The organism is Rossellomorea aquimaris (genome assembly GCF_020172085.1).
Taxonomy (GTDB): domain Bacteria; phylum Bacillota; class Bacilli; order Bacillales; family Bacillaceae_B; genus Rossellomorea; species Rossellomorea aquimaris_E.
Genome location: NZ_JAIVAT010000007.1, coordinates 802,556 through 860,226 on the forward strand (window position 1 = coordinate 802,556; position 57,671 = coordinate 860,226).

61 protein-coding genes and 1 riboswitch (2 of these 62 running past the window's edge) are annotated in these 57,671 nt (G+C 44.5%); of the genes, 38 read left to right on the forward strand and 23 right to left on the reverse strand.

From position 1 onward, the window contains the following. Positions 1-672, forward strand: partial view of a DEAD/DEAH box helicase gene (locus LCL96_RS16800; RefSeq protein ID WP_224942977.1) — the final stretch only. The gene continues 774 nt to the left of window position 1, outside the view; the window shows 672 of its 1,446 coding nt (coding positions 775-1,446); the start codon falls outside the window, past its left edge; its stop codon occupies positions 670-672. A gap of 94 nt (positions 673-766) precedes the next feature. Next, entirely contained in the window at positions 767-1,633 is an 867-nt protein-coding gene (locus tag LCL96_RS16805; RefSeq protein ID WP_224942978.1) for an AraC family transcriptional regulator, read from the forward strand. A 386-nt stretch (positions 1,634-2,019) separates the two neighbouring features. On the opposite strand, the gene LCL96_RS16810 is transcribed toward LCL96_RS16805, so the two are convergent. Both LCL96_RS16810 and LCL96_RS16815 read right to left on the reverse strand, forming a co-directional pair. After that, the gene (locus tag LCL96_RS16810) at positions 2,020-5,187 is read right to left on the reverse strand and encodes a bifunctional cytochrome P450/NADPH--P450 reductase (RefSeq protein ID WP_224942980.1); all 3,168 of its coding nucleotides are present in this window, start codon (positions 5,185-5,187) and stop codon (positions 2,020-2,022) included. A gap of 79 nt (positions 5,188-5,266) precedes the next feature. Next, positions 5,267-5,842: a TetR/AcrR family transcriptional regulator gene (locus LCL96_RS16815; RefSeq protein WP_224942982.1), complete on the reverse strand. Its 576-nt coding sequence runs from the start codon at positions 5,840-5,842 to the stop codon at positions 5,267-5,269. A 241-nt stretch (positions 5,843-6,083) separates the two neighbouring features. Between LCL96_RS16815 and LCL96_RS23510 the strand changes: the two genes are divergently transcribed. The 6 genes from LCL96_RS23510 (at position 6,084) to LCL96_RS16845 (ending at position 11,201) form a co-directional block, all read left to right on the forward strand. Beyond that, positions 6,084-6,218, forward strand: a complete 135-nt coding sequence (locus LCL96_RS23510; protein WP_263628212.1) for a hypothetical protein — start codon at positions 6,084-6,086, stop codon at positions 6,216-6,218. A 162-nt stretch (positions 6,219-6,380) separates the two neighbouring features. After that, positions 6,381-6,465: riboswitch (cyclic di-GMP riboswitch) on the forward strand. Positions 6,466-6,552: 87 nt separating this feature from the next. Beyond that, positions 6,553-7,482, forward strand: coding sequence for a methyl-accepting chemotaxis protein (locus tag LCL96_RS23635; protein WP_412103595.1), 930 nt, complete (start codon positions 6,553-6,555; stop codon positions 7,480-7,482). A 585-nt stretch (positions 7,483-8,067) separates the two neighbouring features. Beyond that, complete coding sequence (gene hflX / locus LCL96_RS16830; RefSeq protein ID WP_224942985.1) at positions 8,068-9,327, forward strand: GTPase HflX; 1,260 nt, start codon at positions 8,068-8,070, stop codon at positions 9,325-9,327. Positions 9,328-9,491: 164 nt separating this feature from the next. Beyond that, a complete protein-coding gene (locus LCL96_RS16835) occupies positions 9,492-10,565 on the forward strand; it encodes a carbohydrate-binding protein (protein WP_224942988.1) in 1,074 nt (357 codons plus the stop codon). A 106-nt stretch (positions 10,566-10,671) separates the two neighbouring features. Further along, positions 10,672-11,046, forward strand: coding sequence for a hypothetical protein (locus LCL96_RS16840; RefSeq protein ID WP_224943569.1), 375 nt, complete (start codon positions 10,672-10,674; stop codon positions 11,044-11,046). After that, positions 10,974-11,201 (forward strand): GNAT family N-acetyltransferase, encoded by a 228-nt coding sequence (locus LCL96_RS16845; protein WP_263628213.1) that lies wholly within the window; start codon positions 10,974-10,976, stop codon positions 11,199-11,201. Before LCL96_RS16840 ends, LCL96_RS16845 begins: the two co-directional genes overlap by 73 nt. A gap of 24 nt (positions 11,202-11,225) precedes the next feature. On the opposite strand, the gene LCL96_RS16850 is transcribed toward LCL96_RS16845, so the two are convergent. The 3 genes from LCL96_RS16850 to LCL96_RS16860 form a co-directional block, all read right to left on the reverse strand. Beyond that, the gene (locus tag LCL96_RS16850) at positions 11,226-12,644 is read right to left on the reverse strand and encodes an alanine/glycine:cation symporter family protein (protein WP_224942991.1); all 1,419 of its coding nucleotides are present in this window, start codon (positions 12,642-12,644) and stop codon (positions 11,226-11,228) included. A 275-nt stretch (positions 12,645-12,919) separates the two neighbouring features. After that, positions 12,920-14,017, reverse strand: a complete 1,098-nt coding sequence (locus LCL96_RS16855) for a DUF1648 domain-containing protein (protein ID WP_224943537.1) — start codon at positions 14,015-14,017, stop codon at positions 12,920-12,922. Positions 14,018-14,026: 9 nt separating this feature from the next. Next, on the reverse strand, positions 14,027-14,410 hold the full coding sequence (locus LCL96_RS16860; RefSeq protein WP_224942994.1) for a GntR family transcriptional regulator: 384 nt from the start codon (positions 14,408-14,410) through the stop codon (positions 14,027-14,029). 218 nt (positions 14,411-14,628) lie between these two features. On the opposite strand from LCL96_RS16860, the gene LCL96_RS16865 reads away from it, so the two are divergent. The 5 genes from LCL96_RS16865 (at position 14,629) to LCL96_RS16885 (ending at position 20,895) form a co-directional block, all read left to right on the forward strand. Continuing rightward, a complete protein-coding gene (locus tag LCL96_RS16865) occupies positions 14,629-15,144 on the forward strand; it encodes a GNAT family N-acetyltransferase (protein WP_224942997.1) in 516 nt (171 codons plus the stop codon). Positions 15,145-15,324: 180 nt separating this feature from the next. After that, entirely contained in the window at positions 15,325-17,022 is a 1,698-nt protein-coding gene (locus tag LCL96_RS16870) for a transglutaminase domain-containing protein (protein ID WP_224943004.1), read from the forward strand. A 118-nt stretch (positions 17,023-17,140) separates the two neighbouring features. Further along, on the forward strand, positions 17,141-19,369 hold the full coding sequence (locus LCL96_RS16875) for a GGDEF and EAL domain-containing protein (protein WP_224943006.1): 2,229 nt from the start codon (positions 17,141-17,143) through the stop codon (positions 19,367-19,369). Positions 19,370-19,794: 425 nt separating this feature from the next. Beyond that, positions 19,795-20,265 carry an Lrp/AsnC family transcriptional regulator gene (locus tag LCL96_RS16880; RefSeq protein WP_224943008.1) on the forward strand — a complete coding sequence of 157 codons (471 nt, stop codon included), beginning with the start codon at positions 19,795-19,797 and terminating at the stop codon, positions 20,263-20,265. A gap of 12 nt (positions 20,266-20,277) precedes the next feature. Beyond that, entirely contained in the window at positions 20,278-20,895 is a 618-nt protein-coding gene (locus LCL96_RS16885) for a LysE family translocator (RefSeq protein ID WP_224943010.1), read from the forward strand. Between the two features lie 106 nt (positions 20,896-21,001). Here the strand turns inward: LCL96_RS16885 and LCL96_RS16890 are convergent, their stop codons facing one another. Next, on the reverse strand, positions 21,002-21,334 hold the full coding sequence (locus LCL96_RS16890) for a winged helix-turn-helix transcriptional regulator (RefSeq protein WP_224943012.1): 333 nt from the start codon (positions 21,332-21,334) through the stop codon (positions 21,002-21,004). A 129-nt stretch (positions 21,335-21,463) separates the two neighbouring features. Between LCL96_RS16890 and LCL96_RS16895 the strand changes: the two genes are divergently transcribed. From LCL96_RS16895 to LCL96_RS16905, 3 genes are all read left to right on the forward strand, one after another. Continuing rightward, positions 21,464-21,958: a lactoylglutathione lyase family protein gene (locus LCL96_RS16895; protein ID WP_224943015.1), complete on the forward strand. Its 495-nt coding sequence runs from the start codon at positions 21,464-21,466 to the stop codon at positions 21,956-21,958. 119 nt (positions 21,959-22,077) lie between these two features. Next, entirely contained in the window at positions 22,078-22,533 is a 456-nt protein-coding gene (locus LCL96_RS16900) for a GNAT family N-acetyltransferase (protein WP_224943018.1), read from the forward strand. 146 nt (positions 22,534-22,679) lie between these two features. Beyond that, positions 22,680-22,853: a hypothetical protein gene (locus LCL96_RS16905; RefSeq protein ID WP_224943021.1), complete on the forward strand. Its 174-nt coding sequence runs from the start codon at positions 22,680-22,682 to the stop codon at positions 22,851-22,853. Positions 22,854-22,894: 41 nt separating this feature from the next. On the opposite strand, the gene LCL96_RS16910 is transcribed toward LCL96_RS16905, so the two are convergent. Beyond that, the gene (locus tag LCL96_RS16910) at positions 22,895-24,313 is read right to left on the reverse strand and encodes an NAD-dependent succinate-semialdehyde dehydrogenase (RefSeq protein ID WP_224943023.1); all 1,419 of its coding nucleotides are present in this window, start codon (positions 24,311-24,313) and stop codon (positions 22,895-22,897) included. A 189-nt stretch (positions 24,314-24,502) separates the two neighbouring features. Here LCL96_RS16910 and LCL96_RS16915 point away from each other — a divergent pair, with 189 nt between their 5' ends. Beyond that, on the forward strand, positions 24,503-25,438 hold the full coding sequence (locus LCL96_RS16915; RefSeq protein ID WP_224943025.1) for an NADP-dependent oxidoreductase: 936 nt from the start codon (positions 24,503-24,505) through the stop codon (positions 25,436-25,438). A 47-nt stretch (positions 25,439-25,485) separates the two neighbouring features. On the opposite strand, the gene LCL96_RS16920 is transcribed toward LCL96_RS16915, so the two are convergent. After that, positions 25,486-25,695 carry a DUF3951 domain-containing protein gene (locus LCL96_RS16920; protein WP_224943027.1) on the reverse strand — a complete coding sequence of 70 codons (210 nt, stop codon included), beginning with the start codon at positions 25,693-25,695 and terminating at the stop codon, positions 25,486-25,488. 253 nt (positions 25,696-25,948) lie between these two features. On the opposite strand from LCL96_RS16920, the gene LCL96_RS16925 reads away from it, so the two are divergent. Both LCL96_RS16925 and LCL96_RS16930 read left to right on the forward strand, forming a co-directional pair. Next, positions 25,949-26,161, forward strand: coding sequence for a helix-turn-helix transcriptional regulator (locus LCL96_RS16925; RefSeq protein WP_224943029.1), 213 nt, complete (start codon positions 25,949-25,951; stop codon positions 26,159-26,161). Beyond that, positions 26,158-26,523, forward strand: a complete 366-nt coding sequence (locus LCL96_RS16930; protein ID WP_224943031.1) for a permease — start codon at positions 26,158-26,160, stop codon at positions 26,521-26,523. Before LCL96_RS16925 ends, LCL96_RS16930 begins: the two co-directional genes overlap by 4 nt. 43 nt (positions 26,524-26,566) lie before the next feature. Here the strand turns inward: LCL96_RS16930 and LCL96_RS16935 are convergent, their stop codons facing one another. From LCL96_RS16935 to LCL96_RS16945, 3 genes are all read right to left on the reverse strand, one after another. Then, the gene (locus LCL96_RS16935; protein ID WP_224943033.1) at positions 26,567-28,045 is read right to left on the reverse strand and encodes a flavin monoamine oxidase family protein; all 1,479 of its coding nucleotides are present in this window, start codon (positions 28,043-28,045) and stop codon (positions 26,567-26,569) included. A 145-nt stretch (positions 28,046-28,190) separates the two neighbouring features. Next, positions 28,191-28,514 (reverse strand): ArsR/SmtB family transcription factor, encoded by a 324-nt coding sequence (locus LCL96_RS16940; protein ID WP_224943042.1) that lies wholly within the window; start codon positions 28,512-28,514, stop codon positions 28,191-28,193. Then, positions 28,515-28,949 carry an SRPBCC family protein gene (locus tag LCL96_RS16945; RefSeq protein ID WP_224943539.1) on the reverse strand — a complete coding sequence of 145 codons (435 nt, stop codon included), beginning with the start codon at positions 28,947-28,949 and terminating at the stop codon, positions 28,515-28,517. It lies immediately after the preceding gene. 258 nt (positions 28,950-29,207) lie between these two features. On the opposite strand from LCL96_RS16945, the gene LCL96_RS16950 reads away from it, so the two are divergent. From LCL96_RS16950 to LCL96_RS16960, 3 genes are all read left to right on the forward strand, one after another. After that, a complete protein-coding gene (locus LCL96_RS16950) occupies positions 29,208-30,065 on the forward strand; it encodes an AraC family transcriptional regulator (RefSeq protein WP_224943044.1) in 858 nt (285 codons plus the stop codon). A gap of 186 nt (positions 30,066-30,251) precedes the next feature. After that, positions 30,252-31,028, forward strand: a complete 777-nt coding sequence (locus tag LCL96_RS16955; RefSeq protein ID WP_224943046.1) for an SRPBCC domain-containing protein — start codon at positions 30,252-30,254, stop codon at positions 31,026-31,028. 4 nt (positions 31,029-31,032) lie between these two features. Continuing rightward, positions 31,033-31,470: an SRPBCC family protein gene (locus LCL96_RS16960; protein ID WP_224943048.1), complete on the forward strand. Its 438-nt coding sequence runs from the start codon at positions 31,033-31,035 to the stop codon at positions 31,468-31,470. Between the two features lie 34 nt (positions 31,471-31,504). Here the strand turns inward: LCL96_RS16960 and LCL96_RS16965 are convergent, their stop codons facing one another. The 3 genes from LCL96_RS16965 to LCL96_RS16975 form a co-directional block, all read right to left on the reverse strand. After that, entirely contained in the window at positions 31,505-33,040 is a 1,536-nt protein-coding gene (locus LCL96_RS16965) for a multicopper oxidase family protein (RefSeq protein WP_224943051.1), read from the reverse strand. A gap of 115 nt (positions 33,041-33,155) precedes the next feature. Next, complete coding sequence (locus LCL96_RS16970) at positions 33,156-33,956, reverse strand: hypothetical protein (protein ID WP_224943054.1); 801 nt, start codon at positions 33,954-33,956, stop codon at positions 33,156-33,158. Then, positions 33,944-34,777 (reverse strand): hypothetical protein, encoded by an 834-nt coding sequence (locus LCL96_RS16975; protein WP_224943066.1) that lies wholly within the window; start codon positions 34,775-34,777, stop codon positions 33,944-33,946. The genes LCL96_RS16970 and LCL96_RS16975 overlap by 13 nt, the downstream gene beginning before the upstream one ends. Before the next feature lie 249 nt (positions 34,778-35,026). Between LCL96_RS16975 and LCL96_RS16980 the strand changes: the two genes are divergently transcribed. The 3 genes from LCL96_RS16980 (at position 35,027) to LCL96_RS16990 (ending at position 38,176) form a co-directional block, all read left to right on the forward strand. After that, entirely contained in the window at positions 35,027-35,893 is an 867-nt protein-coding gene (locus LCL96_RS16980; RefSeq protein WP_224943068.1) for a DMT family transporter, read from the forward strand. A gap of 117 nt (positions 35,894-36,010) precedes the next feature. After that, complete coding sequence (locus LCL96_RS16985) at positions 36,011-37,105, forward strand: serine hydrolase (protein WP_224943070.1); 1,095 nt, start codon at positions 36,011-36,013, stop codon at positions 37,103-37,105. A gap of 39 nt (positions 37,106-37,144) precedes the next feature. Next, complete coding sequence (locus LCL96_RS16990) at positions 37,145-38,176, forward strand: hypothetical protein (protein WP_224943072.1); 1,032 nt, start codon at positions 37,145-37,147, stop codon at positions 38,174-38,176. 25 nt (positions 38,177-38,201) lie between these two features. Here the strand turns inward: LCL96_RS16990 and LCL96_RS16995 are convergent, their stop codons facing one another. From LCL96_RS16995 to LCL96_RS17010, 4 genes are all read right to left on the reverse strand, one after another. Next, entirely contained in the window at positions 38,202-38,855 is a 654-nt protein-coding gene (locus LCL96_RS16995; RefSeq protein ID WP_224943074.1) for an ABC transporter ATP-binding protein, read from the reverse strand. 1 nt (position 38,856) lies between these two features. Then, positions 38,857-39,894 carry an ABC transporter permease gene (locus tag LCL96_RS17000; protein ID WP_224943076.1) on the reverse strand — a complete coding sequence of 346 codons (1,038 nt, stop codon included), beginning with the start codon at positions 39,892-39,894 and terminating at the stop codon, positions 38,857-38,859. Positions 39,895-39,966: 72 nt separating this feature from the next. Continuing rightward, a complete protein-coding gene (locus tag LCL96_RS17005; RefSeq protein ID WP_224943077.1) occupies positions 39,967-41,334 on the reverse strand; it encodes a sensor histidine kinase in 1,368 nt (455 codons plus the stop codon). Continuing rightward, positions 41,335-42,006 (reverse strand): response regulator transcription factor, encoded by a 672-nt coding sequence (locus LCL96_RS17010; RefSeq protein ID WP_224943079.1) that lies wholly within the window; start codon positions 42,004-42,006, stop codon positions 41,335-41,337. Between the two features lie 185 nt (positions 42,007-42,191). On the opposite strand from LCL96_RS17010, the gene LCL96_RS17015 reads away from it, so the two are divergent. From LCL96_RS17015 to LCL96_RS17030, 4 genes are all read left to right on the forward strand, one after another. Further along, complete coding sequence (locus tag LCL96_RS17015; RefSeq protein WP_224943082.1) at positions 42,192-42,872, forward strand: sigma factor-like helix-turn-helix DNA-binding protein; 681 nt, start codon at positions 42,192-42,194, stop codon at positions 42,870-42,872. 21 nt (positions 42,873-42,893) lie between these two features. Beyond that, on the forward strand, positions 42,894-43,475 hold the full coding sequence (gene clpP / locus LCL96_RS17020; RefSeq protein WP_224943085.1) for an ATP-dependent Clp endopeptidase proteolytic subunit ClpP: 582 nt from the start codon (positions 42,894-42,896) through the stop codon (positions 43,473-43,475). A gap of 206 nt (positions 43,476-43,681) precedes the next feature. Beyond that, complete coding sequence (locus LCL96_RS17025) at positions 43,682-44,200, forward strand: hypothetical protein (RefSeq protein WP_224943089.1); 519 nt, start codon at positions 43,682-43,684, stop codon at positions 44,198-44,200. Positions 44,201-44,279: 79 nt separating this feature from the next. Then, positions 44,280-45,338 carry a C45 family autoproteolytic acyltransferase/hydolase gene (locus LCL96_RS17030; RefSeq protein ID WP_224943092.1) on the forward strand — a complete coding sequence of 353 codons (1,059 nt, stop codon included), beginning with the start codon at positions 44,280-44,282 and terminating at the stop codon, positions 45,336-45,338. A 46-nt stretch (positions 45,339-45,384) separates the two neighbouring features. On the opposite strand, the gene LCL96_RS17035 is transcribed toward LCL96_RS17030, so the two are convergent. Further along, complete coding sequence (locus LCL96_RS17035) at positions 45,385-46,059, reverse strand: NAD(P)H-dependent oxidoreductase (protein ID WP_224943094.1); 675 nt, start codon at positions 46,057-46,059, stop codon at positions 45,385-45,387. A 170-nt stretch (positions 46,060-46,229) separates the two neighbouring features. On the opposite strand from LCL96_RS17035, the gene LCL96_RS17040 reads away from it, so the two are divergent. The 6 genes from LCL96_RS17040 to LCL96_RS17065 all read left to right on the forward strand — a co-directional run bounded on the left by LCL96_RS17040 (position 46,230) and on the right by LCL96_RS17065 (position 51,298). Beyond that, positions 46,230-46,775: a GNAT family N-acetyltransferase gene (locus LCL96_RS17040; RefSeq protein WP_224943096.1), complete on the forward strand. Its 546-nt coding sequence runs from the start codon at positions 46,230-46,232 to the stop codon at positions 46,773-46,775. 222 nt (positions 46,776-46,997) lie between these two features. Further along, complete coding sequence (locus tag LCL96_RS17045) at positions 46,998-47,249, forward strand: FeoA family protein (RefSeq protein ID WP_224943098.1); 252 nt, start codon at positions 46,998-47,000, stop codon at positions 47,247-47,249. 1 nt (position 47,250) lies between these two features. Next, on the forward strand, positions 47,251-47,976 hold the full coding sequence (locus tag LCL96_RS17050) for a FeoB small GTPase domain-containing protein (RefSeq protein WP_224943118.1): 726 nt from the start codon (positions 47,251-47,253) through the stop codon (positions 47,974-47,976). Beyond that, positions 47,963-49,354, forward strand: coding sequence for a nucleoside recognition domain-containing protein (locus LCL96_RS17055; protein WP_224943541.1), 1,392 nt, complete (start codon positions 47,963-47,965; stop codon positions 49,352-49,354). Before LCL96_RS17050 ends, LCL96_RS17055 begins: the two co-directional genes overlap by 14 nt. A 343-nt stretch (positions 49,355-49,697) precedes the next feature. Beyond that, positions 49,698-50,306, forward strand: a complete 609-nt coding sequence (locus LCL96_RS17060; RefSeq protein WP_224943121.1) for an SAM-dependent methyltransferase — start codon at positions 49,698-49,700, stop codon at positions 50,304-50,306. A 74-nt stretch (positions 50,307-50,380) separates the two neighbouring features. Beyond that, positions 50,381-51,298 carry a ketopantoate reductase family protein gene (locus tag LCL96_RS17065; protein ID WP_224943124.1) on the forward strand — a complete coding sequence of 306 codons (918 nt, stop codon included), beginning with the start codon at positions 50,381-50,383 and terminating at the stop codon, positions 51,296-51,298. 143 nt (positions 51,299-51,441) lie between these two features. On the opposite strand, the gene LCL96_RS17070 is transcribed toward LCL96_RS17065, so the two are convergent. Next, positions 51,442-52,014: a biotin transporter BioY gene (locus LCL96_RS17070; RefSeq protein WP_224943125.1), complete on the reverse strand. Its 573-nt coding sequence runs from the start codon at positions 52,012-52,014 to the stop codon at positions 51,442-51,444. Positions 52,015-52,109: 95 nt separating this feature from the next. Here LCL96_RS17070 and bioD point away from each other — a divergent pair, with 95 nt between their 5' ends. The 3 genes from bioD to LCL96_RS17085 all read left to right on the forward strand — a co-directional run bounded on the left by bioD (position 52,110) and on the right by LCL96_RS17085 (position 54,533). Beyond that, on the forward strand, positions 52,110-52,838 hold the full coding sequence (gene bioD / locus LCL96_RS17075; protein WP_224943129.1) for a dethiobiotin synthase: 729 nt from the start codon (positions 52,110-52,112) through the stop codon (positions 52,836-52,838). Between the two features lie 13 nt (positions 52,839-52,851). Then, positions 52,852-54,171, forward strand: a complete 1,320-nt coding sequence (gene bioA / locus LCL96_RS17080; RefSeq protein ID WP_412103603.1) for an adenosylmethionine--8-amino-7-oxononanoate transaminase — start codon at positions 52,852-52,854, stop codon at positions 54,169-54,171. 200 nt (positions 54,172-54,371) lie between these two features. Beyond that, positions 54,372-54,533, forward strand: coding sequence for a hypothetical protein (locus LCL96_RS17085; RefSeq protein ID WP_224943135.1), 162 nt, complete (start codon positions 54,372-54,374; stop codon positions 54,531-54,533). A gap of 70 nt (positions 54,534-54,603) precedes the next feature. On the opposite strand, the gene LCL96_RS17090 is transcribed toward LCL96_RS17085, so the two are convergent. From LCL96_RS17090 to anmK, 3 genes are all read right to left on the reverse strand, one after another. Continuing rightward, a complete protein-coding gene (locus LCL96_RS17090; protein ID WP_224943138.1) occupies positions 54,604-55,923 on the reverse strand; it encodes a (Fe-S)-binding protein in 1,320 nt (439 codons plus the stop codon). Next, positions 55,920-57,332, reverse strand: coding sequence for a glycolate oxidase subunit GlcD (glcD, locus tag LCL96_RS17095; protein WP_224943141.1), 1,413 nt, complete (start codon positions 57,330-57,332; stop codon positions 55,920-55,922). Before glcD ends, LCL96_RS17090 begins: the two co-directional genes overlap by 4 nt. A 102-nt stretch (positions 57,333-57,434) precedes the next feature. Further along, a protein-coding gene (anmK, locus tag LCL96_RS17100) for an anhydro-N-acetylmuramic acid kinase AnmK (protein ID WP_224943144.1) crosses the window boundary here: on the reverse strand, positions 57,435-57,671 show its end. Its footprint extends 927 nt past the window's final position; the window shows 237 of its 1,164 coding nt (coding positions 928-1,164); its start codon lies off the right edge, out of view — the gene reads right to left on this strand; the stop codon is at positions 57,435-57,437.

The following is a 57,671-nucleotide window of genomic DNA, read 5'->3' on the forward strand; positions in this document are numbered from 1 at the left end:
TGTGAAGAATTGGACCGTTCTGGTTACCCTGTGGATAAAATCCATGGCGGCATGATTCAGGAGGCTCGTTTTGAGGTGATGGACGATTTTAAACGTGGAGATTTCCGCTACCTGGTGGCGACAGATGTAGCAGCTCGGGGGATTGATATTGAGAACATCACCCACGTGATCAATTATGATATTCCAATGGAGAAAGAAAGCTATGTTCACCGTACCGGGAGAACGGGAAGGGCAGGTCTGTCAGGCAAAGCAATCACGTTCTGCACACCATATGAAGAGAAGTTCCTTGAAGAGATCGAAGAATATGTCGGTTTCAATATACCTAAAGTGGAGGCCCCTTCACCGGAAGCGGTGGCTGATGCCAAACATGACTTTGAACGGAAGCTCGATGAAGAGCCGGATTATAAATTGGATAAGAGTGAGCAGTTGAATAGGGACATCATGAAACTTTATTTCAACGGCGGGAAGAAGAAGAAAATCAGGGCTGTTGATTTCGTCGGGACGATTGCAAAGATCGATGGTGTGTCTGCCGAAGACATTGGCATCATTACGATCCAAGAAAATCTTTCGTACGTGGAGATTTTGAATGGAAAAGGGCCGCTGGTTCTGCAAGTGATGAAAAAGACGACGGTGAAAGGGAAAATGTTGAAGGTGCATGAAGCGAGGGGATAAGTTCTTTCGATTTCACACCCTGCAAAAGGGAGCACCATAAGTCGGGATGCTCCCTTTCATTCTTGCTATTCTGTTGAAGAAGGAGGTAGGGGAAGTGGATTCTTTAAAGAATATGAATGACGCTTTACGGTATATTGAAGAAAACCTAACAGAAGAAATCAGTTTGAAAGATGTGGCAAAGCGAGCATATTGCTCCGAGCACCATTTTAAGCGGATGTTTTCGTTCCTGGCCGGGATTCCTTTATCGGAATACATCAGACGCCGTCGTTTGACCCTGGCAGCACTTGAAGTGCAAAACAGCGACGTTAAAATCATCGATATCGCCATGAAATATGGCTACTCTTCACCTGATTCCTTTACGAGAGTCTTTCAGAAAATCCACGGGATCACCCCTTCACAAGCGAAGGGGCATTCCATCAAAGCATTTCCACCTATGACCTTCCAGTTATCCATCAGAGGAGGCAATGAAATGAATTATCGAATCGTAGAGAAAGAACCGTTTTCGATTGTAGGGATCATGAAGCGGGTACCGATCATTTTTAATGGGGTGAATCCTGAAATTGCAGCCATGTGGCAGAGCTTAGACGAGGACAGGATCAAGCAGTTGAAACGTATGTCAAATGTGGAACCGAGAGGATTGATTAGTGCATCTGTCCAATTTTCCGATGAAAGAATGGAGGAGAAAGGAGAGCTCGATCATTACATCGGGGCGGCCACAACGGGAGAATGTCCCACAGACTTATCGAAACTGGATGTCCCCAAGCTGACTTGGGCTGTATTCGAAGCGATCGGTCCATTTCCCGACACATTGCAGCAAGTGTGGGGGAGAATTTACGCTGAATGGTTTCCGACTTCGAGCTATGAACTGGCAGAGGGACCGGAGATGTTGTGGAATGAAAGTAATGATGTTGGCTCTGAGACGTTTAGGAGTGAAATTTGGATACCGGTTAGGAAGAAATAAGGGAGAAACAGTGAATTCTATTGGATTCACTGTTTTTTAGTGTTGGAGGATGTATATAGGGGGGATGATACTGTGGGGAAGAGGCTGTTTGGGTGATTTATCAGCGGAGTTTTGATTTTATCAGCGAAATTTTCAATATATCAGCGAAATTCAGTCGAGCAAACGTGTAACATCCAAGCAGCTTGATGTCTCATTACGTCCTGAGCGTGACTGATATCCAATTATCGGCGAAATTCTAATTTTATCAGCGATATTTTTAATATAACGGCGATATCCAGGATTTAACGGCGAAATCTCAAATATATCGGCGAAACCACTCCAAACGATTGCACAATCCAGAAACACTACTAAAAAAGCGAACCCCATAAGGGTTCGCTTCTCTCCAATCATGCTCCAGCCCAAACATCCTTCGCATATCGACCATCTTCTTCTAATGATCTGAGCCATTTATCGGCTTCTTCTTTCGATGTTTGATAGATACGCATATAGCTTTCTACTAAGGTTTGTTCCACATCTGGGGCCATCTTGCTTCCATCACCACAAATGTATAAGCGTCCACCATCTTTCAGTATAGGCAGAATTTCTTCCGCATTTTCGGCTAACCGGTGCTGGACATAGGTTTTCTCCTTACCCGGGCATCTTGAAAATGCTGTGTGCAATGTGACTATTCCGTCTTGTTCGGCTTTCTCTAATTCGTTCTGATACAAGAAGTCGTGCTTCGGATTTCGGCAACCGAAGTAAAGGTGAGCCTCACCGAGTGATTTCCCTTGCTCATTAAGAACAGCGCGTGCTTGGATGAACCCTCTGAACGGAGCGATTCCCGTACCAGGGCCAACCATGACAATCGGTGTCTCCGTGTCTTCAGGTAGTTGAAAGTTCGATTGCGGTCTGTTGATGAAGCAGGCGATTTTGTCTCCGGCTTCACGATTTGCCAGATAGTTGGATGCGATTCCGTTGTACTCTCCATTACCGCTCCATGCTTCTCCCCGGACGACGCTGACGGTGATGGTCGCTTCTCCATTCTTGTATAAAGGCGAGCTTGAGATTGAATAATAGCGTGCTTTTAAAGGAGGGAGCAGTGCCAGGAATCCTTCAAAAGGTATTTCGCAAGCCATGTATTTTTCAGCGAGATCCAGCATGGTGATGCGTTTGTTTAGTACCGCTTCTTTATAGGTCTCATCCTTCAGTAGTTCTTCAAGCTCAACAACGTGAGGAGGGCAGACGGTATGAGCGGCTAGAGCACGGATTTGAGAGCGGGTAGCGGGCTCTTGGAACTCTACATAATTCCCCAGTAGTTCTCGAAGTTTCACCGGTTTTTCGGTAGGCAGATGGGCGGCTTTTCCAGAGTCTCCCGTCAGTTGGACGTAGTCGTGTCCGTTCAAGTTGAATCGAGTGAGCACTCGCTCGACAAGTGTCGACGGATTTTGTGGAAGGACTCCGACATGATCTCCTTCCTGATACGTAACACCTTCTGGTAAGGTAAGGGCGATATGCCTTGTGTTTCGGCCGCTTTCAGCATGCTGTAATTCGAAATTCTCATTCACCACGGCTGTGAAGGCATGATGCGTACGTGCCAGTGGTGTGTCGCTTACATCGCTGACAAAATTCATTGTAATGGAGCTGTTCGATTGATCGTTTTGATTGAGTTCGATGCTTAAGCTTTCAGCCAGATTGGGCCATAGAGCTTCCGCCCACTTTTCGTAATCTCCTTCAAAGTCATCGCTTGCATCGCCGTGTCCGATTTCTGTTATACGGTGCGCGCCTTTTTCATAAAGCTGTTCATCAATGAAGTTCGGGATACGCTGATACGTTGTGGCCCAATTGTGGTCACCGCATCCAAATACAGCATAGTGGACACCTTCAAATTCACCTGCCTGACTTTCCTTTAGCATGGAAATGAACTTACCTGCATTGTCAGGCGGGTTTCCGTTATATGAAGCTGAGACAATCAGAACAGCCCCATTTGCCGGGAGTCCGTCACTGAATCCATCTAAAGGAGCAACCTCTGCAGAAAACCCTTGTTGACGTCCCGATTCCGCAAGATCACGTGCGATACCTTCTGCCGTACCCATGTTTGAGCCATACAGAACAAGTAAAGGTGTTCCGTGGGAAGATTCCACCACAGCAGGCTTCTTCTCTTGCTCGGAATTTTCTTCCCCTTTAGAAGCAATCGAGAATCCCAGTGAAGGCTTACGTGGTGATACGCGCATCGTTAATCCATCCGGCTTAAGGGTCAGTGTCTCTTTTACATCCAATTGATAGTCTTTGTGATCAATCAGGTCAAAGTGCTGGAGCACCATGCCGAGGACCAGTGTGGCTTCATGTAGGGCAAACTGTTGTCCGATGCAGGCGCGTTGTCCGTTTCCGAACGGTTTATATGCATGGTAAGGAATGGATGAAGGATCCTCGAAACGTTCTGGGATGAAGGATTCAACATCATCTCCCCACACAGAAGTGTCACGGTGAATTTCAGGAATGATTAGGGTAAATACATCATCTTTTAGGACATCATATTTGCCACCCAGCGTAGTATCTTCTCTCGCATAGACGGAAAAAGCAGGGGCAGTCGGCCAGAGTCGAAGTGTTTCATTCAAGACCATCCGGACGTATTTCATTTGTTTCACTTGCTTATAGTCAGGTATGTCATCGCCTACAACTCGATCAACTTCGTCTTGAGCCTTTCTCAGTTTTTCCGGATTGTTCATCAGGAAGTAGAGGGCGAGGGAGAGGAGTCCACTGGTCGTTTCATGCCCTGCAATCAAGAATGTAATGATTTGAAAGCGGATGTTTTCATCACTCAACGCTTCTCCTGTATCAGGGTCTGTTCCTTGCAGCATATAAGAGAGTAGATCCTCTTCACCTTGATTCCCGTTTTCTTTCCGTTCGGCAATCAATTCATCAACGAGGGAGAACATATACTCGATGTCTTCTCTGAATTGTTTTTTTGATTTGATCATCAGTTTATCCTGGACCCCAAGACGCTGGGATTGGTTCATCGCTTCGTCCAGTGCGCGAACCATGCTGTCCACGAAAGGATGGGACGTTTCACGGTAGAAACTGTTAAAGCGGTAATTGAAACCACACAGTCCGATGGTATCCAGGGTCAGACGGGTCATATCTTCAGGAACGTCAATTTCATCTGTTGGATTCAGGCGGCTCCATTTTTGAATGAGCTGGGTGGCGAGATCCACCATTTTGGTGTGGTATCCTTTCATGGCCTGCTGGCTAAAGCTGGGAAGAAGGATATTATGTGCCTTTTTCCAATTGACCTCTTTCGTTTCACTGGTGAAAAGACCATCTCCACTAAATGCTCTGACCTTTTGAAGGGCAGGGCCTACTTTTTTGTCAAAACGGGTTTCATCACATAATTCCCCTGCAAGGGAAGCGCTTGAAACAAAGGTACTCGTTCTTCCGGGAAACTGGAACTGATAGATGGGTCCTAGTTCCCTCGCAAGCTTCATAAATGATTGAAGGGGCTTTTCTTTATCGATAACGGGTAAATTCCCAAGGGGGCCATAGGTTTTCGGTTGTGGATATTGTGTTTGATGTGTCATTTTTCCTTCACCTCATCGAAATGGTTTAGTTTGCGGAATGAACGTTCATTCCGCGTAGAGATGAGAAACACGTGGTTTCTCATCCGTATAATCGGACAGCGTCCCACATACTTTCTTCTACGTCTTTAAGCATAGCGGCATCAGGCTTTAACTCGCCGATTCGGACCAGTCGCTGCAGCTCGAGAAAGGCACCATATAAAATGGCGATTAAAGCTGTTGAAGGCAGATTTTTAATCTCCTTTTTCTCTTTACCCGAATCGAAGAAGCATTTAAAGATATTCAGAAGACCTTTGAAACTTGCATGACTTTCTTCATTTAGAAAATGGGCACTGCTATGTGTTTTGATAAAGTAAAGGGCCTGACTCTGTTCCTTTGTAAACAGAATCATGGATTGGAACAGGTGATGGAATTGCTCACGGATCGACTGTTGATAAGGGAAATCCTTGTTCACCGTTTCTGTAAACAGCTCCACATATTCTTGAAATATCGTATTTCCAAGCACTTCTTTATTTTCGAAGTATCGATAGATTGTACCGGCTCCAACGCCGGCAGATGTGGCAATCATGGGAATTGTCGTAGCATCAAATCCCCTCTCTGCAAAAAGAACAAGGGAGCTCGCCACGATGCAGTCCCGCTTATTTAATGCCAATGACATACCAATTCAGCCTTTCATAACGTTAATACGGAATGAATATTCATTCCAGAATAGTGTATACCCATGTGAAATTTATCTCAATCACACGAAGTACCCATTGTTTGTGACGGTTTTGTTAAGAATGGGCTTTGCCTTTTTTCCTTTCTATTATACTTGCCGGTCCAACTCTAGCAATTTTTCATAGAATAACTTTGTAAGAGAGCTCACTTACTAGAAGTTTTAATAGAAAGGGGGGATTCTAATGGCATTAGGTCTGATTACCTTTCTGATTGCTGCGTTGTTACTTGTCGCTTGGTTAGTAGTATCGATTTTGGCTCCGAATAGTAACCTGGTATCTGTTTTGAAAGAAGCAGTATGTGATAGATTAGGATGTTAATGTAAAATAAAAGACCCCAGATTTTTGGGGTCTTTTTCTTTATTTGGTTAACGTAGTGAGGGACGGACCTCATTCCAGCAATAATAAAGTTAAGAATTTATTCTAATATTACGAATATCTGTTGTTATATTAAGATAGAGCTAGTAGGATAGTCTTACAAATAGTAAAGTTGGAAGCTATGAGAATTCACTTTAAGATGGGCGCTGTTAGTGAATTGGAGCGAGTGGCGCAACCGGCCAGCACTTAAAATGGTGAGAGTCAGTGTTATGCATTTACTGATGTTTCTTTTATACATATTAGTGTCATCTTAACCAAAACTTTAATGAATGAGGGCGTGTTGAACGTGATTAAAACGGAATTGAGAAAAAGTACTCAAGTCTTTGGGGAATCTGCCTTACTCGCAGCCATTGAAAATTCGCTGGCCATGATTGAATTCAATGCTGACGGTAGAGTCCTATGGGTGAACGGAAATTTTGCCAGGACGATGGAATATGGTGTGGAAGAAATGATTGGCATGCACCATGAAAAATTTTGTACACAGGAGTTTTCTAGAAGCTTGGAATACAAACGATTGTGGCGGGATTTGAGAAGCGGAAAAAGCTTTCAGGAAAAAATTCAACGAGTCACAAAGACTGGTAGGCTTCTCAGTTTGGAAGCAACATACACGCCGGTTTATAACGAAGAAGGAAATCTTGAAGGTGTTGTTAAGGTTGCGACGGATATTACCGAACGGGAAACAACGATTGAAAAGGTAGCTTCTGAATTACAGAAGATGTCAGAAGAATTAAGTGAAAAAGCAGAGCAGGGTATAACAAGAAGTGAGGAAGCAGCCATAGCGACTGGAAAGCTGGTTTCCGACTCGAATGAGAATATGACAATACTGGAGTCACTTACATTGCAGGCAAATTCAATCGGAAACATTGTCAAAACGATTAGGGAAATTGCGACTCAGACAAATCTACTCGCGTTGAACGCGGCCATCGAGGCAGCCCGGGCAGGGGAACATGGGAGAGGGTTTAACGTCGTTGCAGGAGAAGTCAGAAAGCTTGCAACGAGGGTGCAGGATTCCATCCAGGAAGTGAACTTCCATATAGAAGGGATCACAGGAGAAATCAACAAAATCAATGAAGGAACAATCCGTTCCCAGTCAGGCATAACAAATAACCAAACACTAAACGAGCAAGCAGTCCTGGCATTCAAAGAAATAGGAAGCGCAGCCCGTCGATTGGACTCACAAGCAAAGGACTTCAAAAACATTTTGTAAAGCTTGGTGAGGGACGGACCTCCAATTTTTCATCCTTCCGTTTGTAAATCAAATGGAAAACGTGAAGAATTGGAGCTTTTTTACTTTAGGGAAGTAGTGTAGTGAGGGACGGACCTCCACTTTCTTTAAAACCACCATCTTAAACCGGTATTGAGAGGTCCGTCCCTCAAACCATATCTTCCCATCCATCTCGAGGTGTGGTATGATGGGTTTAACTTATGAGAAATGGAGGTTTTCCTTTTGATTTTAATCAGACTACGCATCCGCAATTTGAACGCTTAATTGAATAAGTTCAAAGGCTCTGCTTGTGTGCAGGGTAAATGGGATCGGTCTGACTATTTTTAAAGGAATTCTTCATTTGGCGTGCATGAAGAGTGGGGGGGCTTCTTCCCCTTTAAGAATAGAATTGAATATCTACTGAATGGTGCTTTTTTGATGTCTTTGTACGAATCCAAATTCATCAGGGGAAAGTGCGGTCTTCTTCGTGCACCATCGGTATATTCAACATCCATTTACAAAAAGCACAGGCAGTGGCCTGTGCTTTTTTCTTGCACCCAAATATTTTAAATAGGAAGTGACTATGTAATGGAAGAAAGATTAAAAGCGATCGCCATAGGCGTTAATACAAAAGATAAAAACAATGACTTTGAGTATTCAATGCTTGAGTTGAAGGGGCTGGCAGAGGCCAGGCATATTGATGTTACAGGCGAACTGACGCAAAACCTGCCTCGGCCCAATCATGTGCATTATATTGGAAAAGGTAAGATCGACGAACTGCTGCTATTGATTGAAGAGTGGGAAGCGGATGTACTGATCACGAATGATGAGCTCTCACCATCGCAAATCCGCGTACTGGAAGAAAAGCTTGACGTTCGGGTCATGGACAGAACGATGCTGATTCTCGACATTTTTGCAGAACGGGCGAAAACAAGAGAAGCCCAGCTTCAAGTAGAAGTGGCGCAGCTGCAGTACATGCTTCCGCGCCTCATCGGACGCCGTGAGTCATTAGGGCGTCAAGGTGGTGGATCGGGACTTGCGAACAGAGGAGCAGGTGAAACGAAGCTTGAGCTTGACCGTCGTCGTATCGAAGCGAAAATCACAGCACTTCATAAAGAACTGGATTCTCTTGTCGACCTGCGAACGACTCAGCGCAAGCAGCGTAAGAAGAGTGAGATTCCTGTCGTTTCCCTTGTCGGTTACACCAATGCAGGGAAGTCGACGACGATGAATGCATTCGTGGAAACCTTCCATCCGAATGAGAACAAGCAGGTATTTGAGAAAGATATGTTATTTGCGACCCTTGAAACATCGGTAAGGAATATCACCTTACCGGACAGGAAGGAATTTCTCCTGACAGATACCGTCGGATTCGTGAATAAATTGCCCCATCAGCTGGTCAAGGCGTTCCGGTCCACTCTTGAAGAGGTGGTCGAAGCGGATCTCATCGTCCATGTGGTGGACTATTCCGATCCTCATTACGAAAAACTGATGAAGGTGACCGATCAAACCCTTGATGAACTTGGAATTGGAGACACCCCTGTCATTTATGCATTCAATAAGGCTGAATTGGTTGATGAGGAAGTACCAAGAGTAGAAAAGGACCGCATTTATTTTTCGGCAAAAAACCGAATCGGTATTGATGAGCTCCTTCAAGTGGTGAAAAGCTATATTTTCAAAGATTATAAACGCTGTCAAATGCTCATCCCATTTGATAAAGGACATCTAATTTCGTATTTTAACGAGAATGCCAACGTGTTAGAAACCGGGTATGAAGAAAATGGAACGATGCTGACGCTTGAGTGTAAGGTGAGTGATGCTGAGAGATTTAGAGAGTATATAGTATAAACAGTGTTGACCTTCTCCACATGTGGAGGGGGGCTTTTTTGGGGCTGAAATATGGTGAATTTGGCTCCTTGGATCAGCTCATGCTTGTCCCTTTTTAATGAAAATATGTACATACTCCTCTACCTGGGCTCCTGCATACAGTAAATGCAGAGGAGGGATGCAGTATGTTTTTTCAACGAAGATGTCCGGTTTATCCGGTGCCGTTTGAATGCCATCCATATGGAGCAGAAATAAGAAACGATTATGAAGACATCCTTTTACCACATACTTATCAGCAGTACTATCCACATCATGATTATGATCAGCAGTACTACTATGATCCTTATCAAGGGTACGTACCACAGCCTGCTTACTATGACCCGTTCGACTCACGTGCCAACTGGAGAGAATGGGAGGATCTTGGTGCACCGCCATACGGGATGAAGGGTTCACCCGCGGTTGCATCCTGGCAGGCGAATCGACTGGATACGTTTGTCAGAGGTGAAAACGACAGAATGTATCACAAATGGTGGGATGGTTCTCGTTGGAGTCAATGGGAGGACCTCGGTGCACCTAAGCGGGGATTGAAGAGTTCACCTGCAGCCGTATCATGGGGCCAGAATCGAATTGATACGTTTGTCAGAGGGAATCGGGATACACTCTGGCATAAGTGGTGGGACGGCAGAAGGTGGAGTGAATGGGAAGACCTTGGGGGGCCGCCGCGTGGCTTCAAAGGGGACCCGACAGTGTCATCCTGGTCGGCCAATCGACTGGATGTGTTTGTTCTTGGATACGACAACAATCTTTGGCATAAATGGTGGGCCGGGAGAAATTGGAGTCAATGGGAGAACCTTGGCGCGCCAAGAGGTGGTTTAAGAGATTCACCAGGTGCCGTATCATGGGGACCGAATCGGATCGATTGTTTTGTGCGTGGAAACAAAGACCGAATGTGGCATAAGTGGTGGGATGGTTCGAGGTGGAGTCAATGGGAAGATCTTGGCTCACCGCCTAGAGGCTTTGAAGGGGCTCCTGCAGCATCTTCATGGGCACCTAATCGAATCGACACCTTTGTTAGGGGAGACAACAACAATATGTGGCACAAGTGGTGGAACGGATCACGCTGGAGCAATTGGGAGGATCTCGGAGCACCACGGGGAGGCGTCCGTTCATCGCCGGGAGCTGTTTCATGGGGACCAAACCGGGTGGATGCCTTTGCCAGAGGCAGAAATGATCATATGTGGCATAAGTGGTTTGCGTGATGGAAAGAACCATCCCTGAGTGTGAAGAGGGATGGTTTTTTTCTGAAAATTTAGTCTGTCGTGTGTTATTCTATGGAAAAGACTTTTTATAAGGATGTGTCTAGCCATGCATGAAGCAATTCATTCTATCAGACTTGCGAGAAGGGAAGATCTTGAGAAAGTCATCGGGCTATTGGTGAATGCAGCAGGCTGGTTACAAACAAAAGGGACGAAACAGTGGAATTACTACCTGACCGATCTTGAGGGAAATGTAGATGAAATAGTGACTTCCATTGAAAATAAGGCAACCTACATTGTGGAAAAAGAGGGGGGTGCGATTGCGACGCTGACACTTGAATCCAGCCCAAATGAATGGGATATGGATATCTGGGAGAGGAAGCAGAGGATGATGTTGCATACTTACATAGATTGGCGGTTCACAGAGACTTTGCGGGGAAAAGGATTGGGGCAGGTCTTTTGGATTGGGCTGAAATCCAGATGAAAACAAGAGGCAAAAAAAGCATCCGCTTCGATTGTATCGCAAGTAACGAGGGACTGAACCGCTATTACCAAGAACGATATCGATTAAGAGGAGTCATCGATATCCACGGCCGTCACTGTAATTATGAAATACTTTTAGATAAAAACCCGGTATGATCACAAATCACACCGGGTTTCTTTTTAACTGGCTTTTCTTCTAGGTTGTGCTTCAATTCTAGGCATATATTCGTTGAAATAATGATTCGTCTCTGAAACGATCACTTTATAGAGTAATAGCAATGCGATTAAGTTCGGAATCATCATCAACGCATTGGACATGTCAGCAAAGGCCCACACAAGTTCCAGGTTAGCAACTGCTCCTAGTCCTGTTGCAAAAATATAGATTAGTCTGTAGGAGTTGGCGAATCGATAATTCGTGATATACTCGAAACATTTTTCTCCATACATATACCATCCTACAATGGTCGAGAATCCGAAGAAAATGACGGAGAAGGATACGATGTATTCTCCGACGACACCAAGGGCGTGTCCGAATGCTGCGCTCGTCAATGCCCCGCCGTCAAGGCTTGGTGCGTGCTCGACACCGGAAATCGCTCCGCCTGTCGGATCCCAGAAACCTGTGATCAACAGTACAAGCCCCGTCATGGTACAAACGACGATCGTGACGATGAATGTTCCCGTCATGGCGACAAGTGCCTGTTTGACCGGGTGATCGGTTTTCGCATTTCCGGCAATCAGTGCAGCGGTACCAAGACCTGCCTCATTGGAGAAGATTCCTCGTGAAACCCCGCTGCGGATGGCTTCCGAGATGATGATCCCTGTAAATCCGCCAGCTGCAGCGACAGGATTGAATGCGTAGAAGAAAATCATTTTAAAAGCAGGAATGATCATGTCGTAATTCAGAACGATGATGATCAGAGAGCCTCCGATATATAGGAATGCCATGATAGGTACAAAGAACGAAGCGACCGTACTGATCCGCTGTATTCCTCCGAAGATGATCAATCCCGTCAGAACGGCCAAAATGATTCCTGTTGTCAGGTTATTAATATGAAAGCTTGTACTCATGACGTCGGCAATCGTATTCGACTGCACGCTGTTCCCGATTCCGAGAGCGGCGAAGGCACCGAATAATGCGAATGCGACGGCGAGCCATTTCCACTTACTGCCGAGGCCTTTTTCTACATAGTACATAGGACCGCCGGAGTATTCCCCGTTTTTATTTTTCACACGGTATTTCATGGCAAGAAGGGCTTCGCCGTACTTGGTCGCCATGCCGAGAAGGCCCACAATCCACATCCAGAAGATCGCGCCGGGTCCACCGATAGTCAGAGCCGTTGCCACTCCGGCGATATTCCCGTTTCCGATTGTTGCCGATAATGCGGTCATCAGTGTCTTGAAGTTACTGATGTCCCCTTCCGATTGATCAGAAGAGGCAGAAGGCTTCTCCTTCGTAAAAGCAAGCTTAAAAGCATACATCAGTTTACGGAACTGAAGTCCCTTTAGCATAAAAGTTAAAAATAGACCTGTACCGAATAATAGTACTAAACTTGGTGTCCCCCATAAGAATGAATTAATCTTGTCTAGCACATCTAACATAGAATCCTCCTTGTCAAATCTTGTTGTAAACGTTTTCTTTGCGAGTTTCCATCTACTATTTATATAGTATTCCGAACAATCTGTCCATAACAAATGGCGAATTTTCAGAGATTGAGCCTTTTTTAGTAGGGAGGGACGGACACCGGTTTTCGGTGCATTCTGGAGGTATGAAGCGCGCCATAATAACAAAGGGTCGGCATAAGGAAAGGGACGGACCTCGAATCAGCTCTACGTGAGTATCACGTAGTTGCTGAAACGAGGTCCGTCCCTCAACATTATAGTAGTGTCAATATAAGGATGATGAGCAGTGGACCGATGAGGATGATGTATCCCATGGGTCTGGCGAAGTTCAGGGTCCAGCCGACGCCGAAGCGTTTTTCGACGAAGATGGAAGGGTCATCCGGGTTGAAATAGATGAGACCGCCTTTCCAGTATTGATCGTCATCGGCATTGATCACTTCTTGAGATTCTTCAATGATGATTTCAACGTCCAGGTCTGAGTCCTTTTTCCCCACTTTGACTGCAAGGATGACCGTCCCTATCAGGACGAATGCAGAGAAAGCAAGTGGCACAGTGATGATCAGCAGGTCGCTGACGCTGTTTTCATACAAGGTGGTGAATTGCAGGAACGTAAACAGCATGGAAATTAGTATGGAGATGAAGAATAATAGCCAGCTTGTGTATTTTCGTAAACGTAACTGACGGATACGTGATGCCTTGACATTTCCTGCGCTAAGTTTGATGCCGGAATTTCTCGTGAGCTCATTGATGCCGAGGAACATGGCGTTCATCACGAGTAGAACGACTGGCAGCGTCAAGGCAGAAAGATAGGTTTTATCCGTAAATGAATCCGGTTTGCCGTCAGGCCCCCAGTGAGTAGGGATCTGATCTGGAAAGCTGTTGTAATTTAACAAAGTAAAAACCACCAGGCCAACAGTGATCACCATAGGGACGACATAGGCGATCCATGGCAGCATTTCATCCTTCGTTCTAACATTCAACTCAGAAACGCGTACCTGTTTGCGATCCTTGAACCACTTCTTTTCCCGCTTCAATGTTGTCACTTTTATATGAAAGTAAAAGTAAAGAGCCATTGATATAAATAAGATAACAAAAGGCATGAATAACCCAGTAAATATAAGTTGATTATCGGTAGGGTCCGCATTGGTTGACCAGATAAAATAGAGTGCTAAAGCGACGATCGAAATGCAGAAAGTAAGGGCCGCATAAAGCTTTTTGTATTGTCGCAGCTGTTCGTTTCTTACCTCGTCAACAGGTACTGTTACCCCAAACACCACCGTCCGTTTCACAATGAAGGGTATGGCCATTTGAATAACTGCCAGAAAGCCTGCAGTCACGAAAATAAGTGTCATTTCCACTTGTTATTCCCCCTTAACGTTTAAAATGATGGACGATACTAGTTCTGTAATTTCCTTTTCACTCATGCCGAGGACCAGGGATTCCACTAATACCGGATGCAATTCTTCTGAAATTTGATTGTATCTATGCTGAGGAATCTTTTCCTCGGAAGGTGAACAAATGACCGCGCCAGACTTTGGCACAATCTTTATCACCCCTTTGCTTTCCAATTCATGATAGCTTTTGTTCACTGTATGCATGTTTACACCAAGGTCACCAGCAAGACTCCGGACAGAAGGAAGGATATCCCCGGGCGTCAGTTCACCTCTGACAATTCCTTCCATGATCCCGTTGCGGACCTGCGCGTAAATCGGTGTATCCGATTGAGGTTCAATGTGGATAAACAAAGTTTCACCCCCCATAGTTTTGTTATATGTTTAGTATAACAGAATTGTTCTATTATATGTATAACAAAAAGTGTGATTACCAAAAAAAGTTAGAGTATGGATTGAATTCCCGATATAATTTGATTATACGAAGGATAGAGCAAATTTCCCTAATCACCGACAGGCAGTCAATCGATTTGGGTTGTTCATGGAAGTAAATAAACATACGGAGGAACGATATGAACATAGGAAATCAAAAACTGAGAATAGAAGAGTTACTCAACATCAATGAGCACCTGGATGAAATGTCTGGCTTATTGGTGAAAGTGGTGAATGAAGGTGCATCCATCGGATTCTTATCTCCGATGCTACAGTCTACATCAGAGGAATATTGGCGGAGTGCCCTGAATCCACATGTTGTTCTGTATGTAGCATGGATGGATGATGTCATTGCCGGGACCGTGCAGCTCCACCTATGCTCGAAACAAAACGGTACGAACAGAGCAGAAATCGTCAAAATGATGGTCAACCCGGAATTCCGCCAAAAAGGCATCGCCAAGAAACTTATGCAAACAGCAGAGAAGAGAGCGAAGGAAGAGGGACGGACCTTGCTCATACTCGATACCGTCGAAGGAGCTCCTTCCAACCATTTATATGCTTCCCTTGGCTTCATTCAGGGAGGACGGATCCCTGACTATGCTGCATCCCCCTATGGGGAATTAGAAGCCACCATCATCTATTACAAGAAGATTTAGGAGGGGGATTTAGTTAGTAGGAGGGACGGACCTCTAAACGAGCCTTATAGAAGTCTGCATGTCTATCTCTAGAGGTCCGTCCCTCCATCCCGAATCTCCTACCAAAATAGTAAAATAGACTCAGGAACGGATTTTTGTGTGGGGCGTAGATGTAGTATACAGAAAGTTTAGGAGGAAGTTATGAGGAGAAATCAATCGTTATGGCTGGTTATGCTGAGTTTGTTGGCTGGTTTTCTTTTTTTGACGGCATGCAGTGATTCGAATGCCAGCAGTGGGGAAACGAAAGCTGATCAAAAAGAGGAAGATCCCTATGACAAAGAAGTAAAGAAAAAGAACGAGGAAATCGGGGAACTGGAATCTCTGAAACTCTCATCCTACAGCGAGGAAATCGGTGTCACGATTGCAGAGCCGACGTACAAAGAATTCGCGGCGAATGGAAAGGTGAGCGTGAACGGAGAGATTGAGAAGTATCAGGACCTGAAATCGGATTTTGCCTGGATCAAGGTCAGGGCCAGTGAGGAAGGACCTGCAGGAAGACAGCTTGAATACTACACACCGATTGAAGACGGGAAGTTCAAACAGAATATCCACTTCTTTAATGGTGAAGGTGAATACCGTGTCACCGTGCAGCTTCCAAGCAAAGACCGTGAGAATTACTATTATGATACCGCGTCCTTTACCGTCCATAATGTGAATCCGGAGGTCAATCGGGATGTGACCATGACACCTTTTGGACATGATGCCGAACTGACTTTAAACACCAAATCAAGCTATTTTAAAGGAAACGAAGTCTTCTCTTTAAAAGGAGAGGCGGACCTCTCGGATGAAGACACCATCATGGTCAGATTAAAGAAGGATTCCGAGAACTGGAAACAGGTTATTCCTGTGAAAAATGGTGAATTCCAGTATGATATCCCGCTTTTTTATGGAAAAGGAATACATGAGCTTGAAGTGCTGGTTCCGGATGAAGACCGGGATAACTACTATCAGACGGCAACGACTCTTCTCATTGACAATGAATCTGATCGTGTGATGAGTCCGATCGACTATTCGGAAACATACCGTGAGCGTGGCGTGACCCTTGAATCCCCGCAATTTGGAGGAGAAGAGTCTGATGGGGAATATACGATCCAGGGGAGCATTGATCCGAAAGCGGAGTTCGGTCCTGAAACCACACATGTTTATATTACGACGAAGAAGGGGGAGGACGAAGCGCTTGATGTGATTCCGGTTGAGGATTATACGTTTGACGATTCCTTTTATCTTCGTTTTGGACCAGGTACGTATGAAGTGACCCTCAGTGTACCTGAGATCAAAGAAGAAAACAGTGACTATTTCAGATTTTTCGGTTTTGCAAAATTTGAAGTGAAGTCTACGGGGGAAGATCAACGCGATCTCCTTCCTTCACGTGGTGTACAGTCCGATGCTCCTGAAATCCAGAAGCAGGCGAAAGTTGTAACAGCGGGAAAAACGAGTGACAGGGACAAAGCGAAAGCGATCTACGATTATGTCGCGAAGAATGTTTCCTATGATGTGAAAAAGTATGAAAATGATGACTTTAACTGGGATGACAGTGCATTGAAAACACTGGAATCCAAGACAGGCGTGTGCCAGGATTATGCGTATCTGGCGATTGCCATGCTTCGTGCAAGTGATGTCGAGGCAAGGTTCGTTGAAGGAAGGGCAGGAGGGATTTTCCCTGGAAGACATGCCTGGGTGGAAGCCAAGTTGGATGGGGAATGGATGACAATGGATCCGACATGGGGATCCGGTTACCTAAAGGACGGGGAGTTCGTCCCGGCATTCAACGAAGATTATTTCGAACCGGATATGAATGAATTTAAGAAGACGCATACGCGTACAGGTGTGTCATATTAGAAAAAGGACCAGCTCAGGAGCTGGTCCTTTTCTATAGGTAATAAAAGGTTATATTGAGAATGAAATCCATAAATAGTACACTTGAGTAAGATAGAATCTAAATTCAGGAGAGTCATGAATGTTTTTTATACAAAATAAGAAAACCGTCCTCATACTTTTTATCACAATGATCTTTTTAGAAATCTTGGATTTTTCATGGACAGCAGATGAACACTCAACTGGGGAATGGTCACTGGTTCTCCACATAGGCTTAGTGCTGTGTATGCTCACTTTATTATATTCTCTTTTTAGAGGGAATTGGAGTGCTACAAAGGAATTATCCAAGAGTAATAATAATCTGAACAACATTTTTGAGACGCTGGATGTTGCCATTTGGTCTCATGATATGAAATCGGATGTTCTCTTGATCACACCAGGCATTGAGAATTTATATGGATATCCTTTGAACGATTTTTATCAGGATACGCTTCTATGGAAAAAGGTGATTCATCCTGATGACATGCAGGAGTTGGAGAAAAGGGCAGAAAAGCTTTCTTCCGGCCAGGCCTGTGTGAGTATTTACCGGATCATCAGGCCGGATGGCCAGGTTCGCTGGATACAGGATAGAGGAATCCCTACCTTGGATGAACACGGTGAAATGATTTCATTTTCAAGTGTACTGTTTGATATCACCAATCGGAAAGAAAGTGAAGATCAATACCGTAGTTTAGTAGAATTGTCCCCGGATATCATTGCCGTGATCAGCAACCAGTCATTCGACTACATCAATGAAGCGGGGAGCAGGCTGATTGGTGCAGAGAGCCCGACGGACATTCTAAACAAAGATGTTTCCCTTTTTACCAATCTAGAAAATATCAAGAAAATAAGGGAGCAGACAAAAGGCTCGACCGCAGGGGAACGTTTTGAATTGACGGTGTACCCTCTTAAGGGTGAAGACATAGAGTTGGAGATTTCCGCCATGCCCATTTTATATAGTGGGAGAATGGCCATACAATTGGTTGGCCGGGATATTACAAATCGAAAAAAAGCGGAGAAAACAATCCATGCCATGGCCTATTATGACTCATTGACCGGCCTACCAAATCGGAATAAGTTCAAACAATATTTAAGCGGGTCTTTAGATGAATATCCGGATCAATCAATGGCAATCTTATTTCTGGATTTAGATCGCTTCAAGGTCATCAACGATACAAAAGGACATTCTACCGGGGACAGCATATTAGAAAAGGTTGCCTTCCGGTTGAAAAAGGTGGTCGACGACAAAGGGATTGTATTTAGGCAAGGCGGAGATGAATTTATTATCATCCTCTCTAATTTGGATGAACCATGTGTTACAGGCATGACAAAGGAGATATTACAAACGTTTACAAGCCCGATCGTCATTGATGAACAGGAATTCTTTGTGACACCAAGCATTGGAATCAGCATGTATCCGAAAGATGGAAAAGATCAGGAAAGTTTGATCAAACATGCCGACACGGCCATGTATTTGGCCAAGGACCGTGGAAAGAACAACTACCAGTTCTATTTTCCCGAACTTGAAAAAGTGTCTTCAAGGAATATGGAAATTGAAAATGGTTTAAGGAAAGCGTTGGAACTTGATCAATTCAGTCTCCATTACCAGCCGAAAATGGATCTAAAAACCTTTGAAATTATAGGTGTAGAGGCGTTGATTCGTTGGGAGCACCCTGTATTGGGAATGGTCTCTCCTGCTGAATTTATTCCATTGGCAGAGGAAACAGGCTTGATTATTCCGATCGGCGAGTGGGTTCTGCAAGAGGCGTCTAAACAGAGTAAGGCGTGGGAAAAGAATGGATTAGGCATTATTCCGGTTGCGGTGAATATATCTGTCCGGCAGATCAAAGATGATGGATTTGTTGCGATGGTAGAGGAAACGTTAGAGGATCTTCAATACGAGCCTGAACGACTTGAGCTTGAAATAACAGAGAGCATTATGCAGGATTTTGAAAGATCCACAAGCGTTCTTAATAAGTTAAAACAGTTTGGGGTCATCATATCGATGGATGACTTCGGAACTGGTTACTCTTCATTAAATAATTTAAGGCATCTACCGATTGACAGCATCAAGATCGATAAATCGTTCGTGGATGATATCGTGAAAAGTTCGAATCAGGTTTCGATTGTAAAAGCCATCATAGATATGAGTCAAAATATGAATTTCACGACGATCGCAGAAGGTATTGAAACGGAAGAGCAAGTGTTATTCCTGAAACGAAATGGATGTCAGGTGGGGCAAGGGTATTATTTTAGCCGGCCGCTGCCTGCAGGTGAGTTGGAAGTGTTCTTACGTGAAAGAAAGCGTTCAGTGGGAGTTGTAAATCGGTAAAGAGTAGGTGCATGGGAAGTCATAAAGTGTCAGTTTAGGGGAATCTGCTAAACTGACACTTTATTATTTTGGTGAAGTTTTTTTATGCCACATTAACGTGGGTATTTAAGTAACCTGATTAAGCGAATAGATTCTGATGGAGAATGATCTTATCAGCTTCCATGTCATAGGTAAAAACTCCCATTGGACCAACCATTGTATACTTTACCCCACTTCATTTCCTCCCCTTCATTTTTTGCGATTTATAATCATCATAAGAGTCGTGATGATCGAATAAGCTTGTGAGGGACTGACCTCTAGAATGGATACTTACTTTACATAAGATATCCGTATAGAGGTCCGTCCCTCATTTGAAATTCGACGCTTCATAACTTATGAAAAGTAAGTTATTATATAGAAAACTTAATTAAATGAGGTTTTGGATTATGGATTCTTACGATAATAAGATAATAGACGCGATTATGAAAGATTCAAGAATCAAGTGGTCTGATCTGGCAACAACGATTGGACTGAGCGCACCTGCAACGGCGGATAGGGTGAACCGGCTCGTGGAACAGGGTGTAATCAAGCATTTCGGAGCCATCATTGACCCTGCCAGTGTAGGTGCGGAGCTGACGGCCTTTGTGGCAGTTTCATTGGAACGCCCAGAGCATCGAGAACCTTTTCTCAAGCTGATCCATGAATTGGATGAGGTACAGGAATGCCACCATATTGCAGGAGAGGATGACTATCTCTTGAAAATTAGAAGCAGAAACACGAAGGATCTCGACCGGATTATCAGTCATGAGATTAAAAGTCTTCAGGGCATCATCAGGACAAAGACTACTATTGTAATGGATTCTCATAAAGAAAGTTCTGTCTTGCCGCTACCATCCGATACGCTTTCTTCAGAATAAGGAGAGGAATCAATGACTGCTGCATTATTATTTTTAAAGAGCCTTATTATAGGAGTGGCGATTGCTGCACCAGTGGGACCTGTAGGAATTCTTTGCATTCAAAGGACGCTTGCATATGGGAGGAGGACAGGTTTCATATCAGGGTTGGGGGCTGCAACGGCTGATGCCTTTTACGGGTTGATTGCTGTTACGGGTCTTACAATGGTTTCCGGTTTTCTTCTGAATCATCAATTCTGGATTCAAGTATGGGGAGGGGTATTCCTTTTGCTGCTGGGGTGGAAGACATTCACCTCTCAACCTGCTGCATTAAAGGTAGGAGAACCGCATACGACGTCCCCCGTTAAAGGATTTTTGTCCGTTTTCTTATTAACGCTCACGAATCCGATGACAATCCTTGCATTTATTGCGATATTTGGGGTTTTTCGAGTGGCTGGACCAGAGGATTTCCTAACCGCCATGATGGTTGTATTGGGAGTATTTTCAGGATCTGCCCTTTGGTGGGCTGCGCTTGCGTTAGTAGGTGGATGGATAAGTAGCAGGGTCGGGCCTGCTTCATTGAAAATGATAAATCGAGCAGCGGGTATCGTCCTTACGATCTTCAGTGTATTGTTTTTGATTGATTTGATATAAGCACCTATATAATTGAGGGACGGACCTCCAGAACGGATACTTACTTTACATAAGATATCCTTGTGGAGGTCCGTCCCTCTCTGTCTCCCTCTCTTTTGATACCCCTCTAAAACTCTCCATGTTCTTTTCCCCACACATGCATGTGCTGGAGGATGGGCATGAGGGTCATGCCGAGGTCGGTCATGGAGTATTCGACTTTTGGGGGGATGGTGTCGTATTGGGTGCGGTTGATGAATCCGTCTTCTTCGAGTTCTTTCAATTGCTGACTCAATACTTTATGGGTAACGCCGGGTAGAAGGCGGCGCAATTCATTGTAGCGGTGTGTCCCCTCTGTTCCAAGATGCCAGAGGATGACCGTTTTCCATTTTCCACCGATTTTCCTCAACGTGTATTCGATTGAACATTTCAGTTTTCCTTGTTGATCAACAGATGTATTCATCAAAGACCAGTCCTTTCTTACCTACAGGTTAGTTTCTCACAAAAAAGTGCATTCTTACATTGATTCGCTCAGCTTTGTATAATGAAGTCGTGTTAGATGAAACTAATCAAAACGAAGGAGGATTTATTCATGTTACCATATCCAAGATCATTTTCTCATATTGGACTATCCGTCCCAAACCTAGAAGAAGCCATTAAATTTTACCAAGAGGTATTCGGCTGGTATATCATCATGGAACCTTCCGATGTCGAAAATGATGATACGGCCATTGGACAGATGTGCCGTGACGTTTTCGGAAACGACTGGGAGAAGTTTAGAATCGCCCACATGGCAACAGGAGATAAAATTGGGATTGAACTATTTGAATTCCCTCACAACGAAAAGCCTGAGAATAATTTTGAATATTGGAAGACGGGATTATTCCATTTCTGCATCCAGGATCCCGATGTGGAAGGCATGGTGGAGAAGATTAAGGAACATGGCGGAAAACAACGTATGCCTGTCCGTGAGTACTATCCTGGAGAAAAACCTTATCGTATGGTGTACGTCGAGGATCCATTCGGGAATATTTTCGAAATCTATTCTCACAGTTATGAACTGACGTATTCTGATGGAGCATATTGATTTTTTGTGACGGCACGTTCGAAGTTTGAACGTGCTTTTTTTGATCAAAAAAGGAATTCACTCATAAAAGTAGAACTCATTATAGAGATACAACAAACAAAAAAGTGAGGAATTTCATAATGAAGATCGTAGAGTTACACAAGGATTCAAGCATGTTTGATGAAGCTGTGAAAGTATTCTGGGAACAGTGGGGGAGTGAAGATAATCGAAGGTTCTATGAGGATTGTATGTTCCATTCCTGTCAAACTGAAGAAAATCTTCCACGATTCTATACTGCTTTGGAGGACGGAGAAATCATTGGCACATACGCGTTATTAAGAAATGACCTCAACAGCCGGCAGGATCTTTATCCTTGGTTGGCATGCCTGTACGTAGACCCTGAACATAGAGGAAGAAGACTTGGTTCCATTCTTCTTGACCATGCATTGAAAGAAGCCGATAAAAAAGGCTATAGCAGGCTCTATCTCTCAACAGATCTGGAAGATTATTATGAAAAATACGGCTGGACACATTCAACAGAAGCAGTAGGATTAAGCGGAAAGTCCATAAAAGTGTATGTGAAAGAGACCAATTGATATTCTAAAAAGCAGCAGGGGAAAGGTTCACAACCTTTCCCCTGCTGCTTTATTGAAGCATCCGCCGTTAGGTTCTTTATCTTCTGGTTATGCCATGAATCTTACAGGAATATGTATATAGAAAAATAGATAGGGGAGTGGGTTCCATGAAGCATGTTGCAGCGGCAATCTATCTTTCTTTCGGAATGCTTTTCTTGTTTTTACAGGGGTTTGAGGGGTTTGCAAGACCAGAAAATATGAACTTTCTTATATTCTTATTCTTTATGGCCGGCTTACTGTATTTGTACCGGGAAATCCAGGAACGTTTTTCAAAAAAGTAAACATGAAAAAGGCACGCATGGGGATGCGCGCCTTTTTTCTATTATAATCCGAGTGAGATATATTTTACTTCCAAAAATTCTTCGATGCCCTGGTGCCCGCCTTCACGGCCGAGTCCGCTTTGCTTGAATCCGCCGAACGGCGCTTGAGGGGTGGACGGCATCCCGTCATTCAATCCGACGATTCCGTATTCCAATTGTTCGCTGATCCGGATGCCCTTTGTAATATTTTCAGTGAATACATAAGCAGCAAGTCCATAGATGGAATTATTGGCCCTCTCGATGGCTTCCTCTTCCGTTTTAAACGTTGTGACCGGAGCCACTGGACCGAATGTTTCATCTCTCATACAGAGCATGTCATCGTTGACGTTCGTCAACACTGTGGGTTCAAAGTATAATCCCTCTATTCCATTTCCTCCGTAGGCAACAGTAGCTCCTTTGTTTACCGCATCCTCCACATGCTTCCGGACTTTCTCGATGGCGCCCTCATCAATCAATGGACCGATATCAACACCCTCATCCAGTCCGTTACCGACTTTCAGTTCCTTCACTTTTTCAACCAGTTTTTCTGAAAAAGAATCGGCAATAGATTCATGAACATAAATACGGTTGGAGCAGACACACGTTTGGCCGGCATTCCTGAACTTAGAGGCGATGACTCCATCGACGGCTTTTTCTAAATCAGAGTCTGCCATTACGATAACAGGAGCGTGACCTCCGAGTTCTAGGGATATTTTCTTGACGGTGTCAGCTGAGCCTTTCATCAGGACCTTCCCTACTTCCGTGGAACCGGTGAATGTCAGTTTACGAACTCGGGTATCTTCCATCCACGCTTCTCCGATGGATTTCGAATCGCCTGTCACCACATTGATGACGCCTTTGGGGATCCCTGCTTCTTCAGCAAGAGCCGCCATTTTTAACGCAGTCAAAGGAGTCTGGTTTGCCGGTTTGATGACGACCGTACAACCTGTAGCAAGGGCAGGTGCCACTTTACGGGTGATCATCGCAGCTGGGAAGTTCCACGGGGTGATGACGGCTACAACCCCGACCGGCTGTTTATGGACGAATAATCGTTTGTTGCGCTGGGTGGCCGGGATCTGTTCTCCGTAAACCCGCTTTCCTTCTTCGGCGTACCAGGAGATGAACCCGTTGGCATATTGGATTTCACCGAGGGCTTCTTTTAGCGGCTTACCTTGTTCGATCGTCATGGTCCGTGCCAGGTCCTCTTTGTTCTCGTTGATCAAGTCATACCATTTTCGAAGGAGTTCACTTCGTTCATAAGCTGAATATTGAGACCAGTCCTTGAATGCGGTGAAAGCTGCATCAGCGGCTTGCGTGGCCTCTTTTTTACCTCCATTCGGGATGGTGGCAACCACTTCCGACGTGGCAGGATTTATGACCTCCTTCTTATCAAGGTCCGTTCCGGTTTGTTCTCCGTTAATGATGAGATTGTAGTGTTGCATAGTGTTCCTCCTTTTGTAAGTTAGATTCCCATATGCTTATTACTATGTAGTTTGTCTTAAATTTACAATAGTGAATGCGAAGAATCCAGTAATATACTTTGCCGCCTTCTTGATGGGCCATTCACTGTTTAAATACCCTGAGTAAGAGGGAACATAAACCGTATGATAAAAAACAGGGAGGCCACTTAAATGAAAGCGATCATTATCAATCAATATGGAGACAAAGACGTTTTAATGGAAAAAGAGATCAATCAGCCGGAGATTGGAGACAATCAAATCTTACTCGAAAATCATGCCACATCCATCAATCCCATCGATTGGAAGGTGAGGGCGGGGTATTTAAAAGATATGCTCGACTTTACATTTCCAATCATCTTAGGATGGGATGCAGCGGGAGTAATCGCAAAAAAAGGTAAAAATGTAAAAGGGTTTGAAGTAGGAGACCGTGTATTTGCCAGACCGGCCACGACTAGGGAAGGAACATACGCGGAGTATGTAGCAGTAGATGAAGAGCTGCTTGCGAAAATGCCTGAGAGCATGAGTTTTGAAGAAGCAGCGGCCATTCCCCTTGCAGGTTTGACAGCTTGGCAATGTCTGGTGGATTTCGGTGGAATCAAAGAGGGAGATAAAGTGCTCATCCACGCAGGTTCCGGTGGAGTAGGAAGCTTTGCCATCCAGATTGCGAAAAGCTTCGGAGCACACGTGGCAACGACAGCAAGCGGGAAGAATGAAGAATTTGTCCGTTCTCTTGGCGCAGATCAGTTCATTAATTATAAAGAAGAAGATTTCAGTGACGTGCTGAAGGGATATGATTTGGTGCTCGATTCCATGGGCGGTGAGGTTCAGTCCAACAGCTATAAGGTATTGAAGGAAAATGGGAAACTCGTTTCGATTGCGCAGCCTCCAAATGAGGAGGAAGCGGCAAAGTATGGCGTAAAAGCAGGATTTCTGTGGCTCGATCCTAAAGGAGAACAGCTTGCCAAGCTTGCCGATCTATATGAATCCGGCCAGCTAAAACCCGTGATCGGTGAAACCTTCGAGCTAAGTCAACAGGGACTAAGGGATGCACACGCATTAAGCGAAACGCACCATGCAAAAGGAAAAATCGTGATCAAAGTGAAATAATGAACAGAGAGGGACGGACCTTGGATGCATAGGTCCGTCCCTTAAAACTACTTCATTCCCTCCCCGTAATCCTCGTCCTCCACAATGGTCTCCTGCTCTTCGTGGAATTCCACTTCAGTCTGGCCGGTTACCTGGTCAAAGGGTGTGTAATAGAGAGAAGGGCTTTTTTTCCTGACAAATACTTTATAAAAGCCGACGATCACAAGGATGGTAATGACTGCAGGAAAGCCGACAGCGAATAAACTCAGTCCGGCCATCTTAAGAATCCCCTCCGGAGGTTGTCACGGATAAAGCGGCAATCATTGTTGCCTGCTGTGCCTGGATCATTAAGATACCCTGATATATTCCGATTCTTCCCATAGCCTCATGCACGAATCCTCACATCCCTTTTTATAGCTAGTATGAAATACGAATGAAAGCGGAAAAAGTTTCGTAGGAAAATATGTAAAAGGTGCTTGACGTTAAGTTTCCTTTACACTATGATATGGAAATATAAGGAGGGATCCTTCTTTGAAAAACAAACTAGTGGACTATCGAAAAATATTTGGATACTCCCAGGAACGATTGGCCGCAAGACTAGGGGTATCAAGACAAACCATCATATCGATTGAAAAAGGGAAGTATGACCCTTCTTTGAATCTGGCTTTTCAGCTTGCGCATGTGTTCGAAACGACGATTGAAGAGATTTTTGTCTATGAAGAGAAAGGGGAAAAGAAATTGTGACGAAGGGTTATCTGATTTTAGGCTGGGTTCTGGCTATACAGACCGGTTTCTTATTCTTCGTGGGCATAATGGCAAAGGAATTTCCATATTTCGCTCTTAACCCAATGGCTTTGACAGTCATGAGCTTTTGCATGCATTATCTTTATCCGCAGTTCAAGGAAAAGGATGAGCGGATGAAGATGATCAGGGAAAAGGGTATCTTTTACTCCTATTTTGCCATTCTAACTTTTTTCATCATTTTAATGTCGATACTTGGGCTTGAACTGATTGAGCTGACAGCTTTGAATCTAATGTACGTTATAACAAGCCTCACCATCATGACCGTCTTCATCTCCATGGTCATCATGGCGAAGATCTACTAAGAGAGAGGGACGGACCTTCTAAGCAAAGGTCCGTCCCTCTCTCTTAATCATTTCTGTTGTTGACTTCGTAGGCGGCACGGATAGCGGATTCGATGGCCCCTTCGACCCAGCCGTGGAATGGGGAGGTGTGTTCTCCGGCAAAGTGGATGCGGTGCTCCGGGAGGTACAGATGATCAGAGAAGTCCGTTGCCTGGTTGGGGGCGAAGAGGGTGAAGCATCCTGCGGAAAATTGGTTTTCTCCCCAACTGTAGGAGGCCCCTTTTGAAAATTCTTTGTATACTTGTTCCCCGTATATTTTATACAGTCCCTGCAGTGCTTCACGGATTCGCTCATCCTCAGGAAGGCTATTCCACAGATTGGCATTTTGTCCCCAGCTGTAACTGCCGAGCATGACACCTGGGCCAGTGGCCCCGATACCATGACTTGGGCGGTACGTATACCGGATGGGAAGATCCGTGATGATATTTCCTATTTTGAAGGATTCCCAGAACTTTGATTTGAACTCCAACCCTATCTTGACAGATGAAACATAATTCAGTTCCCGTATCGCCTTCCATTTTTGAAAGGAGATGGATTCATAGGGATGAACATCGATAAATTGAAAAACAGAATAAGGGACGGTCACGATGGTGTAATCACCCTCAAAACGATGATAACGGTTTGTCGTGCGGTCTCTTGTGATGACCTCAACGCCGTCATCCTTTTGAAGGATCCCATGTACTTTATGAGAAAAGATGATATTCTGCTGAAGCTCTGGCAAAAAAGAGTAAGGAAGTTTGTCATTCCCTCCATCAATTTCGTAAAACTTTAATTTTTCATTGAAAACCGTACGGACGATGTCCAATAAAATATCAACGAAAGAGAGTTCTGGGAATCCTTCGATACCTAATAAGACTTTTACGATCCGGATAGCTTCGGGGGAGAGAGAGGTACCAATTGGGTTGGAACGTAAGAATACATCGAATGAATAATGATCAAACTTTAACCGTAATCGCTCTTGTTCTTCAGGACTTGCTTTTTCGTACAAGTCCAAGAATGGTTTCACAGCGGAGGATAATAATTCGACAGCCGTTTTTCCCTGTTCTTCAGGAGGTAAAGGATAATTGAAGATATCCGGATTACTGTTGTAATTCGAATCGGTCGTTTGGATGCCATTTACGAGGTAAAGGTCACTTTTATTGATGAATTCATTGGTCGGTAAGTTGAATTTACGGATATATTCAAAGACTAAATCATGAGTTTCCGGAAATCGCATAGCTCCGACATCGAGGTATTGACCTTCTGAAAAAGGCTCTCTCAGCGTATATACCCTTCCACCGATGCGGTCACTTCCCTCAAGGATGGTGACGGAATGACCCGCCTTTTTTAATAAGGATCCTGCAACCAGTCCCGCCATGCCAGCCCCGATAATGATCACTTTCTTTGGTTCTTGTGTGGGAACCAATCCATTCCTCACGATGGACACCATATCTTCTGGATAAGAAAGATCACCATAATTGTGGTCATCAGCTCTATTTCTCATTTTTCTCCCCCGTTCGCCAACGCTTTACTCTATATGTATATGATTGGAAATCAGGAGAATAGAAGATGTAGATGTAGTTCCTATGCTCTAACTTCAAAAGAGAGAGGGACGGACCTTTGATGCAAAGGTCCGTCCCTCTTCGAACTCAGTCTTCCTTGCTGTCTTCGAGGACATATTTAAGTTTGGCCAATTTATTGGTCCAGAACTGTTCATAATACGTTAGCCAGTCCTTCAGTTCTGCCAGCGGTTCGGGCTGCAGGCGATAGATTTTCTCCCTGCCGACCTTTTCCCCGCGGACCAGATCGGCTTCAGAAAGGATGGTCAGATGCTTTACGATGGCGGTACGGCTCATCGGAAAATGGGAAGTGAGAGAGGAAATGGGCATCTCTTTTTCAGAAAGCAGGCGCAGCACTTCCCGACGGGTCGGGTCTGCAATTGCCTGAAATACGTCATGTTTAACGGCAGACACTTATCCTTCCACAACCTTCCGAAGTCTCTGTTCTACTATACCGACCCAGCCGTTTGCCATGCGTTCCCGGATAACGGAGCTTTTTTCGTTAGGTTTAGAAACAACGGCATCATCATGCTTCCAGCCACCATGGATCACTGTGAACTCTGTTTGATTGCCAACTTCTTTTAATCGGAATTCCACAAACCATCCATCCGTATCCCATGAGAACGATAGCTTATGGGGAGGGTCTATCTCCAATACTTTACAAGGCGAAGGTCCAAAAGGGGACTGAATATGAAATTCGTGTCCGACTTCAAGTTGAAAATCATTGGGCATAAACCATGAAGAAATCCCTTCTGATGTGGAAACCGTTTCCCATACTTTTTGAATCGGCGCATTAAAAAGCGCTGTTTGCTTAATATCTTGAAGTTGGTTGCTTTGATTTGACTGCATAGTTGTCGCCTGCTTTCTGTGTTTTAATATAACACCAATTGGTTTCATATCCAATGATATAACACCAAATGGTTTCATGTCAATCGAAGAAGGAGAATGGAGAAAAAATGTAGAAGTAAAGTCTTGATGAAGGTTAGTATGACACGCTTATATACAATTAAACCATTTTACTGAAACAACCGGTCACTGAATCGCACAGAATGACCGGAGCATATCCAATCAGGATGGTACATTAGATGTGTGGGGAGTAGATAAACAATGGAAATGCTGCATAGGATGAATGACTGTATTCAATACATTGAGGACAATCTTGAAGGAGAAATTGAGTTGGAGGAACTTGCCCGGCTGTCACTCCATTCGAAGTTCCATTTTCAAAGGATGTTTTCTTTAGTCACGGGCAGTACTGTGGCCGAATATATCCGGAGGAGGAGACTGACCTTAGCGGCACAGGAACTGAATCGTCCGAACGCCAAGGTCATCGATGTTGCTTTCAAATATGGATATGAAACACCTGAATCCTTCTCAAAAGCCTTTCGGAGAGCTCATGGTGTATCCCCATCCCAGGTGAGGGAAGCAGGAACTCCTTTAAAGGCATTTCCACGTATATCCTTCCAAATCCAACTTAAAGGGGAAGTTGAAATGGATTATAAAATTGTCGAGAAAGATGCGTTCCAAGTGATTGGAAAAGGAAAAAGGGTATCAACCTGTAATGGTCAAAATTTGCAAGACATCCCGGCCTTCTGGGATGAAGTCAATACGTCGGGATTAGACCGGACGATTTGTGAAGCGGCAGGAAATGACGAATTGCTCGGAATCTGTATGGAATTTGATCATCCAAATGAAGAGTTTACGTATTTTATCGGGGCTGGGAAAAAGACTGATCAAGACAATTCACTGGAGGTAAAGGAGATCCCTGCATCCAAATGGGCGGTATTTGAATCCGTCGGTCCCATGCCGGGCGCGATCCAGGCTGTATGGAAGCGCATCTTCTCGGAATGGTTTCCATCCACAGGTTATGAGCATGGAAATGGCCCTGAGTTTGAGTTGTATCCTCCAGGAAATCCGAATGATGAGAATTATCGGTGTGAGGTATGGGTTCCAGTTATGAAAAAATAATGTTAGTTTGCCTCCAATCTCAGATTGGGGGCTTTTGTTTTATTAAGAGTAGAATCTTCATTGGAAAAGAAGTTATTTCCAACTTCCATCGTTATTGTTTTTTTGAATTCAACATGTTACTATAAAGTCACATATTAAATGTGACCATTTAATCACATGTTATTTAACAACGAAAGGATCGTTAAGATGAAAGACGAACTTTCCACTTTGTTCAAGGCGTTGGGACATCCTATTAGACGGGAGATTCTTGACCTTTTGAAGAAGTCAGCAAGAACGACAGGCGAACTGAATGAATTCTTCCCCGAGGTGACAAGATATGCGATCATGAAGCATTTAACCATCCTCGAGGAAGGAAATTTGATCGTGGTGAAGCGCGAAGGCAAATTCCGGCGTAACTACCTGAACGCGGTTCCATTGCAGGAAATGCACAACAGGTGGGTTGGGAAATATATGGAGTCCACTGCCAATTCATTGCTGAAGCTGCGATCATTAGCAGAAAATAAAGGAGGAGAAGAAACAATGGAACAAAGTAAAGCTTTCCGTATTGAACAAGAAGTCATGATTGATGCACCACGTGAACAGGTGTTTAAAGCGTTAACCGAGCAGGCAGGGGACTGGTGGGAATTTAAATTAGCCCCAGAGGGAGTATCTTCTCAGTTCACATTCGATGCTGTACCCGGCGGTCAGTTCATCGAAAAATGGCGGGAGGATGAAGGAGCTCTGTGGGGAACAGTGTACTATGTGAACGCCCCGGAAGAAATCCGTCTGCACGGTCATCTCGGAATGCAAGGGGCAGTAAACAGTGCGTATACGTATCGGTTGATTGAAAAGGGTGAATCCACCTTGCTTCAATTATCCCATGCAGCGTCAGGAGTCATTGAAGAGGACTGGGAAGAAAAGCATTCGGAAGGGTGGACCTATTTACTCGGAACCCTTTTGAAAAATTATGTCGAAAGGAAATAAGGCCATGGTAGATGTCATAACCGACATAACGATACACTGTCCGATTCAAAAGGTTGCAGAGTATGCTGCTGACCCGGATCATGCACCAGAATGGTATGTGAACATTGATTCGGCAGAATGGAAGACGGAAAAGCCGTTATCCTTACATTCTCAAATTGCATTCAAAGCCAGATTCTTAGGGAAGGACCTTTCCTATGTGTATGAAATCAAGGAGTTAATCCCTGGACGGAAACTTGTGATGAAGACTGCAAACGGCCCGTTCCCAATGGAAACCACCTATGAATGGGAGTCGATTGATGACCAAACGACTAAAATGACTTTACGAAACAGTGGAAACCCTGCTGGATTTTCCAAAGTGATGACTCCTTTAATTTCTACGATGATGAGAAAAGCAAATAGGAAGGATCTAAAAAAAATCAAAGAAATCCTCGAAAACGAATAAAAAAGGAATCTGCCCATCAGGGGCAGATTCTTTTTTATTTAATCACTACATAAGGCCTCATCATCTCATAATCCTCATGCTCCAATATATGACAGTGCCATACATACAACCCGGTATAAGGGCCGAATGAAACGATGATGCGAGTCATTTCCCATGGATTCGCACAAACCGTGTCCTTCCACCCCTGTTCATTCGGTTCAGGCTTGATACGTGGACCGTTTGGGACGATCCTTCCTTCCTTTTGATAGATCTCTTTATTGATTGTCTGGCGGTCCAGAATTTGAAAGCGAACCAAGTGTAAATGGATGGGATGGGAACCTTCCGTTACATTGATGAAGTTCCATATTTCTGTACTCCAAAGATGGGGCATTTCAGTAATCGGATCATCCCATAATTGATTGTTTAATAGGTGTACCTCCCGGCCATATTGATCGTGGGTCATATTCAACAAAAGATTTCTCGTACGGGAAGCATTTCTCTTCTTTAACCTAGGAACAACATTCAGTGAATTCGGTATCTTGCTGGTATCTTCACTCTGGAGCTGCTTCAACACGCGGAACTGCATCAGGACACCCGTCGTCTCGGGATCCGGCAAGGAACCGTTTGGAAACGGTGCTGGGGCATGGTTGCGGATCGTGATGTATTCTCCATCCAGAGAAGAAAAGTCCATGATGACATCTGCGCGCTCAGCAGGAGCAAGCAAAATGTTTCGAACGTGAACCGGTGCAGAGAGAAGCCCCTGATCAGACCCGATTTGTATGAATGGTGTACCGTTTGAGAGGGAAAGCTGATACGTCCGGGAATTCGATGCGTTGATCAATCGAAACCGATAGCGCCTTGGCTCGACTTCAAGAAATGGCCAAACCTTCCCGTTAACAAGAATCGTATCCCCGAAGAAATTAGAAAGGGTGGAGGGACGGACACCTGGAATCGGTGGTTGAGGTTCGGAAGGATAATAGAGGGAGCCATCGTTATGAAAGGAGCGATCCATGATCACAAGCGGCAGGTCGTATGAATAGGCAGGCAGTGATAACGCTTCCTCTTCTTCATCGTGGATGATATACGCTCCGGCGAGTCCGGCATAAATATTCAAACGTGTAATTCCGATAGCATGGTCATGGTACCAGAGGGTGGTGGCCTGCTGCTGGTTGGGATAGGTGTATACTTTCCCAGGGAAGAAGGGACCTGTCTCCTTAAATCCTTTTGTAAACCAGGCATCGGGATAACCGTCACTCGTATCAGGTGTCGCCCCTCCGTGAAGATGGACGACGGTGCGGACTTCGGGCTGATTTTTCCCTGCCCCATGGACGGTGGTATCGATAGGGAGGAAATGTTTCATTGGAAGTTCGTTTTTCCACAATACCCTCACCGTTTGATTGCGTTTCACCCTAAAGGTAGGTCCGGGAAATTGCCCATTGTACCCCCATATTCTAGTAGGGGGAAGATCCCGGTGAAGTTGCTGATGCCCTTCTTTCATGGTCACCTCGTAAAACATTGAACCCTTGTGAAAAGAGATAGGTTGAATCGTTTCCATGACAGGAAGCGGGTCGACGAATTTCTCTAGCATCATAGATCCTCCTCTATTGGCACTATTACTTCATATGTATGGTGATTGATATTTAAATATCCTTTATGCCGTAAAAATGAAGAGGCACCTGCTGTAGTATGAGCAGATGCCTCTATTCTTAGTTTGCGCCTTTATACCGGTAGCGATATTGAATGTTCGCTGTGCGGTCATCTGTATCGATGGTCCATCGATTCCAAGGGCTTTGGTTTCTTCTGATTTCCGTATTTGGAAGGAAGGGGATGGTTTCATTCGCCCCGATAGTCAAACTCCCGGTTTCAATGGTGTCCATTACATTTCCTGAAGAATCGAAAAAGGCCATCTGTACTTGAACAATTAGATCACGATCCTCAAAGTTCTTCATAAATACAAGATTCGAATAATCTGATCCTCTGCAGGAAGAAGAGCTTGAATAGCATATTTGATCTGACACGGCCAAGGTCATCCCGAGTGGCTGATCCGTTTCTTTCTCCATATTGCTGAACGATCGATCCGCTCGCTTCATAGCTGTAGCGTAGGTAGACTTCTGTGCAATGGGCAGGACGAAAATGAAGATCATCATCATGGACAAGCATAATAAACTCATGACAATAAAAACGGGTGAGCTTTGTATGATGGTTTGCTTAAAGGGCGTTCTCGAAAAAATCCCCATCACGAAGACAATCAATAGGATGATACCCAATAACAATCCGCAAACCATCAACATGATCGTTATTTCCGATCCCGTTGGAAGGAGTGGGAAACCGTACTTTTCTAAGTAATGAAGATTTACAATCAGGGTCACGGAGAAGATGGCTGCGAAAGTACCGGCACTGAGTAGAGCGTACCGAAGCAGGACCCTGTAGTGCCGGTGATGGTCCATTAGGGCAAACATATAGATGAGAAAGGGAATGGTCGCTATGGGTATGATCAGGAATGCCATGGTGCTTCGGTCCCTTCTTCATTTGAAAATTCGATGCGTAAGTCTCTATTTGTGAACGAAATCGTTTCAGTGTGTTCCTGAGAGGCTTCATCACCCTTGAAGGTCCTTTCAAGTGACGGGCATAAGATTTCGTACATTTCTTCAAATCTGTCCGGGTTGGATTCCCATTTACTAAAAAGGTAGAAATAATGATCATGCCAGAAGTTAAACACCTTCCATTTCATCATCTTCCAGGTCAGGGTGGCAAAATAGATGACCTTGGCAGGAGAAATCAGTTTTTTGATCTGGGCTGTAGGCATTTTGGACAATTCCCGAAACACAATAAAGCATTCATGTAGTTGTTTCATCACGTCAAGGATGGTTCTTTTGTCCACCTCTGATCGCATGAAATTTCTATAAAGAATCTCTTTGCTTTGAGAAGCGTCTTGATCGTAAGCTTTTAGCTCATTCAAAACGCTGTAACATGCTAGTTTTTCATTCTGTGAACGGGTGGAAACGGCAAAGAGATCAAGAAATTCAAGGAATGCTTTTCGATCTTTGTCTTTCGCTTTTTCTTTATAAAAGACGGAGCAGATTGTATCCAATATCTTATACTGATCTTCTCTATCTTCGAAGGCAGCCAACTCTGCCTTTTCTGTTGTGACGGTCATGCTGTCCGATGTGTGAATGATGATCTGGGCATGTGTCCGGTTATCCCTCCTGTATGTCATACGTTGAATGATGCGGTCTTCTAAATGGTGAATGATGGTACCAACAGGATCACGAGGTTCGTCGGCTTCATATGTAGAAACCCTTTCCTTTAGTACTTGTAATAACGTCAAACTAGTCACCTCTGCTTTTTTCATGGTATGTATTTACGGATGAATTCTTTGTATGTTTCACTGACAGGAGAAGTAAGGAGCATTTTCCTATGCTGAGAGGTGTCACTACTGCTTGTTCCTATACCCATCTGATTCAAAAGTCATTCCTTTTTTAGGGAAAAGGAACAGTGAAGGTTCAGATTTTTTTCTTTGCCTTCTTTTTTTGATACACTATTTTAGTTGCTAAATTGTTTATTATTGGAGGAAATAATGTCAAATCGAAATAAAGGCATCATACTGTTATTACTATCAGCGTTTGGTTTCTCCTTGATGGCAGCTTTTGTCAAGTTGTCCGGGGATGTGCCGACGATTCAGAAGACCTTTTTCCGGAATATCGTCTCTGCATTCATTGCATTCGGTTTTGTCCGGTATCATAAGGAACGCCTATTTGGAAAAAAAGAAAATCAAAAGCTTCTACTGCTGCGTTCCGCTTTAGGAGCCGTTGGAATTGTGCTTTTCTTCTATGCTATTGATCATCTCGTGTTATCGGATGCCGATATGTTGAACAAGCTGAGCCCATTTTTGACCATCATCTTCTCGGCCCTATTCTTGAAAGAACGAACGCGTCTCTTTCAGGTGGTGGCGATCATCATCGCATTCATTGGGACATTGTTCATCATTAAACCAGCATTTTCTTTCGATGTCATTCCGTATCTCGCGGGAGTGTTTTCCGCCATTTTTGCCGCAGGTGCCTACACGGTCCTCCGGGTGCTCGGGAGCAGGGAGAAGTTTTATACGGTCGTCTTTTATTTTTCATTCTTTACGACAGTCGTGCTCCTACCATTTGTCATCGGATTTTATGAGCCGATGAGTGCGAAGCAGTGGGTGTACCTGCTATCCGCAGGTGTTTTTGCGACAGTTGGTCAGTTCGGGATTACAATCGCATACAAGTTTGCACCAGCAAGGGAGATATCAATCTTCTTCTATTCGACGGTTGTTTATTCCGCGCTTATCAGCATCTTCCTGTTTGGGCAGATTCCTGATGTATACAGTATTATAGGGTACATTGTCATTTTCGGCGCTTCACTTTACATGTTCCTGAAAAATAATGAAGACGGAAAAAAACAGGCAATCTGAATGAAACCGAAACCTATCCATCAACTGGTGGATAAGTTTTTTTACGTTGGTGAAATGAAACATTTCCCATTTTCAAACCGTAAATATAGTATCCATATTTAGACAGGAGAGAGGAACATGAAGGTGGCTTTATTCATTAGTGGCATCGTTTTGGTTATCGCTTTGTTCATCATTGTGGCCGGCGTTAGGCAGCGAGCGGATAAAAGGGATGGACACTATCTGTTAAACTACTTGAAACATCACAAGAATTGGAGTTTAACGGTGGTTCGGAATGGGGAAACGCTCAAGTCTGTCCGGGAAGATGAGATGCTTCCGTTAGCAAGTGCGGTGAAGACCATCATCGCCATTGAATATGCGAAGCAATGCAGGGAACAGACATTAGATCCTTCCCACAGCGTTTCTCTGGAAGAGCTCGAGCGATATTATATTCCCAATACAGATGGGGGAGCCCATGAAGACTGGATGGCGTATTCGAAAGATAAGGGACTTCTCCCTGGAAATAGTACTACCCTTGAAAATGTGGTGAAAGGAATGATTGCTTTCAGCTCCAATGCAAACACGGACTATTTAATGGACCTTCTTGGAGTGAATGAAATCAACGGATTGCTGGATGATTTGAGCATTGAAAAACATGAAGCGCTTTACCCGGTCGTGGGGGCCTTGCTGATTCCAACGTATTTGAAGATGAAAGGTCCTTCCTATACAAATGACTATATCGAGTCAAAGGTAAAGGAAATGTCAAAAGAGGAATACATACGAATCGCTCAAACCGTTTCACAAAATTTAAAAGAGGGGGAAAAAGGTCTGTACCTTGAAAATTGGCATTCAAGTAAGCGTCTGGACAAAATTTGGTCCGACAGACTGACCCGGAGTACTACTTTTGAATACGCAACACTCATGGGAAAGCTCAATTCCAAGACCTTTTTTCAACGTGAAATACAAGAGCGATTGGATGCTGTAATGGAAGTTCTTATGGAAAGTCCTATCAATCGGGAGTGGTTAATGCATGCCGGACAAAAAGGGGGATCGACAGAGTTCCTCGTCACGAATGCTGCGTATGCAACAGATAAAGAAGGAAATTCAACAGAGATTGCGATCTTTACAAACGAGCTGGGAGCGGGGGAGTTCGAAAAGATCTCAGGGAGTTTGAATTCATTCATGCTGAATATTCTAAGAGACGAAGATTTCCGAAATAAGCTGAAAGAGTTATAATGTAAGTAAATGGAATATATGGTAGGTGGAGGTGTAAGAATGGTTCTCCGAAACTCGAAATGGTCATTATGGGCACTTGCCCTGTTAACACTGGTCCTTATAAGTAATGTGCTACTGTATCAGCCACTTGTGCAGCAGGTCCTGGCTATAAAACTTGAAAGTGGTGTCGTACTTGGATCTTTAGTGGATCTGGTCATCATTTCACCTGCACTCGCCTATGCAGCTTTCAAAGTTTCAAAGAAGCAGGCGGTCGGATTCGTCGTGTTTGGATTGGTCATGGCAAGAGTCATCATTCCTGAAGAATTCTTTGCTCCCTATACCCTCCTCCTGTACTTCGGGATTAGCTCTGAAGCCTTGTTCTTTCTGGCGGAACTGGGCCTGATCTTCCTTCTGCTCAAGAGAATTCCAGTCATCCGGGCTGAAATGAGATCAACGCGAACAGGTCCGATCTTTTCATTCCTTCCTGCAGTGGAAAGAAAGGTAAGCAGACTTCCTCTTATCAGAATCGTGGCATCAGAGATTCTGATGGTGTACTACGCCATCTTCAGCTGGCGGAAGAAAGCACCCACTCATAAAAGGGTGGTAACGATGCATCATAAGACTAGTGCCATCGCCATGAATATCATGCTCATCCATGCCGTCGCAATCGAAACGATTGGTCTTCATTGGTGGCTGCACTCCAAAATTCCGGTCCTGTCATTCATTCTGCTCATTCTAAACATGTACAGCATTCTTCTCATACTAGCCGAAATCCAGATTACACGATTGCATCCTTTTGAAGTGAAAAATGGCTCGCTGCACATTGCTCAGGGACTAAGGCATCGGCTGATCCTGCCCCTATCAAACATCAAGAGAATGGAATGGGGAGAGAAGAAACCAAGTAAAGGCACCATGATTTTTATGCAGAAAGACTTTGAGGAGATTCATCCTCAGGTTTTCTTGGTCTTGAAGGAGCCTGTCGAAGCGACCCTATTCATGGGTAGAAAAGAAGAGGTGTCTAAGGTGGCTTTGAGAGTGGATGATCCCGAAAAATTGAAGGAACTGTTTAAGCAAAATGAAGAAAGTGCCTGACGGTTTCCAGGCACTTTCTTCATTCTTACCCCATCCGATAAACCCAATCACATTCCCCAATCATCGATTCATCATGCGTAACCATGATGGTAGCAATATTCCTTTCCTTGGTTTCTTTTAATAATAATTCCACCACGGATTTCCCCCGTTCCCGGTCAAGGCTTGCGGTAGGTTCATCGGCAAGGATTAGCTTCGGTTCATTCATGAGGGCACGGGCGATGGCTACCCGCTGCTGTTCTCCACCGGAGAGCTGTTCAGGATAATGAGAGCTTCGTTCTTCAAGTCCGAGGTGAGACAATAATGCTGTTGCCCGTTCCTGAGGTTGATTCTTCTGTCTGTTGAGCTTCCCGACGAGTAATAGTTGTTCTTCGACGGTTAAGAACGGCACAAGATTCGATTGCTGGAAGATGAAGCCGATTTCCTTCATGCGAAGGGCCGTTTGTTCTTTTCCGTTCATCTCGTGTACATTTCGTCCGTTTAGGATGACTTCACCGCTTGAGGGACTGGTCAATGCCCCGATGATGGAGAGGAGGGTGCTTTTTCCGGATCCGGAAGGTCCCAGTATCGCCCCGAACTCTCCTCTGTTAACCCTCATGGATATATGATCTAAAACTGTGAGTGTTTCATGGCCTTGTTTGTATGTTTTCGTAACCCCGTTTAACTCTAAAATCGATGTCATCTTATTTCACCCCTCCGATTGCTTCTAATGGATCGACTTTCGTAATGCTTCTGAAGGACAATAGTGAACCGATCCATGCCATGGCTAAGATTAAACCGCTGTTTAACAGTACCATCCCGATAGATATATCAAATGGGACATTTCCAGGAATGATGTGTGTCAATCCATACGTAAGGATATTTCCTGCCAGGATCCCAAGGATGGAAAGAATGGATATTTGGGCGAACAGGGCACGCAGGAGAATGCCTGCTTTAGTCCCAATCGCTTTTAATACACCGTATTGATGAAGCTTCTGCAGGGTCATGACATAGAAGAAAGTTGCCAGGACAATCGCTGAGATGATGAGCAGGAAGACCACCATCATCTTTAAAGAACCCTGCTCCGCCGAATAACCCGGTACGTTTGAAAGAATGTCCTTCTTCGATGCTGCGTCCAGATTGAGAGGAATATCTGCTCCTTCCTTATCCGTGAAGAGGAGCGCCTGGTACACAGGGGTATCACCATTAAGATCCTTCCATGTCTCCATCGAGGTAAACATGGCCGGTGTATGTCCGTAGCTGAAGCGTTTCTCTGTAAAGCCACGGATGGTCCATGTTTTCCCTTGATAGGTGAAAGTGTCTCCAGGTTGTATTCCTTCTTTCTTCAAGCTCGGATCCGCAAGCATCTCGTATGGAGCGAGCTCGACGCTTTCTTCAGAGGCAGGCATGAATGAGCTGGTTGGATCTAAGGCAAAGAGGCTGATGTTCAATGCTTTCCCTTCATGGACCATTTCCACCATTCTCAAACCAAGTGGGGAACCTCCTTTTACAGCAGCGATATCTTCTGCTGTCATATTGGATCTTTCCAACTGATGTGTGTCGCTTTTTTCCACAACATATGTGTCAGCCGTCATATTTTTTATGGCAGAGGCATTATCTACGGATAATCCATTTGCTAATCCTGATATAGACAACACCAGACTTGTAATCAATGTGATGATGCCTGTGATCAATAAGAATTTCATTTTGGCATAGCGAATTTCTTTCCATGCGAGAAACAAAAAAATCACCTTCCCTTTCATATCTTCCCTTTCATGATAGAAGGGAAGTATGAACGGAAGATGAACAAAGGATTAAGGAAGCGTCACCGTAAAGGTGGTTCCTTTATGTGGAATGCTTTTTACATGGATTTCGCCATGATGAAGCGTGATGATCTTCTTTACGATGGACAGTCCAAGGCCGCTGCTGTCACGTTCATGACTCCGGGACTCATCCACTTTGTAGAAGCGGTCAAAGATCTTTTCCAAATGTGTTGAAGGGATACCGATTCCGGTGTCCTGGATCTTAAATGTGACGCCTTCTTGCTCTTTATGAAGGGACATATGGATTTCGCCATCACGATGGGTGTATTTAATACTGTTTGATAATAGGTTCTCAAACGCCTGGTGTAGCAGATCTTCGTGTCCGGAATAGATCACTTCGTCCGCTTCCAGGGACAAGGCAAGATTCTTCTCTTCCCACAGCCACCTCGTTTGTGCAATAAGGTCTTGGAGCATCTTAGTCAAGTTAACGGGTTCATGTTTGAGCACTGCTTGATCTTTATCAAGGGAGGCAAGGGTCAAAAGCTGTTTGCTTAACGTTGACAAACGGGTGCTTTCTGTTTCGATCACCTTCGAATAATAGTCTTGATCTTCTTTCGAAATGGAGGGGGAGCGCAACAGATTCGCATATCCCTTCATGGATGAAAGAGGTGTCTGTATTTCATGGGATACATTTGAAACAAACTCCTGGCGCATTTGGTCCACCTGTCTCAGTTGGCGGCTCATGCTCGTAAATGATTTGGCAAGGGTCCCGATTTCATCGTTGCGATTTTCTTTTAACTGAATGGAATAATCCCCACCGGCTATCTTCTTTGTGGCAACGGTTAGCTCCCTGATCGGTTTCACTAAATACCGTGTACTAAAGAAGACAATCAGCATGCTGAGTGCAATCGTCAAGAGGAGCAGGACAGATAGGAGAATATGTATTTCATTGAACTGCTGCTTGACGTTTGGTCTCATAAATAACGCATGAGGCTTCCCGTCGATTTCAATCGGGACACCGATAGAGTTGGACAATTCGTTGGAGAAAAATCCCGTCACAAACGTGGTGGAAGGATATTCAGCCATCCCGTGGTAAGTAGTCCCATTTAGTACGCTCGTTATCACTTCAGGTGATAGTGTACGATTCCGAAATTCCTCCCCATAAAAGGTTCCAGCCTTTCCATCGGTCACGTAAAATTGATAGCTTAGTTTTGCCGTCTTCTTAAAAAAAGTGGATTCGTCTATGGAGGCAGCTTCAAAGAGTTCTACCACGTCATGGGCTATTTCAGTGTTTTTCTCATCATTGGAGGGTTTTAAAATCATCTGATAGTAAAGGTTTGAACCGATAAAGGCAATCACACTGCTGACAATCATGATCAGGAGCGTGACGACCACGATCCGGATATAAAGGGTTCTCATTTATGATACCTCCAGTTTGTAGCCGATACCCCGGACGGTCGTGATCGTAAAGGCATCGCTGTAACGCTTGAACCGTTCACGCAGTCTTTTAATATGGACATCGATGGTCCGGTCATCCCCTTCGAAATCCATTCCCCACACATGCCGGATGAGTTCATCCCTTGTGAAGGTTCGATTGGGGAAACTTGCAAGATAATATAGAAGTTCAAACTCCTTGAGGGGGAGAAGCATGGTTGTGGTTCCTATTTTCACCTCGTAAGATCGTTTATCAAGAGTCATCTCATTTAGTCGGATGGTTTGAGAACCGGCACGGTCGTATCTTCTCAAGATGGCCTGTACGCGGAAGAGGAGCTCTTCTTTCTCAAAGGGTTTCACCATATAATCATCGGTCCCTGCCTGATATCCTTTCGCTTTATCCGTGATGCTGCCCCTCGCAGTCAACATAATGATTGGAATATCATAGTCTTCTCTCACTTCCCCTGCTAACTGAAATCCATCTTTATTCGGCATCATCAGGTCGACAATGGCAAGGTCGATGGTTTGATTGAGAAGAATGTCGGATGCAGCTTCGCCGTCAGGTGCTTCTGTCACCAGGTAACCATTCTGCTCCAAATACACACGTACGAGCTTTCGAAGATGAGGGTCATCATCAACGACAAGGATCGATATCATAGCAGCACCTCTTTTCTGTAAAGAATTTTTATGATTACACTTTAGCATAAGTGGTAGAGCTTAAACCAATTTATTACCGAACTCCCACCTCTTGGATATAATAATAATAAAATCATCCTTATACCCATATCTTTTTCACATACCTATCCGTTATTAACATGAGAGGATGTAAAGGAGTGAAGACAATGCAAACGAGATCGGTGATCAGCCATAACGATAAGGGAATGGAAGAAATGGTACCAAAGCTCTTTCGATACTGTTATTTTCTGACGAAGGACAAATGGGACGGGGAGGACCTTGCTCAAGAGGCTGTTTGTAAAGCCCTCAGTCGATACCCTGATCGTCAGGACTGGAGTTCTGCTTTGCTGAAGAAAATGGCGTATCATCTGTGGATCGATAATGGTCGAAAACAAAGCAGGGAAACGATCGGCCCTGCTCCAGAATTAGGTATCGAACATCATCCGAAAGAGTGGATCAGTCCCGATATGATCGAAATGCTCTCCAATAATCTTACTCCGAAGCAGTTGTTTTCCTTCATATTAAAGGAAGCCTTTCAATTCAAAATTTCGGAAGTGGCGGATCTATTGGATCTGACGGAGACCGCCGTTAAGGCATTGCTGAACCGTTCAAGAGCCAAACTGAAAAAAATCCACAGTGATGACGAATGGGGAGAATTTCAAACATACAGCGATGAAAAACTCCAAAAAGAGTTGAACGCCATTTTATACCGTAGTTTGAAAGCACAGGATCCGAGCCTCCTGATCGCCTACATCCCGACCCTGCTTGCATATGGTCCAGTCCATATGTGCGTGGCACCAACGCCAACGACTTCTTCTCCATCTGCCGTCCTCTCAATGGCTGCATAACGAAAGAGGGAGGAAGTATGTATGAATGCAATACCTTATGTGATTGAACAGTCCAGTAAAGGAGAACGTTCCTACGATATTTACTCACGGTTATTGAAGGACAGAATCATCATGGTCAGCGACGAAGTGAATGATCATATGGCCAATAGCATTGTTGCGCAATTGTTATTTTTGGCTGCGGATGATCCCGATAAAGATATCTCTCTGTATATCAATAGTCCGGGCGGCTCGACTTCTGCCGGGTTCGCCATCTTTGATACGATGCAATACATCAATCCGGATGTAAGGACGATCTGCACGGGCATGGCAGCATCATTCGGTGCAATGCTGCTTCTTGCAGGCACGAAAGGAAAACGTTTTGCCCTGCCAAATAGCGAAATCATGATTCATCAGCCGCTGGGAGGGGCAAGAGGACAGGCGACTGATCTTGAAATTTCGGCAAAGCGGATCCTAAAATTAAGGGAGCATATAAATGAAATCATTGCCGAGAAAACTGGTCAATCCGTTGAGAAAGTCGCCTTCGATACGGATCGTGATTATTTCATGAGTGCCTATGAGGCAAAGGAATATGGGATCATTGATGAGATTATTGAGAAGAAATAATAGATGAGAGGACGGTCGATATGGCCGTTCTTTTATTTTTTGGGTGCTGAACGAAGGGAGAAGGACTGTACCTGGTACATTTCGTTGGGTTTGTACCAGGTACACAGTAGAAAAAGCATCAATGTCCAAGATTGATATGGTAAAATAAGCCATGAGTTCATCGAAGCAAACGTTAAAAATAACAGAAGTTAGGAGGAGAGTGGCAGATGACACTAATGCTCTTGTTGGGTATGATCGGTCTATTCTTTTTTGTGAAGAGATCTAGTGAAAATACCTATTCCATAAAGTGGATTACTTCATTAGATAAGTATGAATGGTTTCAAAATCCCTGGTTGATCGGAGTTTTTTTATTTGTGATTAATCTGATTTTATTCGGTACAACCGCATTGGTGCTGTATGGCATTACCTATCTGATGATCCCCTACATTCACCTTGTGATCATGGTGGCTGCAACGGTCACTAGTATTCTTGTGTGGCAATCGCTTGTCTATGCGAGGGAGTGGATGAAAGGCGAGAGATGGAAAGCGGGTATGACGGGAAGCAGTTTCTATTTACTCCTATTCTTGTATATCCTTTATGAATGGAACACGTATGTGCCGATATACCCTGGTGAGGACGAGTTCATGAGCTCTCTTGGTTTTTTTATAGGGGAATTGGTAACGGGGATGGCATTCCTAATATGTTTTGTGATGGTGGTGTTTCTCCCGGTTCATAAGCGATTATAGAAGAAAGGTGATTTCTTTCTTTTTCTCATGCATTCTATTATCCTAATAGAATAGATTCTGATGATAATGAGGTTTTAGGATGAAAACAATACATAGCGATATCATACAATTTCGTGGATCACACTTCGACTTTGGTTATATGCAAGGGGAACGGATAAAGGATTCAATAATGGTAAGAAACCGGGAGAATCAGTGGAAGGTGCGAAAGCCTCGCTTTTCTATCAGCGTTGGAGAAGCCAAGGACGTGATCAAACAATTTGCCCCCGGCATATGGGACGAACTCCTTGGATTGCAGGAAGCCCTCGAGTGGCCGATGGAAAGGGTGCTAAAGGAGTTTGGCGGGTACCGGGTTGAATATGTGAAATCCGGATGTTCGATTGTAACAGGACAGGACTATTTGATTCGCAACTATGATTATCACCCGAAAACATACGAGGGGCGCTATACATTTTATCAACCGACGGACGGCGGGTATAGTATCATCGGTCCGAGTCAGCGTGTGACCGGGCGTATGGATGGCATGAACGAAAAAGGTCTGGCATTGGGCTATAACTTCATGCACAGGAAAAATCCCGGTGATGGCTTCATCTGTTGTATGATCGGTCGTCTGATCCTGGAATCATGCGGTAATGTATCGGAAGCGGTTGCCATGTTGAAGGAAATCCCTCATAGGCATTCCTTCAGCTATGTGGTGTATGACAGAAGTGGAGAGACGTTTATTGTGGAAACGTCGCCACGAGGGGTGGAGGTTCGCCTAGCGAATGCGTGTACCAATCACTTTGAAGTGATGACCCATGAGAACCGAAATCACCTGGTCGATTCAAAGCGAAGATTGGGAGTTATTCAGGAAAAGGGGGACCAAGATGTCCATAAAGCTTTCCGCTTAATGAATGATTCGGATAAAGGCGTTTTCTCGGATCTTTACGGCAGCTGGGCTGGTACGATCCATACATCGGCTTATTTACCTAGAGAGATGAAGGCTTGGTTTGCCCTTGGGGGAGACCGCGAACCGGTCGTCTTTGATTTTGCCCAGTGGCTGGAAGGGCATGACGTCGAGCTGGATAAAATCACCGGTGAAGTCGATACAGATATTCCGTTTGTTCATATGGATGAGGGTGCGGATTGGTTTAAACAATAGAATAGCAAGAAAAATGACCCGCGGTGATGTACCGGGGTCATTTTATTTATACAAACTTCACGATATCTTCATATGGACGACGCGTTTTGGGAGATGGATCCTTGACTCGATAACCGAAAGCGACCATGACGGAAATACTGAAACTGCCGTCTTCAAGGAGGCCCTCCTCGTCCAATAACGTATTCATCTTTTCAATATCAAAACCTTCGATTGGACAGGAGTCGACTCCAATTTCGGCAGCGGCGGTCATCATATTACCAAGGGCAATATATGTCTGCTTACCTGCCCAGTCGTATAGAGGACGATCGCCTTCCAGTAAGTCGAAATCAACCTTTTGGAACTGTTCGATTCTCTCCAAATATTTTGCCAAAAGATCCTCAGGCATGTTCTTTTTATTTTTAAAATGATCCTGTAGATAGTCAGAATCATACTTGGTATCCTTCTTGGTTCTCGCGAGGATTACGACGAAGTGACTGGCTTCCGGGAGTTTGCCGTATGCTCCCCAAGCTGTGTTTTTGATCTTTTCTCTCAGCTCGGGACTTTGGATGACCAGGAATCTCCATGGTTCGAATCCAAATGAACTTGGCGACAGTCGGCCTGTTTCCATAATGAAATGGAAATCGTCATCGGACACCTTCTTATTCGGATCGAATTCCTTGGTTGCATGTCTGAAATGGTAAGCATCTAAAATGTCTTGTTTGACTTGATCTTTAGTGGACATCGAACAATCACTCCTTATCTTTGACTTCCAACATATTTAACTTACCACAAGTTCCAGAGGTTAATCATGTGATGTGATTGGAAGAACTTTTTTTGGAGTAAGATGAAACAATGGGTTTATCATATCCGTAAATATTGACTATACATTTGAGATGTTAGGAGGAATGAGACTTGAGTATTGTTGAAATAAGGACCGTATCGGAGTTTGATTTAGACCAAGATATTCACAAGCGCTTGCAGCCATTATTATGTGAATGCTTTGGAGAGGATTACCCTAAGGACAGGATTTATTTCAAACAGAAGCCACACCTAAGATTTCTGGCATACAAGGAGGGTCGGTTGGTCGGGCATATTGCATGTGATTATCGAGTAATGAACCTAAATGGGCGACGTATTAATGTACTAAGTCTTATCGATGTTTGTGTATCTGCAGTAATCCGTTCCCGCGGAGTCGCCTCAATTTTATTGAAGGAAGCAGAGCAATTTTGTCGTAATCGAGACATCGATAATATGTTGTTATTTGCGGATCATACGCAATTATATGAAAGGAATGGCTTTAAAAAAGTTCAAAACCGATGCAAATGGTTAAAGATCAATGATGAAAATCAAACCACTGTTGGCATCGGCTTTGAAGTCATCAATGAGCTAATGGTAAAAGAGGTCAGTGAGAAAGGCTGGGAAGAGGGAGAGCTTGATTTATTAGGATATCTTGGTTAGAAGGTGAATCCATAAGTATTTTAAGAAAGAGGTATCTGGACTGCCAGGTGCCTCTTTTCTTGTAAATGGATGCTTCTTGGTAAACATGTTCATTCAAAAATTCTATAAAAATATGAAACTTTTATTGACATTTTAGGGGTGAAGGGAATAAGATGAACATATAATTTGCACAAGGGAAACTTTTTAATATAAAGACAATATAATTTACCGGAGGAATGAAACATGTCCGAAGTCAAATCGATGCCTCTATCAGAATGTAAGCCAGGGGACCGTGTTCTTATAACATCATTATCATTAGAAGGTACGATGAGAAGAAGATTATTGGATTTAGGATTTGTAAAGGGATCCGAAGTTGCCGTCATCCAAAAAAGCCCATTGGGGGATCCTATGGCCTTTCGGGTGAGCGATACGACGATTGCTTTGCGAAAAGAAGAAAGTTCACGTATTCATGTTGAGAAATTAGGAGGTGCATAGAATGAGTTCATACAGAATTGCTCTTGCAGGTAATCCGAACACAGGGAAAAGTACATTATTCAATCTATTGACGGGATTGCGTCAGCACACAGGAAACTGGCCTGGTAAAACCGTCATTCACGCTGAAGGCGAGTTCAAACACAATGGGACGGATTTTACCATTGTCGATCTACCCGGAACCTACTCCCTTTATTCCAATTCTCAGGATGAAGAAGTGGCACGGGATTATATTATTTTTGATAAACCGGATGTGACACTTGTAGTCCTTGACGCAACGTCACTGGAGAGAAATATGAACCTTGCTCTTCAAGTCATGGAAATGACGGATCGAGTGATCGTAGCCCTTAATCTAATGGATGAAGCCAAGAAAAAAGGAATAGAAGTAAACAGTGAAGCACTTCAGAAAAAATTGGGTGTTCCTGTTGTGAAAATCTCGGCAAGAAATAAAACGGGAATCAAAGAATTATTGGACACTGTCCATGAAATGGCCCAAGGAAATGTACCGACCACTCCATATCGCATGACCTATTCAGAGGATATCGAAGCAAAAATTGAAGAGCTCTCACCCAAAGTACGGCAAATGATTGGCGATGAGTTCCCGATTCGATGGATTTCCTTGCGTTTATTAGATGGAGATGAAAGTATACTCAACTCGATGAATGATTACTTCCGGAGGGAACGTAAGGGAGGAGGATTTTCCAATGTCTCAATCAATGCAACCACATGAAGGAGATCAGGGACTCGCGTATTTATTCAATCATGCTAAAGGGATGTCGAGTGACAACCTTCGGGATGAAATTGTCGAAAATATCTATTCGACGAGCAGAGGAATCTGCCAAGAAGTTGTAAAGTACAAAAATAAAGAAAGAATTCATTCAGAAAAGCTGGATAAAGTGCTGACTTCTCCGATTTGGGGATTTCCCATCATGCTTGCCATGCTTGGGGCGGTTTTCTACCTGACAATCGCAGGGGCAAACGTCCCTTCAAGTATGCTTGCACAGGGATTCGCCTGGATGGAAGGACAGCTGACCCTGCTCTTTACCGCCATGAATGCACCTGAATGGCTTCATGGTGTGCTCGTTCTCGGTTTCTTCAGGGGTACCGGTTGGGTCATCAGCGTCATGCTTCCACCGATGGCGATTTTCTTCCCGGCTTTTGCGCTGCTTGAAAATTACGGGTATTTACCTCGTGTTGCCTTTAACATGGATCGCCTGTTTAAGAAGGCAGGAGGTCATGGAAAGCAATCCTTGACGATGGCGATGGGCTTCGGATGTAACGCTGCTGCCATCATGTCGACAAGGATCATTGAATCACCAAGAGAACGGATGCTTGCCATCCTGACGAATAACTTCGTTCCATGTAATGGACGCTGGCCGACACTGATCTTGCTCGCTTCCCTATTCATGGCAGCCGGCTATGCAGGGGGAATGGCTTCCCTTGTGACGGCTGGAATGGTCATGACGATGGTGTTGATCGGGATTACTGTGACTATTGCTGTATCGTGGGTGTTATCCAAGACAGCCCTTAAAGGGGTTCCGACTCATTATACGCTCGAGTTACCACCTTATCGTCGTCCGAAGATCTGGAATACAGTATTACGTTCCAGTATCGATAAATCCTGGTACGTATTAAAACGTGCCGTGATCGTGGCAGCACCAGCATCGATCATCACCTGGATCATCGCAAATATCAACATTGGTGACACAAGCATTCTCATGCACTTCGTCAATTTCCTGGATCCATTCGGTCAGGCACTAGGTATGGATGGTTTTATCATGGCAGCCTTCATCATCGGGCTTCCTGCGAATGAAATTGTTGTTCCTATCTTAATCATGGCTTACCTGTCTCAAGGAGCGATGCTTGAACTTGACGATCTGACAGAATTGAAAGCCGTCTTTGTCAGTCATGGCTGGACGTGGCTCACTGCACTTAATATGATGCTATTCTCACTGCTCCATTTCCCTTGTGGAACGACCCTTGTGAATATTTACAAGGAAACGAAAAGCAAGAAATGGACGTTCATGTCTTTTGCGATTCCGACAGCGATTGCGATTGGGGTTACATTCCTTGTGGCAACCATCGTCAGAGCGCTCGGGTGGGTATAAAATGAATGAAAAAGCAAATCCTTTTTACATAAGGATTTGCTTTTTTTGTTTGGGAATTTGCGAAATCATTGTTGCTTTTAAACAAGCGAGAGGTGGTTGATTTCCACTCCAGGTGCTCGCTTTCCGCGGGGCTGGCAGTGAGCCTCCTCGGGCTAAAGCCCTGTGGGGTCTCACCTGTCCAGCGTTTCCCGCAGGAGTCGAGCACCTTCCGCTCCAATCAACTTTTCAAGCGTAATTGTTTCACTATAACAATCTTTGCGAAAAGAGCTTTTTGTTTCTAAAAAGGTATGAGTAAACGTGGTACCATGGATATATACACGGCAGGTTCTATAAGGAGATCACAATGAAAGAACATGAGTTTGATACATTATTAAATATCAAGACAACCCAGCCCCAAATAGGTTTTCACAGATCCTTTCATTATCACCGCTATGAACCGACTCCTTATGCGGCACTAAAGGAGTTGTTTCAGCAGTATGAACTGAAAAACAGTGATCGGGTCGTCGATTTTGGATGTGGCAAGGGGCGCTTGAATTTCTTCATTCATCATCATTTTCAATCCACGGTTGTCGGGGTGGAAATGAACGATGATTTTTATGAGGAATGCTTAAGAAATCTCGCAACCTATCAAGAGAAAACGAGAATGAAGACTGACATGATTTCTTTTCGCCACTGCCTGGCAGAGGACTATGACATTCATCCGGAAGACAATCGTTTCTACTTTTTTAATCCGTTTTCTGTCCAAATCTTTATGGGAATCATCAACAATATTCTCCGATCAGTCGAAGCCTTTCCCCGTGACATTGAGATCCTTTTGTATTACAGCTCAGATGACTATGTTCACTATCTGGAGGATCATCCTTTATTTCAGCTGAGAAAAGAGGTTTCATTAACTGGGGAGTTTGAGGCGAATGAATATGAGAGATTTTTAGTATATGGATTGATGTATTGATCAAGATTTTTGATTTATCCGCTTTCATATCGGAGAATGGAATGGAAGATGAATAGAATGGGAGGCGGATGAATATGAGAATATTAGTCGTAGGTGCTGGTGCCGTCGGAGGTTACTTCGGGGGTAGATTAGTAGAAAAGGGCGAAGACGTCACGTTTCTTGTGAGGGAAAAAAGGGAACATCAGCTGAAAGAACATGGATTACACATCGAAAGCGTTCACGGCGATTTTCACTGTCAACCGAAAACACTAAAAGCAGAAGAAAAAGCAGAGCCTTTTGACGTCATTATTTTATCGACAAAGGCGTATCACCTAAAAGAGGCGATTGATAGTATGACACCGTTTGTAGGGGAAGACACGATGATCCTTCCATTATTGAATGGAATGTCACATGTTGATGACATGATGGAAGCCTTTGGGAAAGAAAAGGTGCTGGGAGGCTTATGCTTCGTCGAATCTACGCTTGACGGATCGGGTAAAGTCATTCAGACAAGTCCGATTCATGACCTGGTCTTTGGAGAGAGAAGCGGGGAACGGACGGAAAGAATCATCAAGCTTGTAGATGCCTTCTCAGGTACGAAAGCGAACTTCCGTTTATCCGACACCATCGAACAGGAAATGTGGCATAAATACCTCTTTATTACTACGTTGTCAGGTGTCACATCCCTGTATCGTGCACCAATAGGGCCGATCAGAGACAACGTTGAGGGAGCGGACAGAATCGAGGCGGTACTTTCTCAGGTGGCAGCTGTCATGAGGGCATTGGGTGCGCCTCTTGCTGAAAAGATTGAAGAAACTCTTTCAGGTAAAATCAGAGAAATGGGCTACAGCATGAAATCTTCCCTGCAGCGCGACATGGAGAAGGAGCTGTCTGTGGAGGCTGACCATTTTTATGGTTATCTATTAGAAGCTGCAGATCGTAACAGTGTTGAGGTTCCTGATTTGAGGTTGATTTATGGAAATTTGAAGATTTATGAGCTGGCGAGTCGATAAGACTGGGGAACATCAGATGCCTTTTGGGGTGTCTGGTGTTTTTTGTTTTTGTGTTCAGCAGGTGAAAAAGTGGAAGGAGTCAGCTGCTGAATAGTAGAGGAAAAACAGCAGCTGAACCAATCTAAACAAACCACTCTATCAATCTACTTATGAAGAGAAGGACGAACATTCCTTATAGGCCCCAACTTAGATAATCGTTGTACAGTCATCATGGAAACAACGGTAACGATGATATCCAGGGGAAGATATGCCATCATCCATCCCCAGGCAACACTATAGCTGAAACCACTCGGTGCATTTGCCCAGAAGGTAAGGGCCAGGTACATGAAATTCGTTCCGATTATGTAATTGAACAATAAGGCAGCCACCCCGGAAGTAACGTATCCCAAAAAAGAACGATTCTTCTTCAGGATCAATCCCACCACGAATGCAACAGATATAAACGATAATACAAACCCAAAGGTAGGACTGAGTATGCTTGAGGGTCCACCTTTAAACTGGGCGAAGACAGGTGCACCTATCAACCCCAGTGCGACATAAACGACCATCGCCTTCGCACCGACACGGCTTCCGAGCATCCCCCCTGCAATGATGGCGAACATAAGCTGAAGGGTCACCGGAATCCCGCCGATCATTAGAAATGGAGATACATTCGCCCCGACTGCCATTAAAGCAGCAAAAAGGCCGCATAAGACTAATTCCCTTGTTTTTCCCATTATTATTTTCTCCCCCTAAAAACTGTGGTATGATTGTTATTATCTTAAATGTTAACTGTATTGTAAATTAGGTTAACATAAAAGGGGGAGGAAAATTGAAAGGTTTTTTTATCACTGGAACGGACACAGAGATCGGTAAAACGTTAACCACCGGTTTGATGGCAAAGTATTTCATAGAAGAGGGCATTGATGTGTTTCCATATAAGCCTGTGCAAAGCGGTGCAATCAGGAAGGATGATAGATTGGTAGCGCCTGACACGGAATTTTATGAAAATGTCACGAACCGTCATTTTGGGAATGAAGCCAATACATACGTATTAGAAACACCCAGTTCTCCTCATCTTGCCGCTAGGATCAACGGTGTGTCGATTAAGCTTGAGCCGATCGTAGAGCAGGTGAAGAATTTACGAAACGCCCATGAACTCCTCCTTGTAGAAGGGGCGGGAGGATTAATCGTTCCTTTGAACGAGGAGGAAACTATTTTGGATTTGATTAATGAAGTGTCCCTGCCGGTCATTCTCGTCGCACGGGCCGGACTCGGTACCATCAATCATACGGTTCTGTCTGTGATGGCGTTGAAACAGCGAAATATTCATATAGCGGGCATCGTTCTAAATCAAACTTCTCCAGATGAGTTGGAGGAAATCGAACGGGACAACAAGCGGATGATAGAAAAGTTGACAGGAGTATCTGTGATTGGGTTGATCCCATACATGTCACAAGATGCATTAGCCGAAGTGAATGTGAAAGAGTTATTTAGTAATTGGAAAATGGACGTGTTGAAGGAGGATGTTCAAAGTGAATCAGCAGCAGCTAATCGATAAAAGCAGCCAGTATATGTGGCTTCCGTTCACGCAGATGAAGGATTATGATGAGAACCCTTTAGTGATTGAAAGCGGGGAGGGTGTCTATTTGCGAGACATCCATGGGAACGAATATCTGGATGGATATTCTTCTCTTTGGTTAAATGTTCATGGACATCGCAATGAGGAAATCAATCAGGCTATCAAAGATCAACTAGATAAAATCGCACACTCCACTTTGCTTGGTGCCACGAATGTACCATCGATATTATTAGCGGAAAAGCTGGTGTCTCTTTCACCGGAAAGCTTGAAGAGAGTCTTTTATTCAGACAGTGGGGCAACGTCGGTTGAAATCGCGATCAAAATGGCGTACCAATACTGGCAAAATAAAGGAAGACCAGAAAAGCAGAAATTTATTACGCTTCAAAATGCATACCACGGTGATACGGTCGGTGCCATCAGTGTCGGGAAAGTGGATATTTTTCATCGAGTTTACAAATCCCTCATGTTTGAGTCCTTTGTTGCCCCGTTTCCTGACGTGGTTCATCATCCTGATTTATCGACAGAGGAGGAAGTTCGGGATCAGGCATTGAGTGAATTAGAAACGATATTTCAAGAGCATCACCACGAGATCGCAGGCATGACAGTAGAGTCCTTGATACAGGGAGCCGGAGGCATGAATATCATGCCAAAGGGTTACTTCAAGGGAGTCGAACAGCTTTGCCGGAAATATGAGATCCTGCTCATAGTCGATGAAGTTGCAACAGGCTTTGGGCGGACAGGGAAAATGTTTGCCGTCGAGCATGAAGGTGTTCAACCCGATATCATGACAGTGGCGAAAGGAATTACAGGAGGATATCTGCCCGTTGCCGCCACTCTCACAACAGAAGAAATGTATGAAGCCTTTTATGATGATTACACCTCATTGAAGACCTTTTTCCACGGTCATTCCTATACAGGAAATCAACTGGGTTGTGCAGCGGCACTGGTGAATCTGGAAATCTATGAAAGAGATGATTTGATTGGGAAGGTACAGAAGAAAGTGGACATCATAAAGTCCCTGTTGGCACCATTGAAGAATCATCCCCACGTGAGCAGCATCAGGCAGCTCGGGATGATCTGCGGGATTGAGCTGATCGAGGACAAGGATTCGAAAAAGTCATTTCCTTGGGAAGACAGGGTTGGATATTGGACGACGATCAAAATGCGTGAGTTAGGCATGCTCACCCGTCCGATCGGAGATACCATCGTCTTCATGCCTCCACTGGCTACAACTGAAGCAGAACTACAGAAAATGGTCACCATCATGACCGAAGCCATCGACATCACCACCAAAGCAGCGGTTGGGGTATAAGAAGAGTCGTTGAGGGACGGACCTTGGATAAGGGTTCGTCTTTTTACGTTTTCTTGTGCCTGAAGAGCGTTTACCAGGTACAATCAGCAGAGAGTGTACCAGGAACAAAAAGCTCAACCCAAAATAAAAAAAGAAACCGTTCCCTCACCTAAAACGTAAATAACCATATCATCCATCCTGACCCAAAAGGAGTCCCCCCCATGAACAAACTCATCACCATTAGCGCAGTGGTCATTGCAATCACCACCATCATCATCTGGCTCACAACCAACGCCACCAATGCCATTTCACTACTTGCAGCCTATGGAATCATCCTATCTTACCTCGTCTACTTCTCATTCTATAAGAGAAGGAAACGATAAAAAGGGAGGGACGGACCTCCAACCGTCCATTTGCCGCCGGCAAAATGATGGTTGGAGAGGTCCGTCCCTCTTATTCGACTGCTTCTAACAAAAAGTCCACGATGTGGATGGCGCGCATTTTGTGAGATAGGCCTTCTCGTTCGATGCCGAGTTTCATTTGGAGGAGGCAGCCCGGGTTGGAGGTGATGATGGTGGTGGCCCGGGTGTCTTCGATGTTTTCCATTTTGTGATCGAGGATTTTCATAGACATTTCGGATTCGACGATGTTGTAGATGCCCGCAGATCCACAGCAGTGATCGGCCTGCTTCATCTCAACGAAATCAGCTCCTTCCACCGATTGAAGGAGTAGTCTTGGTTCCATGAATGTTCTCTGAACGTTTCGAAGATGACAGGAATCCTGATACGTGATTCGCTGAGGTGAAACGTTCAATTCCCTTTTATGAAACTCTAGTTCTACCAGTATCGAGGAGATGTCCTTGATCTTATTTTTAAATGAGACAGCACGTTCTTTCCACTCTGGATCATCTTTCAGTAAGTGATCATAATCGACGAGGAACGCTCCGCATCCTCCTGCATTGGTGATGATGTAATCAACCTCTGCGTCTTCAAATGCCTCGATGTTCCGTTTGGCCAATTCCTTTGCAGCATCCTTTTCGCCACTGTGGCCATGCAAGGCTCCACAGCAGGTTTGCGATTTTGGAATCACGATGTCACAGCCTGCCAGCTGAAGCAGTTTGGTTGTGGCTTTATTCGTTTCCAGAAACATTGTATCCATCAAGCAACCGGAGAAGAAAGCGACGTTTTTCCGAACCTCCCCAATGGAAGAAAGGGCAGTTGGGCGATTCTTCATGTCTTTCATTTTAGGTGCTTGTGGGAGTACACGTTCCATCGTGGCCATGCTTTCAGGGAACAGATTCATCACGCCCGTCGTGTGGACGGCTTTTTGCAATCCGGATCGTTGATAAATCCCCAGTAGGTTCGTGACCATCCTCATTCTATCCGGGTGGGGGAATAACCTTTGAAACACGCTCTTCCTAACAACCCGGACAGGAAGGGAATGTTTTTTATTTTGATTGATGATATCCCGTGCTTCCTCCAGCAAGTGTCCGTAATTGACACCTGAGGGACAGACAGGTTCACAAGCCCTGCAACCGAGACACAGATCGAGAGTACGCTCGACTTCTTCATCAGGCTCGATCACATCATCGACGACGGCTTTCATCAAGGCGATTCGGCCGCGGGGGGAGTGGGATTCCTTGAACCCCGATTGGATATAGGTGGGGCAGGAGGGAAGGCAGAACCCACATCTCATACAGTTCAATAATTCATCTTCATCCATGCGGTCTTTGAATTCCTGTTGTATCGTTTGCTTTTCCTTCACAGTTGTCATCTTGAAATCACCACACGTTTTCTTGATTCTTTCGCGAATACCTTATTTGGATTCATGATGTTGTTCGGATCAAACGATTGCTTGATCATTTTCATGGCTCCAACTCCTTCAGGTCCTAATTTCCATTCGAGGTAAGGGGCTTTCATCATGCCGACGCCATGTTCTCCGGTGATGGTCCCACCTAAGTCAATGGCATGGGCGAAGATTTCTTCAAATGCTGCTTCAACCCGCTCCATTTCATCATGGTCCCGTGCGTCTGTTGCCACCGTCGGATGAAGGTTTCCGTCTCCTGCGTGTCCAAAGGTACAGATCTTCAACCCGTGACGATCTGCTATATCATTGATCGCTTTCACCATTTTCGCAATTTCTGAGCGGGGGACCGTCGCATCTTCCAAAATGGTTGTCGGTTTGAGGCGGGCAAGAGCTGATAGGGCAGAACGTCGGGCGGTGCGAAGAGCGTCCGCTTCGATTTCGGTTTTTGCCAGTTGAACGGATACCGCATCATTCTGCAAACATACTTCTTCCATTCGTTTCATATCACGTGCCACGACTTCCGGAGGGCCATCCTGTTCAATCAACAGGACGGCTTTTACATCAGTAGGCAGACCGATCTTGGCAAAGTCCTCTACGACTTCCAATGTCGGTTGATCTAAAAACTCAAGGGTCGTCGGGATGATGCGATGAGAGATGATGCTGGAAACACTTTGCGCCGCTGCTTCAATATCCTGATAAAGAGCAAGCATCGTCTGTTTGGTCTCAGGCATGGGAACAAGCTTTAATGTTGCTTCGGTGATGACACACAGTGTTCCTTCCGAGCCAACAAAGAGCCGGGTCAAATCATATCCTGCAACGTCCTTCGCAAGTTTCCCCCCTGTACGGATGATATCTCCGTTGGGAAGAACGACTTCAAGAGCAAGGACATAATCACGGGTGACTCCATATTTCAATCCTCTGAGTCCACCTGAGTTCTCATTGATATTTCCTCCTATGGTGGAGATTTTCATGGAACTCGGGTCTGGGGGATAGAACAGGCCCTTGGCTTCAACGGCGTGAATCAAATCCAGGGTGATCACACCCGGCTGCACGGTGATGGTCAAATTTTCTTCATCCAATTCGAGAATGTTGTTCATATGGGTGAATAGGAGGACGATTCCCCCTTCAGTAGGGCATGTTCCTGCGCAAAGATTTGTTCCGGATCCTCTAGGTACAATGGGGATGCCATGCTCATGACAGATTTTCACGATTTCCGCTACTTCCTTTGTGGTACGCGGAACGATGACTGCATCGGGCATGGATTGGTAATTGGGTGTTGCATCATAGGAATACACAAGTTTCTCAGCAGGAGTATCCCGGTAATTTTCTTCGCCGACGATTCCGATGAACTTCTTTTTAATGTCTGGAGTGATCATTCTAGTTTCCACCTTTTTTTACATGTTTTTCAATTCTGTCCGGAAAAGACTAGAGAGACGGTACCCGACTTAAGATCAAGGTCCGTCCCTCAAGATATACGTTTATTGTTTGATGGGGCTGGGGGTGATGGATCCAAGGATGACGGGACTTTTCGCGCCGGTTGCTCCTGGGACGTTGCTCGGATTGCCATGCAGGGTTTCGTTGGCTAATAAGGCAAAGGCGATCGCTTCCTTGGCATCTGAGGAGTACCCGATCTCTTCTTGGGTGATGATCGTCACTTCAGGGAGAAATTCCCTCATCATGCGGAGGAGCGTCCCGTTATAACTTCCCCCGCCGCC

Coding starts and splice junctions, on each gene's coding strand:
- LCL96_RS16810 (WP_224942980.1), bottom strand. CDS start 5,187: ATGACACATCAAACACAATATCCACAACCGAAAACCTATGGCCCCCTT.
- LCL96_RS16815 (WP_224942982.1), bottom strand. CDS start 5,842: ATGTCATTGGCATTAAATAAGCGGGACTGCATCGTGGCGAGCTCCCTT.
- LCL96_RS23510 (WP_263628212.1), top strand. CDS start 6,084: ATGGCATTAGGTCTGATTACCTTTCTGATTGCTGCGTTGTTACTTGTC.
- hflX (WP_224942985.1), top strand. CDS start 8,068: ATGGAAGAAAGATTAAAAGCGATCGCCATAGGCGTTAATACAAAAGAT.
- LCL96_RS16835 (WP_224942988.1), top strand. CDS start 9,492: ATGTTTTTTCAACGAAGATGTCCGGTTTATCCGGTGCCGTTTGAATGC.
- LCL96_RS16840 (WP_224943569.1), top strand. CDS start 10,672: ATGCATGAAGCAATTCATTCTATCAGACTTGCGAGAAGGGAAGATCTT.
- LCL96_RS16850 (WP_224942991.1), bottom strand. CDS start 12,644: ATGTTAGATGTGCTAGACAAGATTAATTCATTCTTATGGGGGACACCA.
- LCL96_RS16855 (WP_224943537.1), bottom strand. CDS start 14,017: ATGACACTTATTTTCGTGACTGCAGGCTTTCTGGCAGTTATTCAAATG.
- LCL96_RS16865 (WP_224942997.1), top strand. CDS start 14,629: ATGAACATAGGAAATCAAAAACTGAGAATAGAAGAGTTACTCAACATC.
- LCL96_RS16870 (WP_224943004.1), top strand. CDS start 15,325: ATGAGGAGAAATCAATCGTTATGGCTGGTTATGCTGAGTTTGTTGGCT.
- LCL96_RS16875 (WP_224943006.1), top strand. CDS start 17,141: ATGTTTTTTATACAAAATAAGAAAACCGTCCTCATACTTTTTATCACA.
- LCL96_RS16880 (WP_224943008.1), top strand. CDS start 19,795: ATGGATTCTTACGATAATAAGATAATAGACGCGATTATGAAAGATTCA.
- LCL96_RS16885 (WP_224943010.1), top strand. CDS start 20,278: ATGACTGCTGCATTATTATTTTTAAAGAGCCTTATTATAGGAGTGGCG.
- LCL96_RS16890 (WP_224943012.1), bottom strand. CDS start 21,334: ATGAATACATCTGTTGATCAACAAGGAAAACTGAAATGTTCAATCGAA.
- LCL96_RS16895 (WP_224943015.1), top strand. CDS start 21,464: ATGTTACCATATCCAAGATCATTTTCTCATATTGGACTATCCGTCCCA.
- LCL96_RS16900 (WP_224943018.1), top strand. CDS start 22,078: ATGAAGATCGTAGAGTTACACAAGGATTCAAGCATGTTTGATGAAGCT.
- LCL96_RS16905 (WP_224943021.1), top strand. CDS start 22,680: ATGAAGCATGTTGCAGCGGCAATCTATCTTTCTTTCGGAATGCTTTTC.
- LCL96_RS16910 (WP_224943023.1), bottom strand. CDS start 24,313: ATGCAACACTACAATCTCATCATTAACGGAGAACAAACCGGAACGGAC.
- LCL96_RS16915 (WP_224943025.1), top strand. CDS start 24,503: ATGAAAGCGATCATTATCAATCAATATGGAGACAAAGACGTTTTAATG.
- LCL96_RS16920 (WP_224943027.1), bottom strand. CDS start 25,695: ATGGCCGGACTGAGTTTATTCGCTGTCGGCTTTCCTGCAGTCATTACC.
- LCL96_RS16935 (WP_224943033.1), bottom strand. CDS start 28,045: ATGAGAAATAGAGCTGATGACCACAATTATGGTGATCTTTCTTATCCA.
- LCL96_RS16945 (WP_224943539.1), bottom strand. CDS start 28,949: ATGCAGTCAAATCAAAGCAACCAACTTCAAGATATTAAGCAAACAGCG.
- LCL96_RS16950 (WP_224943044.1), top strand. CDS start 29,208: ATGGAAATGCTGCATAGGATGAATGACTGTATTCAATACATTGAGGAC.
- LCL96_RS16955 (WP_224943046.1), top strand. CDS start 30,252: ATGAAAGACGAACTTTCCACTTTGTTCAAGGCGTTGGGACATCCTATT.
- LCL96_RS16960 (WP_224943048.1), top strand. CDS start 31,033: ATGGTAGATGTCATAACCGACATAACGATACACTGTCCGATTCAAAAG.
- LCL96_RS16965 (WP_224943051.1), bottom strand. CDS start 33,040: ATGATGCTAGAGAAATTCGTCGACCCGCTTCCTGTCATGGAAACGATT.
- LCL96_RS16970 (WP_224943054.1), bottom strand. CDS start 33,956: ATGGCATTCCTGATCATACCCATAGCGACCATTCCCTTTCTCATCTAT.
- LCL96_RS16980 (WP_224943068.1), top strand. CDS start 35,027: ATGTCAAATCGAAATAAAGGCATCATACTGTTATTACTATCAGCGTTT.
- LCL96_RS16985 (WP_224943070.1), top strand. CDS start 36,011: ATGAAGGTGGCTTTATTCATTAGTGGCATCGTTTTGGTTATCGCTTTG.
- LCL96_RS16990 (WP_224943072.1), top strand. CDS start 37,145: ATGGTTCTCCGAAACTCGAAATGGTCATTATGGGCACTTGCCCTGTTA.
- LCL96_RS16995 (WP_224943074.1), bottom strand. CDS start 38,855: ATGACATCGATTTTAGAGTTAAACGGGGTTACGAAAACATACAAACAA.
- LCL96_RS17005 (WP_224943077.1), bottom strand. CDS start 41,334: ATGAGAACCCTTTATATCCGGATCGTGGTCGTCACGCTCCTGATCATG.
- LCL96_RS17010 (WP_224943079.1), bottom strand. CDS start 42,006: ATGATATCGATCCTTGTCGTTGATGATGACCCTCATCTTCGAAAGCTC.
- LCL96_RS17015 (WP_224943082.1), top strand. CDS start 42,192: ATGCAAACGAGATCGGTGATCAGCCATAACGATAAGGGAATGGAAGAA.
- clpP (WP_224943085.1), top strand. CDS start 42,894: ATGAATGCAATACCTTATGTGATTGAACAGTCCAGTAAAGGAGAACGT.
- LCL96_RS17025 (WP_224943089.1), top strand. CDS start 43,682: ATGACACTAATGCTCTTGTTGGGTATGATCGGTCTATTCTTTTTTGTG.
- LCL96_RS17030 (WP_224943092.1), top strand. CDS start 44,280: ATGAAAACAATACATAGCGATATCATACAATTTCGTGGATCACACTTC.
- LCL96_RS17035 (WP_224943094.1), bottom strand. CDS start 46,059: ATGTCCACTAAAGATCAAGTCAAACAAGACATTTTAGATGCTTACCAT.
- LCL96_RS17045 (WP_224943098.1), top strand. CDS start 46,998: ATGTCCGAAGTCAAATCGATGCCTCTATCAGAATGTAAGCCAGGGGAC.
- LCL96_RS17050 (WP_224943118.1), top strand. CDS start 47,251: ATGAGTTCATACAGAATTGCTCTTGCAGGTAATCCGAACACAGGGAAA.
- LCL96_RS17055 (WP_224943541.1), top strand. CDS start 47,963: ATGCAACCACATGAAGGAGATCAGGGACTCGCGTATTTATTCAATCAT.
- LCL96_RS17060 (WP_224943121.1), top strand. CDS start 49,698: ATGAAAGAACATGAGTTTGATACATTATTAAATATCAAGACAACCCAG.
- LCL96_RS17065 (WP_224943124.1), top strand. CDS start 50,381: ATGAGAATATTAGTCGTAGGTGCTGGTGCCGTCGGAGGTTACTTCGGG.
- LCL96_RS17070 (WP_224943125.1), bottom strand. CDS start 52,014: ATGGGAAAAACAAGGGAATTAGTCTTATGCGGCCTTTTTGCTGCTTTA.
- bioA (WP_412103603.1), top strand. CDS start 52,852: ATGTGGCTTCCGTTCACGCAGATGAAGGATTATGATGAGAACCCTTTA.
- LCL96_RS17085 (WP_224943135.1), top strand. CDS start 54,372: ATGAACAAACTCATCACCATTAGCGCAGTGGTCATTGCAATCACCACC.
- LCL96_RS17090 (WP_224943138.1), bottom strand. CDS start 55,923: ATGACAACTGTGAAGGAAAAGCAAACGATACAACAGGAATTCAAAGAC.
- glcD (WP_224943141.1), bottom strand. CDS start 57,332: ATGATCACTCCAGACATTAAAAAGAAGTTCATCGGAATCGTCGGCGAA.